The organism is Bradyrhizobium sp. STM 3566 (assembly GCF_045571445.1).
GTDB classification, from domain to species: Bacteria; Pseudomonadota; Alphaproteobacteria; order Rhizobiales; family Xanthobacteraceae; genus Bradyrhizobium; species Bradyrhizobium vignae.
The window spans coordinates 282681-338871 of record NZ_CP120692.1; the positions used below are offsets into that span (position 1 = coordinate 282681).

General features: G+C 64.7%; 54 protein-coding genes, 1 tRNA gene and 1 pseudogene (2 of these 56 only partly in view). 29 read left to right on the forward strand and 27 right to left on the reverse strand.

The genetic code is table 11. The annotated features are described in order from the left end of the window. The 5 genes from P6U27_RS01325 to P6U27_RS01345 all read left to right on the forward strand — a co-directional run. Positions 1-273, forward strand: partial view of an adenylate/guanylate cyclase domain-containing protein gene (locus P6U27_RS01325; RefSeq protein ID WP_129144316.1) — the 3' portion only. It extends 1137 nt beyond the left edge of the window; the window shows 273 of its 1410 coding nt (coding positions 1138-1410); its start codon lies beyond the left edge, outside the window; the stop codon is at positions 271-273. Positions 274-518: 245 nt separating this feature from the next. Further along, positions 519-1007, forward strand: a complete 489-nt coding sequence (locus P6U27_RS01330) for a TerB family tellurite resistance protein (RefSeq protein ID WP_129144315.1) — start codon at positions 519-521, stop codon at positions 1005-1007. Positions 1008-1229: 222 nt separating this feature from the next. Beyond that, positions 1230-2009: an SDR family oxidoreductase gene (locus P6U27_RS01335; protein ID WP_129144314.1), complete on the forward strand. Its 780-nt coding sequence runs from the start codon at positions 1230-1232 to the stop codon at positions 2007-2009. A 129-nt stretch (positions 2010-2138) separates the two neighbouring features. Further along, positions 2139-2933, forward strand: a complete 795-nt coding sequence (locus tag P6U27_RS01340) for a glutamine amidotransferase (RefSeq protein WP_129144313.1) — start codon at positions 2139-2141, stop codon at positions 2931-2933. A 163-nt stretch (positions 2934-3096) separates the two neighbouring features. Continuing rightward, positions 3097-3909 (forward strand): enoyl-CoA hydratase, encoded by an 813-nt coding sequence (locus P6U27_RS01345; protein ID WP_122400328.1) that lies wholly within the window; start codon positions 3097-3099, stop codon positions 3907-3909. 105 nt (positions 3910-4014) lie between these two features. On the opposite strand, the gene P6U27_RS01350 is transcribed toward P6U27_RS01345, so the two are convergent. After that, a tRNA-Ala gene (locus P6U27_RS01350) sits at positions 4015-4090 on the reverse strand. Positions 4091-4295: 205 nt separating this feature from the next. Here P6U27_RS01350 and P6U27_RS01355 point away from each other — a divergent pair. Genes P6U27_RS01355 through P6U27_RS01365 form a run of 3 tightly spaced genes read left to right on the forward strand, consistent with a single transcriptional unit; the run spans position 4296 to position 5840 of the window. Continuing rightward, complete coding sequence (locus tag P6U27_RS01355) at positions 4296-4586, forward strand: YggT family protein (RefSeq protein WP_018645113.1); 291 nt, start codon at positions 4296-4298, stop codon at positions 4584-4586. A 15-nt stretch (positions 4587-4601) separates the two neighbouring features. Further along, entirely contained in the window at positions 4602-4946 is a 345-nt protein-coding gene (locus P6U27_RS01360; RefSeq protein WP_122400329.1) for a DUF167 domain-containing protein, read from the forward strand. Between the two features lie 9 nt (positions 4947-4955). Then, positions 4956-5840 (forward strand): bifunctional methylenetetrahydrofolate dehydrogenase/methenyltetrahydrofolate cyclohydrolase, encoded by an 885-nt coding sequence (locus P6U27_RS01365; RefSeq protein WP_407193582.1) that lies wholly within the window; start codon positions 4956-4958, stop codon positions 5838-5840. A gap of 63 nt (positions 5841-5903) precedes the next feature. On the opposite strand, the gene ppa is transcribed toward P6U27_RS01365, so the two are convergent. Further along, on the reverse strand, positions 5904-6443 hold the full coding sequence (gene ppa, locus P6U27_RS01370; RefSeq protein ID WP_122400331.1) for an inorganic diphosphatase: 540 nt from the start codon (positions 6441-6443) through the stop codon (positions 5904-5906). Between the two features lie 178 nt (positions 6444-6621). After that, entirely contained in the window at positions 6622-7131 is a 510-nt protein-coding gene (locus P6U27_RS01375) for a GNAT family N-acetyltransferase (protein ID WP_008136728.1), read from the reverse strand. A gap of 267 nt (positions 7132-7398) precedes the next feature. Between P6U27_RS01375 and P6U27_RS01380 the strand changes: the two genes are divergently transcribed. The 3 genes from P6U27_RS01380 to P6U27_RS01390 all read left to right on the forward strand — a co-directional run bounded on the left by P6U27_RS01380 (position 7399) and on the right by P6U27_RS01390 (position 9985). Beyond that, positions 7399-8310 carry an alpha/beta fold hydrolase gene (locus tag P6U27_RS01380; RefSeq protein WP_129144310.1) on the forward strand — a complete coding sequence of 304 codons (912 nt, stop codon included), beginning with the start codon at positions 7399-7401 and terminating at the stop codon, positions 8308-8310. Next, positions 8310-8717 (forward strand): thiol-disulfide oxidoreductase DCC family protein, encoded by a 408-nt coding sequence (locus P6U27_RS01385; protein ID WP_129144309.1) that lies wholly within the window; start codon positions 8310-8312, stop codon positions 8715-8717. The genes P6U27_RS01380 and P6U27_RS01385 overlap by 1 nt, the downstream gene beginning before the upstream one ends. Positions 8718-8818: 101 nt before the next feature. Beyond that, positions 8819-9985, forward strand: a complete 1167-nt coding sequence (locus P6U27_RS01390) for an IS110 family transposase (protein WP_407119947.1) — start codon at positions 8819-8821, stop codon at positions 9983-9985. Between the two features lie 524 nt (positions 9986-10509). Here P6U27_RS01390 and P6U27_RS01395 read toward each other — a convergent pair. From P6U27_RS01395 to P6U27_RS01405, 3 genes are all read right to left on the reverse strand, one after another. Continuing rightward, positions 10510-11757: an NAD(P)/FAD-dependent oxidoreductase gene (locus P6U27_RS01395; RefSeq protein ID WP_129145043.1), complete on the reverse strand. Its 1248-nt coding sequence runs from the start codon at positions 11755-11757 to the stop codon at positions 10510-10512. A gap of 275 nt (positions 11758-12032) precedes the next feature. Further along, positions 12033-13859, reverse strand: a complete 1827-nt coding sequence (typA, locus tag P6U27_RS01400; RefSeq protein ID WP_129145044.1) for a translational GTPase TypA — start codon at positions 13857-13859, stop codon at positions 12033-12035. Between the two features lie 316 nt (positions 13860-14175). Continuing rightward, the gene (locus P6U27_RS01405) at positions 14176-14940 is read right to left on the reverse strand and encodes a Crp/Fnr family transcriptional regulator (protein ID WP_407193583.1); all 765 of its coding nucleotides are present in this window, start codon (positions 14938-14940) and stop codon (positions 14176-14178) included. 174 nt (positions 14941-15114) lie between these two features. Here P6U27_RS01405 and P6U27_RS01410 point away from each other — a divergent pair, with 174 nt between their 5' ends. Beyond that, a complete protein-coding gene (locus P6U27_RS01410) occupies positions 15115-15498 on the forward strand; it encodes a response regulator (protein ID WP_122400336.1) in 384 nt (127 codons plus the stop codon). 3 nt (positions 15499-15501) lie between these two features. Here P6U27_RS01410 and P6U27_RS01415 read toward each other — a convergent pair whose 3' ends face one another. Both P6U27_RS01415 and P6U27_RS01420 read right to left on the reverse strand, forming a co-directional pair. Next, entirely contained in the window at positions 15502-17043 is a 1542-nt protein-coding gene (locus P6U27_RS01415) for an alkaline phosphatase (protein WP_129145045.1), read from the reverse strand. Between the two features lie 101 nt (positions 17044-17144). Further along, positions 17145-18590 (reverse strand): TAXI family TRAP transporter solute-binding subunit, encoded by a 1446-nt coding sequence (locus tag P6U27_RS01420; RefSeq protein WP_407193584.1) that lies wholly within the window; start codon positions 18588-18590, stop codon positions 17145-17147. Positions 18591-18741: 151 nt separating this feature from the next. Here P6U27_RS01420 and P6U27_RS01425 point away from each other — a divergent pair, with 151 nt between their 5' ends. Both P6U27_RS01425 and P6U27_RS01430 read left to right on the forward strand, forming a co-directional pair. Then, on the forward strand, positions 18742-19032 hold the full coding sequence (locus tag P6U27_RS01425) for a 4a-hydroxytetrahydrobiopterin dehydratase (RefSeq protein ID WP_407193585.1): 291 nt from the start codon (positions 18742-18744) through the stop codon (positions 19030-19032). Between the two features lie 99 nt (positions 19033-19131). Then, entirely contained in the window at positions 19132-19512 is a 381-nt protein-coding gene (locus P6U27_RS01430; RefSeq protein ID WP_129145047.1) for a YkvA family protein, read from the forward strand. Between the two features lie 190 nt (positions 19513-19702). Here the strand turns inward: P6U27_RS01430 and P6U27_RS01435 are convergent, their stop codons facing one another. The 3 genes from P6U27_RS01435 to P6U27_RS01445 all read right to left on the reverse strand — a co-directional run bounded on the left by P6U27_RS01435 (position 19703) and on the right by P6U27_RS01445 (position 23113). Beyond that, entirely contained in the window at positions 19703-20857 is a 1155-nt protein-coding gene (locus P6U27_RS01435; RefSeq protein ID WP_122400341.1) for a TAXI family TRAP transporter solute-binding subunit, read from the reverse strand. Positions 20858-20875: 18 nt separating this feature from the next. Continuing rightward, the gene (locus P6U27_RS01440) at positions 20876-21742 is read right to left on the reverse strand and encodes a hypothetical protein (RefSeq protein WP_407193586.1); all 867 of its coding nucleotides are present in this window, start codon (positions 21740-21742) and stop codon (positions 20876-20878) included. A 396-nt stretch (positions 21743-22138) separates the two neighbouring features. Then, on the reverse strand, positions 22139-23113 hold the full coding sequence (locus P6U27_RS01445) for an NADPH:quinone oxidoreductase family protein (RefSeq protein WP_122400343.1): 975 nt from the start codon (positions 23111-23113) through the stop codon (positions 22139-22141). A 222-nt stretch (positions 23114-23335) separates the two neighbouring features. Between P6U27_RS01445 and P6U27_RS01450 the strand changes: the two genes are divergently transcribed. The 6 genes from P6U27_RS01450 to argG all read left to right on the forward strand — a co-directional run bounded on the left by P6U27_RS01450 (position 23336) and on the right by argG (position 29363). Further along, positions 23336-24175, forward strand: a complete 840-nt coding sequence (locus tag P6U27_RS01450; RefSeq protein ID WP_129145049.1) for an SDR family oxidoreductase — start codon at positions 23336-23338, stop codon at positions 24173-24175. 116 nt (positions 24176-24291) lie between these two features. Further along, a complete protein-coding gene (locus tag P6U27_RS01455; protein WP_209294908.1) occupies positions 24292-24966 on the forward strand; it encodes an invasion associated locus B family protein in 675 nt (224 codons plus the stop codon). A gap of 193 nt (positions 24967-25159) precedes the next feature. Further along, a complete protein-coding gene (gene rlmN, locus P6U27_RS01460; protein ID WP_122400346.1) occupies positions 25160-26353 on the forward strand; it encodes a 23S rRNA (adenine(2503)-C(2))-methyltransferase RlmN in 1194 nt (397 codons plus the stop codon). A gap of 131 nt (positions 26354-26484) precedes the next feature. Further along, complete coding sequence (locus tag P6U27_RS01465) at positions 26485-26979, forward strand: hypothetical protein (protein ID WP_122406318.1); 495 nt, start codon at positions 26485-26487, stop codon at positions 26977-26979. A gap of 180 nt (positions 26980-27159) precedes the next feature. Continuing rightward, on the forward strand, positions 27160-27936 hold the full coding sequence (locus P6U27_RS01470; protein ID WP_129145052.1) for a phosphatase PAP2 family protein: 777 nt from the start codon (positions 27160-27162) through the stop codon (positions 27934-27936). An 89-nt stretch (positions 27937-28025) separates the two neighbouring features. Next, complete coding sequence (argG, locus tag P6U27_RS01475; protein ID WP_407193587.1) at positions 28026-29363, forward strand: argininosuccinate synthase; 1338 nt, start codon at positions 28026-28028, stop codon at positions 29361-29363. A gap of 148 nt (positions 29364-29511) precedes the next feature. On the opposite strand, the gene P6U27_RS01480 is transcribed toward argG, so the two are convergent. The 10 genes from P6U27_RS01480 to sdhC form a co-directional block, all read right to left on the reverse strand. After that, positions 29512-31755 carry an OmpA family protein gene (locus P6U27_RS01480; RefSeq protein ID WP_209294909.1) on the reverse strand — a complete coding sequence of 748 codons (2244 nt, stop codon included), beginning with the start codon at positions 31753-31755 and terminating at the stop codon, positions 29512-29514. 187 nt (positions 31756-31942) lie between these two features. Continuing rightward, positions 31943-32185 carry a hypothetical protein gene (locus P6U27_RS01485; protein ID WP_162500532.1) on the reverse strand — a complete coding sequence of 81 codons (243 nt, stop codon included), beginning with the start codon at positions 32183-32185 and terminating at the stop codon, positions 31943-31945. A gap of 83 nt (positions 32186-32268) precedes the next feature. Next, entirely contained in the window at positions 32269-32655 is a 387-nt protein-coding gene (locus tag P6U27_RS01490; RefSeq protein ID WP_122400350.1) for a VOC family protein, read from the reverse strand. A 24-nt stretch (positions 32656-32679) separates the two neighbouring features. After that, positions 32680-33504 carry an FkbM family methyltransferase gene (locus tag P6U27_RS01495; RefSeq protein WP_162500060.1) on the reverse strand — a complete coding sequence of 275 codons (825 nt, stop codon included), beginning with the start codon at positions 33502-33504 and terminating at the stop codon, positions 32680-32682. A gap of 150 nt (positions 33505-33654) precedes the next feature. Continuing rightward, a complete protein-coding gene (locus P6U27_RS01500) occupies positions 33655-35601 on the reverse strand; it encodes an ABC transporter ATP-binding protein/permease (protein WP_122400352.1) in 1947 nt (648 codons plus the stop codon). A gap of 49 nt (positions 35602-35650) precedes the next feature. Further along, a complete protein-coding gene (locus P6U27_RS01505) occupies positions 35651-37804 on the reverse strand; it encodes a hybrid sensor histidine kinase/response regulator (RefSeq protein WP_129145055.1) in 2154 nt (717 codons plus the stop codon). A gap of 187 nt (positions 37805-37991) precedes the next feature. Next, complete coding sequence (locus tag P6U27_RS01510) at positions 37992-38774, reverse strand: succinate dehydrogenase iron-sulfur subunit (protein WP_122400354.1); 783 nt, start codon at positions 38772-38774, stop codon at positions 37992-37994. Between the two features lie 107 nt (positions 38775-38881). Beyond that, positions 38882-40717 carry a succinate dehydrogenase flavoprotein subunit gene (gene sdhA, locus P6U27_RS01515; RefSeq protein WP_407193588.1) on the reverse strand — a complete coding sequence of 612 codons (1836 nt, stop codon included), beginning with the start codon at positions 40715-40717 and terminating at the stop codon, positions 38882-38884. A 3-nt stretch (positions 40718-40720) separates the two neighbouring features. Beyond that, positions 40721-41125 carry a succinate dehydrogenase, hydrophobic membrane anchor protein gene (gene sdhD, locus P6U27_RS01520; RefSeq protein ID WP_122400356.1) on the reverse strand — a complete coding sequence of 135 codons (405 nt, stop codon included), beginning with the start codon at positions 41123-41125 and terminating at the stop codon, positions 40721-40723. After that, positions 41122-41520, reverse strand: coding sequence for a succinate dehydrogenase, cytochrome b556 subunit (gene sdhC, locus P6U27_RS01525; RefSeq protein WP_027561807.1), 399 nt, complete (start codon positions 41518-41520; stop codon positions 41122-41124). The genes sdhD and sdhC overlap by 4 nt, the downstream gene beginning before the upstream one ends. Before the next feature lie 509 nt (positions 41521-42029). On the opposite strand from sdhC, the pseudogene P6U27_RS01530 reads away from it, so the two are divergent. Next, positions 42030-42891: pseudogene (locus tag P6U27_RS01530) on the forward strand (sulfite exporter TauE/SafE family protein). Positions 42892-43008: 117 nt separating this feature from the next. Here P6U27_RS01530 and P6U27_RS01535 read toward each other — a convergent pair. Next, on the reverse strand, positions 43009-44538 hold the full coding sequence (locus tag P6U27_RS01535; protein WP_129145057.1) for a malonyl-CoA synthase: 1530 nt from the start codon (positions 44536-44538) through the stop codon (positions 43009-43011). An 87-nt stretch (positions 44539-44625) separates the two neighbouring features. On the opposite strand from P6U27_RS01535, the gene P6U27_RS01540 reads away from it, so the two are divergent. The 4 genes from P6U27_RS01540 (at position 44626) to P6U27_RS01555 (ending at position 47853) form a co-directional block, all read left to right on the forward strand. Then, the gene (locus tag P6U27_RS01540) at positions 44626-45387 is read left to right on the forward strand and encodes an SDR family oxidoreductase (protein WP_129145058.1); all 762 of its coding nucleotides are present in this window, start codon (positions 44626-44628) and stop codon (positions 45385-45387) included. Positions 45388-45688: 301 nt separating this feature from the next. After that, entirely contained in the window at positions 45689-46243 is a 555-nt protein-coding gene (locus tag P6U27_RS01545) for a fasciclin domain-containing protein (protein WP_407193589.1), read from the forward strand. A 183-nt stretch (positions 46244-46426) separates the two neighbouring features. After that, complete coding sequence (locus P6U27_RS01550; RefSeq protein WP_129145060.1) at positions 46427-47056, forward strand: cytochrome b/b6 domain-containing protein; 630 nt, start codon at positions 46427-46429, stop codon at positions 47054-47056. 14 nt (positions 47057-47070) lie between these two features. Beyond that, complete coding sequence (locus P6U27_RS01555) at positions 47071-47853, forward strand: molybdopterin-binding protein (protein ID WP_122400362.1); 783 nt, start codon at positions 47071-47073, stop codon at positions 47851-47853. Positions 47854-47946: 93 nt separating this feature from the next. On the opposite strand, the gene P6U27_RS01560 is transcribed toward P6U27_RS01555, so the two are convergent. Continuing rightward, positions 47947-49146: a YbfB/YjiJ family MFS transporter gene (locus P6U27_RS01560; protein ID WP_129145061.1), complete on the reverse strand. Its 1200-nt coding sequence runs from the start codon at positions 49144-49146 to the stop codon at positions 47947-47949. 266 nt (positions 49147-49412) lie between these two features. Between P6U27_RS01560 and leuB the strand changes: the two genes are divergently transcribed. Together leuB and P6U27_RS01570 are read left to right on the forward strand one after the other, a co-directional pair. Further along, positions 49413-50525, forward strand: a complete 1113-nt coding sequence (leuB, locus tag P6U27_RS01565; RefSeq protein WP_122400364.1) for a 3-isopropylmalate dehydrogenase — start codon at positions 49413-49415, stop codon at positions 50523-50525. A gap of 100 nt (positions 50526-50625) precedes the next feature. Then, a complete protein-coding gene (locus tag P6U27_RS01570) occupies positions 50626-51264 on the forward strand; it encodes a DapH/DapD/GlmU-related protein (protein ID WP_122400365.1) in 639 nt (212 codons plus the stop codon). A 185-nt stretch (positions 51265-51449) separates the two neighbouring features. On the opposite strand, the gene P6U27_RS01575 is transcribed toward P6U27_RS01570, so the two are convergent. Both P6U27_RS01575 and P6U27_RS01580 read right to left on the reverse strand, forming a co-directional pair. Continuing rightward, on the reverse strand, positions 51450-51833 hold the full coding sequence (locus tag P6U27_RS01575; protein WP_122400366.1) for a hypothetical protein: 384 nt from the start codon (positions 51831-51833) through the stop codon (positions 51450-51452). A 156-nt stretch (positions 51834-51989) separates the two neighbouring features. Further along, positions 51990-52778, reverse strand: coding sequence for a hypothetical protein (locus P6U27_RS01580; protein ID WP_122400367.1), 789 nt, complete (start codon positions 52776-52778; stop codon positions 51990-51992). Between the two features lie 116 nt (positions 52779-52894). Here P6U27_RS01580 and P6U27_RS01585 point away from each other — a divergent pair, with 116 nt between their 5' ends. After that, positions 52895-53929: an aspartate-semialdehyde dehydrogenase gene (locus P6U27_RS01585; protein ID WP_122400368.1), complete on the forward strand. Its 1035-nt coding sequence runs from the start codon at positions 52895-52897 to the stop codon at positions 53927-53929. Positions 53930-54071: 142 nt separating this feature from the next. On the opposite strand, the gene P6U27_RS01590 is transcribed toward P6U27_RS01585, so the two are convergent. Further along, positions 54072-54716, reverse strand: a complete 645-nt coding sequence (locus tag P6U27_RS01590) for a carbonic anhydrase (RefSeq protein WP_122400369.1) — start codon at positions 54714-54716, stop codon at positions 54072-54074. A 110-nt stretch (positions 54717-54826) separates the two neighbouring features. Between P6U27_RS01590 and P6U27_RS01595 the strand changes: the two genes are divergently transcribed. After that, positions 54827-55708 (forward strand): CoA ester lyase, encoded by an 882-nt coding sequence (locus P6U27_RS01595; protein WP_122400370.1) that lies wholly within the window; start codon positions 54827-54829, stop codon positions 55706-55708. A gap of 236 nt (positions 55709-55944) precedes the next feature. Here the strand turns inward: P6U27_RS01595 and P6U27_RS01600 are convergent, their stop codons facing one another. After that, on the reverse strand, positions 55945-56191 hold the 3' end of the coding sequence (locus P6U27_RS01600; RefSeq protein ID WP_129145067.1) for a hypothetical protein. It continues 539 nt past the right edge of the window; the window shows 247 of its 786 coding nt (coding positions 540-786); its start codon lies beyond the right edge, outside the window — the gene reads right to left on this strand; its stop codon occupies positions 55945-55947.

A 56191-nucleotide genomic window follows, 5' to 3' on the forward strand; every position in this document is an offset into this window, starting at 1 on the left:
GGCGCCAACGATCTCATTCTCAAGATCGGCATCCATGAAGGTCCCTGCCTCGCGGTGACGCTCAACGAGCGCCAGGATTATTTCGGCCAGACGGTCAACATCGCGGCTCGCGTGCAGAGCCTGTCGACCGCGCAGGAGATCCACATCACCGGGCCGGTGGCGGATGCGCCGGCGGTCGCCGAGCTGCTGGAGCGGCGCGCGATCAAGCCGATCCAGAAGCAGGCTGCGCTCCGCGGCATCGCCGACAAGATGGTGGTGTACGAGATACCGTGAGGGAGTGCGGCGGCCGCAGCGCCGTCATTCATGCACAAGTAATGACGGTGTCGAGGCAGGTGCGTATCCCAGCCACCGTCGTCATGTCCGGACAAGCCCGGACATGACCGCGAGCCGCGCTCCGGATTGCTGAAACGTAATGCAGCGCGCGGAACTGACGCACGTTGCGCCGGTTGAGTTTCCCGCTCATATAATGCTGGTATCGGCCGCACCCCTCGCGGCGTCATTGATCTCGGTAGGACCTCATGCTCGACGGCTTGCGCCAGTTCATCGCCGACATTGTCGGTCCCCAAGCTCAGGACCGCGCATTCGGCGACAGCGATTATCGGCTGGCGGCGACCGCCCTGCTGGTCCATGTGGTCTCGCTGGACGGTCAGCCGAGTGCAGCCGAGAAGCGCAAGCTGCACAGCCTGATCGAAAGCCATTTCGGCCTCGATCGCGGCACCGCGGATCGCCTGATCGCCGATGCGACGGAGGTCGAGGGCGAGGCGGTGGACCTCTATCACTTCACCAGCGTCATCATGCGCTCGCTGGACGAAGAGGGCCGCAAGCGCATCGTGCAGATGATGTGGGAGCTGGTCTATGCCGACGGCCAGGTCAGCGAATTCGAGGACAATGTCGTCTGGCGTGCTTCCGACCTGCTCGGGATTTCCCAGCGCGACCGGATCGAGCTGAAGCACGCAGTCGCAGAGCGTGTCGGCGGCCAAATCAAGGACGGTGCCGTCGGCGGCTGACGGCGCTGGACTCGACGAAGCGCCGCGTGCGCGCATACATGACGAAACTTTAATTTATTCGCCGCCCGCGCCGAATTCGCCTGTAAATCCACGGTCTTTCAGCACTGCCTGTCGTTCTGCTCAAGCGGCCATGCTGTCAGCGCCGCTTGCCTGTTGCGTTCGGCCTATGCTCTCGTTCCCCCGTTGCGGGGCCAAAAAAGTTGCTTTCAAGAGACTTCGATCGTGGTTGAGCGGGTGACGCTGATTACTGGTGCCTCGGCGGGCATCGGGATGGAGCTGGCGCGTGTGTTTGCGTCCAATGGACATCGCCTCGCATTGACCGCGAGACGGGCAGACCGTCTGGAGGCGCTCGCCACTGAGCTGGCCGCCAAGTGCGGCAAGAAGCCGATCGTGATCGCCTGTGATCTCGAGGACAGGGACGCCGGCGCGACGATCGCGGCAGCGCTTGCGGCCGAAGGTGTCGAGCTCGATCATCTCGTCAACAATGCGGGCTTCGGCGTGTTCGGCGATGCGACCGAACGCGATCGCAGCGAGCAGCTCGGCATCGTCGACGTCAACGTCCGGGCCCTGACGGATCTGTCGCTGCGCTTTGCCGATCAGCTCGTCAGGAACAAGGGCGGTCTTCTCAACGTCGGATCCGTCGCCGGCTTCCTGCCCGGGCCCGGCATGGCCGTCTACTACGCGTCCAAGGCCTATGTGATTTCCTTCACCGAAGCGATGCGGGCGGAGCTTGCACCGCGCGGCGTCCGCGTCACCGTGCTTTGCCCGGGTCCGGTGCCCACCGAATTCCAGGCCCGCGCCGGCGTCGGATCGCAACATGATACGGCCGTTCTCAACGTCTCTGCCGCCGAAGTTGCACGGGAGGCGTATCGTGGCCTGATGGCCAACAAACGGGCAGTGCTGCCGGGTCTCGGCATCAAGATTGTGCCGTTCGCGCTCCGCTTCTTCCCGCGCGGCTTCATCCTGGCAGCCACCAGCCGGTTCCAGAGGCAGCGGCGCTGAAGAACGCCCGGTGCATCCGTAGTGGCCCGGAGCTTGCTTCAAGATCGGGGCGTGTGTGCGCAAACTCACACGATGTTAACCATCGCTTAGCTAAGCTGGCGGTCTGAACCGATAGCACTCGCAGAGGCCATGTCATTCCGGACGGACAGGTTTGGTGGCGCAGATGTGGTGCCCTTCCCACGGAGGGCGCCGAGCGCCGCCGCCGCTGAAACCCGGCTGCCGATTCTGATCGTCCTGCATCAGGAATGCTCGACACCGGGCCGCGTCGGCAATGTGCTGCGCGCGCTCGGCCATCGCCTCGACATCCGCCGTCCACGCTTCGGCGATCCCTTGCCCGAGACGCTCGATCAGCATGCCGGTGCCGTGATCTTCGGCGGCCCGATGAGTGCCAACGATCCCGACGACTACATCCGCCGCGAGATCGACTGGATCGAAATTCCGCTTCGCGAGCAGCGGCCGTTCCTCGGCATCTGCTTGGGTGCGCAGATGTTGGCGATGCAGCTGGGGGCCCGTGTCGCGCCGCATGCGCAGGCGCTGACCCAGATCGGCTATTACCCGATCAGGCCGACCGCTGCTGGCCATGCGCTCTGCCCTCATTGGCCGGCACAGGTCTATCACTGGCATCGCGAGGGCTTTGAGCTGCCGGCCGGCACCGAGCTGCTCGCCGAAGGCGATGATTTTCCGGTGCAGGCGTTCCGTGCCGGGAATGCCTTCGGCGTGCAGTTTCATCCCGATGTGACCTACGCGATGATGCATCGCTGGACCACGCGCGGCTATGACGGTTTCAGCGCGCCCGGTGCGCGGCAACGGCATCATCACTTCGCGGATCGAGCCGTCTACGATGTCGCGGAGCGCGCCTGGCTCGATCACTTCATCAACGGCTGGCTGGCGCGCCGGCCGGTGCTGGCGCAAGCCGCCGAGTGATCGCGACTTCGCGCAGGTCCTTGGCGCAGGTCCTTGGCGCAGGTCCTTGGCGCAGGTCCTTGGCGCAAGTCCTTGGCGCAAGTCCCTGCCGCTTCCTTGGATATGCTAGGTTCGCCGCCAACGAGCGCGCGCGAGATCGCGCCGGCAAACCAGGGAGAGCGTCATGGCCTATGAACACATTCTCTATGAGGTGAGCGACAAGATCGCCACCATCACGCTCAACCGCCCCGATCGCATGAACGCGTGGACGCCGATCATGGAGCGCGACGTGCGCCACGCGATGGAAGCGTCAAACGCCGACGACAATGTCCGAGTCATCATCCTCACCGGCGCGGGCCGCGCCTTCTGCGCCGGCGCCGACATGGATGCGCTGAAGGGGCTCGATCCCGACGACGTCAGGCGTGCTTCGAACCTGCCGCCGTTCGACATGAACCGCCGGCCGGATTGGCAGACGCGCTACGGCTATTACCCCTCGATCAAGAAGCCCGTCATTGCCATGCTGAATGGCGCCACGGCCGGCATCGGTCTCGTCCACGCGCTCTATTGCGATCTTCGCTTTGCTGCCGACAATACCGTGTTCACCACCGCCTTCGCTCGGCGCGGCCTGATTGCGGAGCACGGCATCAGCTGGATGCTGCCGCGCATCGTCGGTCACGCCAATGCGCTGGATCTGTTGCTTTCAGCTCGGCGCGTGTCGAGCGAGGAAGCGTTGCGGATCGGGCTGGTCAACCGGCTCTGCTCGCCCGAGAAGCTGCGCGAGGAGACCTACGCCTATGCGCGCGACCTCGCCGATTTCGTCTCGCCGAGCGCGATGGCCGTGATCAAGCGCCAGCTCTACGAGGTGCCGTTCCAGACGCTTGCCGAGGCGACGATCGAGGCCAACCGCGAGATGATGGTGGCGCTGAACGGGAGTGATTTCAGGGAGGGTGTAGCCAGCTTCATGGAGAAGCGGCCGCCGAGGTTTACGGGGAGGTAGGGACTGATTTGCGGATGAAGCCCGGCTTCGCCCTTCGGGCTGCGCCGCGGCAGCCTTCGCTACGAAAGGGCTTGCCGAGCCGAAGCTGGCGAAGCCAGCGAAGGCTGGTGGAGCCAGGCGGGATCGAACCGCCGACCTCGTCATTGCGAACGACGCGCTCTCCCAGCTGAGCTATGGCCCCTTTGCTGGCCGCTCTGGTGAACGCGGCCGACAACCGGGCGCCATTTAAGTCCCTGCCAAGGTCAAGTCAAGGACGGGTGTAACCCGGTTTTAGCCATTTCCGCGCCTGAACTTCCCTTGTTTGGGCCGGAGGGAACCGATATCTAGCAGCAGGCGTCAATCCCGACCGTAGCCAGAGTTTTCAAAAGCCAGAGGCCTCAAAAGCCATGCGTGCCGTTCTCGACATCGTCATCATCGTGCTCGACCTCTACGTCTGGCTGCTGATCGCCTCCGCAATCCTGTCCTGGCTGATTGCCTTCAACGTGGTGAACACCCGCAACCAGTTCGTGTCGGCGGTAGCGGAGTTCCTGTACCGGATCACCGAGCCTCTGCTGGCGCCGATTCGCAATTTCCTGCCGAGCCTCGGCGGCCTCGACATCTCGCCGATCATCCTGATCCTGATCATCATGTTCATCGAGCGGGTGATCCTGTACTACATCTACCCGAACGTGATCTGAGCGGGCTGGGGCGCCTTGGTTGCGAACGAAGCTTCAAGGGAACCCTGGCGTTACTCGACCGCAGGAATCAGCATCGCGCTGCGGGTGACGCCACGCGGCGGCCGCGACGACATCGACGGCATCGAGCAACTCTCGGATGGCCGCAGCGTGCTCAAGGTGCGGGTGCGCGCCATCGCCGATGGCGGCGAGGCCAACAAGGCCGTTCTGGTGCTGCTGGCGAAATCGCTTGGCGTACCGAAGGCCAGCGTCAAGCTTTTGTCCGGGGCGACCTCGCGGCTGAAGCAGATCGCGGTCAACGGCGATCCGACACGGCTCGGCGAAGCCTTGCGCCGGCTCACGTCGGCCCATTCGATAGACTGAGGAACTGACATGACCGCTGAGATCATCGATGGAAAAGTCATCGCCGCGGACCTCCGCGCCCGCGTCGCCGACGAGGTCGCCCGGGTCAAGCGCGAGCACAATCTGGTGCCGGGCCTTGCGGTCGTCCTGGTCGGCAACGACCCCGCCAGCGAGGTCTATGTCCGCTCCAAGCGCACCCAGAGCCAGGCGGCCGGGATGACCTCGTTCGAGCACAAGCTGCCGGCCGACGTCTCGCAAGCAGATCTGCTGGCGCTGGTCGCAAAGCTCAACCGCGATCCCGCCGTGCACGGCATTCTGGTGCAGCTGCCGCTGCCGAAGGGGCTGAACACCGAAGCCGTCATCAACGCGATCGACCCCGCCAAGGACGTTGACGGGCTACATCCGAACAATGCCGGCCGGCTCGCCGGCGGCTTTGAGGCGCTGTCGCCCTGCACGCCGCTCGGCTGCATCATCCTGACCAAGAGCGTGCACGCCTCGCTCGAAGGCATGAACGCCATCGTCCTCGGTCGCTCCAACCTGGTCGGCCGCCCGCTGGTGCAATTGCTGCTGAACGAGAACGCCACGGTGACGATCGCGCATTCGCGCTCGCGCGATCTGCCTGATCTCGTGAAGCGCGCCGACCTCGTCTATGCCGCGGTCGGCAAGGCGGAGATGGTGCGCGGCGACTGGCTGAAGCCGGGCGCCACCGTGATCGATATCGGCATTACCCGGATTCCGAAGGAGGATGGCAAGACGCGCCTCGTCGGCGACGTCGCCTATCAGGAAGCGCTCGGCGTCGCCGGTGCCATCACGCCGGTGCCGGGCGGCGTCGGCCAGATGACGGTGGCGTGTCTGCTGGTGAATACGCTGCGGGCAGCGTGTGCGATTGCCGGCCTGCCGAAGCCGGCGGTGTAGTTGAACTCTCATGCCCCGGACGCAGCGTGAAACGATGCGCTGCCGAGCCGGGACACGGAAGCATCAACCCTTCTTCTTCTTCTTCTCGCGCTCGATGCCTTCGAGGATCAGCTTGTGCGCTTCCTCAGGGCCGCCCCAGCGCAAAATCTTCACCCACTTGCCCTTTTCGAGATCCTTGTAGTGCTCGAAGAAGTGCTGGATCTGCTGCAGCGTGATGTCCGGCAAGTCGGAATAGCTCTTCACCTTGTCGTAGCGCTGAGTCAGCTTCGATGACGGCACTGCCAAAATCTTCTCGTCGCCGCCGGCTTCGTCTTCCATGAACAGCACGCCGACCGGGCGCACGCTCATGACGGCGCCGGGAATGATCCCGCGGGTGTTGATGATCAGGACGTCGCAAGGATCGCCGTCGTCCGACAGCGTATGCGGGATGAAGCCGTAGTTACCGGGGTAACGCATCGGCGTGTAGAGGAAGCGGTCGACCACCAGCGTACCGGCCTCCTTGTCCATCTCGTACTTGATCGGTTCGCCGCCCACGGGGACCTCGATGATGACGTTGACGTCGTGTGGTACGTTTTTCCCGATCGAGACCGCATCGATACGCATTCAAGGCTCCGTTATTGCCGAGGTGAAATCGCGCCCGGCAGCGATTTTGGCGCTGTCATACGCGGGCTTGGCCCGCTGATCCATCGCGTTTTTGTGAAATAATGAATCCGGCGACCACCGGCTCTTGAGGCAACGGGTATCGACGGACGGGAAACCCTGCCGGGAGGGTTTCAGCAGCTCAATTGGTCCAGGCGAAGGCAACCTTGTCGAGCGATTTCGGCCCGAACCGCTCGGACGAACGTGCCACCATGCGTCCTCCCAACGCCCGGTAGAACTCGGTCGCGGGGTCATTGTCCGAGAGCGCCCACACCACCATGCTCTTCAGCCCGCTCTGCATCAGGTCGCGGCGGGCGGCAGCGAACAGCCGGCGGCCGAAGCCGAGTCCCTGAAATTCGGGCCGCAGATAAAGCTCGTAGATTTCTCCGTCGAAATGCAGGCTGCGGGCGCGGTTGCGGCCGTAATTGGCATAGCCGGCGATCTTGTCGCCGAACACCAGCACACTGACGCGGCTGCCCTTGCGGATTGCACTGTCCCACCACTGCGGACCGCGGCGATTGATCAGCTTCTCCAGCTCGGCGCCGGGAATGATGCCCTGATAGGCCGAACGCCAGGCTTCGTCATGGGTCGATGCCACCGCAGTTGCATCTGCAGCTTTGGCCGGCCGGACCTCGATCAGGGTTGTGCTCATGGACGCGATCAAACCAAGTCGCCGCGCCGGCGGCAAGACCTATCGTTAATTATCGGTTAACCTGTGGACTTTCTGCATCAGTATTTTGGCCATGCTGTGCCGAAAGAGGACAAGCCGACATTTCAGACGGCAATCGCAGGACCAAGCGTCGGTACGAAACTACGTTACGGCAACCAGGGAAGGGCAGTGGCAACGCAGAAAGTCGGCCGATAATGATTCGTTCCTACCAATCTGGCTGTCACTATTCGCATTCGCCCTCGGCAATTCATGCGGCTCCTCAACACCATTGCGCTCCTGCCTCTGTTGGCTTTGCTGACTGCGCCGCCTCTGTGTGCTCAGGCCACGCTCGGCCCATCGGGGGAGGAGGGCGAACCGTTTCGTCGGCAAGAGTGGCTTGTGCCCTCGCCGGATACCCACCTTGCTGCGCATGCCCTGCTGTTTCGCCCCGCTGGCCCAGGTCCGTTCCGACTCGCGGTGATCGCGCACGCCTCGACGCAGAACGCGTTGCGTCGTGCGCAAATGCCGCAGCCGGAATACCGTCCGCTCGCCGCCTACCTCGTCGCGCGCGGTTTTGCCGTGCTGGCGCCGGAGCGGCCCGGGCATGGTGCGACCGGCGGCCGCTATATCGAGGATCAGGGCGGCTGCGACGAGGCCGACTACGCACGCTCGGGCCGCGCAACGGCCAACGCAATTTCGCGTGCACTGGCCTATCTGCAAAAGCAGGATTTCATCGGCAAGGAGGCCGCCATCGTGATCGGCCATTCCGCCGGGGGATGGGGTGCATTGGCGCTGGCCAACGCCGATCCCAAGGTGATCTCCGCGATCATCGCCTTTGCGCCGGGGCGCGGTGGCCATGCCAATGATGAGCCGAACCGAATCTGCGCGCCGCATACGCTGCTTGCCGCCGCCGCGGAGTTCGGCAGGGCGGCGCGCATTCCCGTCACTTGGCTAGTTGCGAGCAATGACAGCTATTTCGCCACGGCATTTTCGCAGAAACTCGTCGGTGCGTTTCGCGGCAGCGGCGGAAAGGTCGAGTTTCGCTCACTGCCGGCCGTCGGCAGCGAGGGCCACTGGATGATCGAAACCGAAGCCGGCGTCAAAGCCGCAAGCGGTGAGCTCGCGCGCGCACTGAACCAGAGCGGGCCAACGGCCATCCAGAAGCCATGGGGCAATCGCTGATGCAGAAATGGCCCGACGATGACGTGATCCTGTTCGACGGCATCTGCATCTTCTGCTCGCGCTGGGTGCGGTTCGTTGGGACCCGCGACACGGCGAAGCGGTTTCGCTTTACGCCAATCCAGTCGGATTATGGAACGCGGTTGGCGCGAACGTTCGGCATCGATCCGGAGGATCCCGACACCAATGCGGTGATCCATGGGGGCGAGGCGTTCATGAAGTCGGATGCTGCGCTGACGGTGCTGTCGCAGCTCCCCGGCTGGGGCTGGGTACGCGCATTATTCGTCGTGCCGAAGCCGTTGCGGGACCCGATCTACAATCTCGTCGCGCGCAACCGCTATCGCATCTTCGGCAAGTACGACGCCTGCTTCGTGCCCGATGCCGATTTGCGAGCGCGGGTGATTGAGTAGCCCGTCATTGCGAGCGTAGCGAAGATTCCATGGGGAGTGGATAGCGACCAGGTCTGAGGCCAGACTGAGGGTTGCTGAATCCATTCAACCTGGAGACGACGATGTTGCTCGATCATCCTTCCGACGGACTGGCCGCTATCCGCACGCAGTTTGGCGCAATTTTTGTGTCATTGGAACTGAGCCGTTCGACATGGCTGGTCACTTCGCTGTCGCCCTGCAAGGGCGAGAAGATGTCCAAACGCAGCATGAAGGCCGGCGACCTTTCGGAACTGTTGAAGCTGTTTGCGGAGCTGAAGCGCAAGGCGCAGGCGCGAACGGGTGAGAGCTATCCGATCATCGCGATCCAGGAGGCGGGGCTGGACGGGTTCTGGCTTCACCGCGCCCTGCAGCAGGAAGGCATCGAGAGCCACGTAGTCGATCCGGCCTCGATTGCGACGCCGCGCCGGCGCCGGCGGGCCAAGACGGACCGGCTGGATGGCGAGACGCTGTTGCGGACGCTGCTGGCCTACAAGCGCGGCGAGGTACGGGTCTGCGCCATGGTCGTTGCGCCCTCTCCGGCAGAGGAGGACCGCCGTAGGCTGTGCCGCGAGCGAGAGACCTTGATCGCGGAGCGGATCGAGCATGTGAACCGGATCAAGGGTCTTCTGTTCGCGCAAGGGATCTTCGACTACGCGCCGCTGCGGCGAGACCGGCGGAAGCGGCTGGAGGCCTTGCGGACGGGCGACGGGCGCGCCTTGCTGGCGCATCTGAAGGCGCAGATCAGCCGCGAACTCGACCGGCTCGAACTGCTGCTCGACCAGATCACGGCGGTGGAGCGCGAGCAGGATGCGTTGCTGGCCGCGAGCAAGGCGGCGGGGGAGAAGACCGTATCGAACCCGGTGGCAATGCTGCTCGAACTGAAGAGCCTGGGCCCGAACTTCACGGCCGTTCTCTGGTCGGAGGCCTTTTACCGGCAGTTCGCCAACCGCCGCCAGATTGCATCCTATGCCGGCCTTGCAGCCACGCCATGGCGCAGTGGCGGCATCGAGCGCGAGCAAGGCGTGTCGAAGGCTGGCAATCCGCGCCTGAGAACCACGATGATCCAGCTCGCCTGGCTCTGGGTACGCCACCAGCCTCAATCGGCTTTGACCCAGTGGTTCAAGGTGCACAGCCAACGCGGCCGCAAGCGCGCGATCGTGGCGCTCGCGCGCAAGCTGCTCGTGGCCCTCTGGAAGTACGTGACCGCGGGCGTGGTGATCGAGGGAGCCGAGATAAAGGCCGCCGCCTGACACCACGCTCCTCAGCCTCAAAGCCAATCCGCCGAGATTGATCAGCCTCGGCCGATCCGGGTGGACGAACCGATGGATTGCATGGCTTCAAACGCCGTAACGAAGAATGGTCTCGTCCTCTCGAGCCTGCCCGCCGCAAGCGGAATGTTGGTGCAGCCGCCGCCGCGCGGCGACCGAATGTGAGTTTGATCTGGCAAGCAAACCAGATTGCAAAAACCGGCTCGACCCTTGGATCGCCTGACGAAAAGGAGTTATCCGCCCGCTGCCCCGACTGCCAAAGCCTGATGGCGTGCTCGCTCGAGTCAAGGCCAAGTCGCTTCGCGACGGCCCTACGGGCCGACCTTGACTCGATCTGCGCGCGCCATCCTACGTGCTCCACGGTCGGGACGAAGAGCTGGCCTGCAATCGAACAAAGAGCTGAACAAACCGCCTTGACACACCAAATCCCCATGTGAGCAATCCAGAATCTCTCCGTGGCGGCAGTCTGGGTTGCTTCGCTGCGCTCGCAATGACGGAGGGCGTGGCTACGGCTTGCCCAAAGCCGCGAGCACTTCCTTCGCCGCTCGCTCCCCACTATCCCGCGCCCCATGCGCCGTCGTGAAAAAGGTCGGCGACGTTGCCTCGCCCGCGAAGAACAGGCGGCCAGCTACCGGCGCGGCCAGCACGGCACGGTCGCCGGCATGCCCGGGAAGCGCATGCGAGTAGGACCCCCGCGCAAAAGGATCGCGCGCCCAGCGCGACTCGCAGAGCGGCTTCAGCTTGTGCCTGACATCATTGCCGAGAAAACCCGCGATCTCATCGATGCTGTGCGCGGCAATGGCGCCGTCGCCGGCGGCTTCCAGCTCGCGGGCAAAGCTGCCGCCGAAGAAGCCTTCGATGCAGGGCTGGCCAAACGGGCGGATGTGATAGGTGCCCATCTCGGTGCGCATGGTGGCGCCGCGTAAGTTGCCCTCCTTCGGAAAGGCCTCGGCGTCCTCGAGCGCCAGCGTCACCTTGTCGTCGACGCCGAGCGGCAGGCCGGAGGCGGCGTCGACCTTGGCGGGGAGCGGCGGCGAGAAGCGGATCACCTCAAGGGCGATCAGATCCGTTGGCACGGTGACGATCACCTTGTCCGCCGTCAGCGTGCCCCGCGATGTCTCGATGCGGATGCGCTTGTCGGAATGGTCGATCAATGTGACGTTACAGTTCAGCTCCACTGGGCAGGAAGCGCCATAGGCTGCAACCAGCGCGCCATAGCCGCGGCGGACGCGCCAATTGACGTTCGTGTCCTCATAAGCGTCCCAGTCCAGCGTGGACATGTCCTTCAGCTCGCAGCCGTTGATATAGGTCGAGATCGCGTCGATCATCGGATTCCAGCGATTGCCTGGCTCAAGGCTCACGCTCGCAGGCTCGTCCTGGCCCTTCTGCGCCGCTTCCCACAGACGCTCATAAAACGCGTCCATCGCACGCATGAAATCGTCGCGCTCGCTTTGCGGAAAGGCATTGCCATAGGCGCGCTCGCGCCAGGGCGGCAGATCCTTGTTGACCTCGAAACCGAGTTGCCGTGCGATCGGCACGAAGGAGTTCTTGTCCGCCGAATGCAGCCAGCCGCAGCCGACGTCGAACGTCACCTCAGGCGAGGCCTGCACGGTCCAGGCCCGGCCGCCGAGCCTGTTACGCGCCTCCAGCACGATGACTGAGAGGCCGGAGCCCGCCAGCGCATGCGCCGCGCCGAGACCTGCGGCACCGGCGCCGATGATCGCGACGTCGACGGAGGAGGGGAGGGAGGTCATGGCCGGGCTCTAAAGCGCGATGAGATTTGGATGAATCGTCATCGCGCTTTAGCTTGTTGTTTACGCATGATCTTTCCGGAAAACCGCTTCGCACTTTTCCGGATCATGCTTTAGCACGTCTCTGATACGCGCTGAAGCCGCAACGCGCACAGCTGTCATCACCCGCGCAGGCGGGTGATCCAGTATTCCAGAGACGATCGTTATAGAGCCGAGATGCCGCGGCGTACTGGATTCCCCGCCTTCGCGGGGAATGACAGTGAACGAGAGTGGGAGCCTTACGCCACCGCTTCCTTGGCCTTTTCCGCGCGCTTGCGCTCGTTCGGGTCGAGGTGCTTCTTGCGCAGGCGGATCGACTTCGGGGTGACCTCGACGAGCTCGTCGTCCTCGATATAGGCGAGCGCCTTTTCCAGGGTCATGCGGATCGGCGGGGTCAGGCGCACGGCTTCGTCCTTCGAGGTCGTGCGGATGTTGGTGAGCTGCTTGCCCTTGAGCACGTTGATCTCGAGATCGTTGTCGCGGGTGTGCTCGCCGACGATCATGCCGCGATAGACCTTCCAGCCCGGCTCGATCATCATCGGGCCGCGGTCTTCCAGCTTGAACATGGCATAGGCCACGGCCTCGCCCTGGTCGTTGGAGATCAGCACGCCGTTGCGGCGACCCTGGATCTCGCCCTTGTACGGCGCATAGCCGTGGAACAGGCGGTTCATGATCGCGGTGCCACGGGTGTCGGTCAGCAACTCGCCCTGGTAGCCGATCAGGCCGCGGGTCGGGGCGTAGAACACCAGGCGCTGGCGGTTGCCGCCGGACGGCTTCATCTCGATCAGCTCGGCCTTGCGCTCGCTCATCTTCTGCACGACGACGCCGGAATGCTCCTCGTCAACGTCGATCACGACCTCCTCGATCGGCTCCATGGTGGCGCCGGTGGCCTCGTCCTTCTGGAACACGACGCGCGGGCGCGACACCGAGAGCTCGAAGCCTTCGCGGCGCATGGTCTCGATCAGGATCGCGAGCTGGAGTTCGCCGCGGCCCGACACTTCCATCGCGTCCTTGTCGGCGGATTCGACGACGCGCAGCGCGACATTGCCCTCGGCTTCACGCAACAGACGGTCGCGGATCATGCGGCTCGTCACCTTGTCGCCTTCGGTGCCGGCGAGCGGGGAGTTGTTGACGATGAACGACATCGACACGGTCGGCGGATCGATCGGCTGCGCCGGCAGCGGCACCTCGACAGTCGGATCACAGAAAGTGTCGGCAACGGTGCCCTTGGTGAGGCCCGCGATGGCGACGATGTCGCCGGCTTCTGCCTCATCGAGCGGTGTGCGTTCGAGGCCGCGGAACGCAAGGATCTTGGTGATGCGGCCGGACTCGACCAGCTTGCCCTCGGCGTTGAGCACCTTGACCTGCTGGTTCGGTTTCAGCGTGCCGGAGGAGATGCGGCCGGTGATGATGCGGCCGAGATAGGGGTTGGCTTCGAGGATGGTGCCGATCATCCGGAACGGACCCTCTTCGACCTTCGGCGGCGCGACGTGGCGCAGGATCAGGTCGAACAGCGGCTCCATGCCTTTGTCCTTCGGACCCTCGGGACTCTCGGCCATCCAGCCTTGCTTGGCCGACCCGTAGAGGATCGGGAAATCGAGCTGCTCCTCGCTGGCATCGAGCGCGGCGAACAGATCGAACACCTCGTTGATCACTTCGGTCGGCCGCGCGTCGGGGCGATCGACCTTGTTGATGACGACGATCGGCTTGAGGCCGACCTTCAGCGCCTTGGAGACCACGAATTTGGTCTGCGGCAGCGGGCCCTCGGCGGCGTCCACCAGCACCAGGGCGCCGTCCACCATGTTGAGGATGCGCTCGACCTCGCCGCCGAAATCGGCGTGGCCGGGGGTGTCGACGATGTTGACGCGGGTGTCCTTCCACTGCACCGAGGCTGCCTTGGCCAGGATGGTGATGCCGCGCTCACGCTCCAGGTCGTTGGAGTCCATGGCGCGCTCGGTCACTTTCTGGTTCTCACGGAACGTGCCGGATTGCTGCAGGAGGCGGTCGACCAGGGTGGTCTTGCCGTGGTCGACGTGGGCGATGATGGCGACGTTACGAAGGTTCATGAGTGAGCTTCTTTGCGGTCGAACAATGGGTTAAGCGCGATCTCGCCGGTCGGACCGGGACCTCTTCTCGAAACAACGCTGGAAGACTGGAAACAGGGCGCTTTGCGCCCAAAAAGGAAGCCCGGCCATATCAGACCGGGCGCCCTACGCGTTGCGGCGCAATATATGCAAAAACGGCCAAAAAACAATGTGTTCTTTGGCCGTTGGTTGACTGAATTTTGTCCGGGAATTTCCGGAGCTTAGGGCTGGGTTCCGGGATGGGCGGGGCGTGCCGCAGGTGAAGTCGTCGAGGCCCGCGATAGCAGCCGAGCCGCCTCTACACCGCCTTCCGCACCTCGGTCGGATACACCCCGCTCAGCACCTCCTCGAAATGCGCCTTCACGGCGTCATTGCACAGGCAGGCGCGCTGGCGCAGGCCGTCGCGGTTGCGAACCAGGATCGAACCGCGCCGCGTGTCGAGCACGCCTTCGGCTCTGAACGACTGGAGCACGCGGCTGGCATAGCTGCGGCCAACCCCGAGCAGGGTCGCGAGCTGTTCATGCGTGAGCGGCACGCTGGTGTCGTTGCCGGTCCGCTCCATCGCGGCCAGAATCCATTTGGCGGTGCGCTGCTCGATCGAGTGGATCGCGTTGCAGGCGGTGGACTGGAAGATCTGGGCCAGCATGCAGTCGGCGTAGCGAACAAAAATGTTGCGCAGGGACGACGAGCGCAGCTTGGCTGCTTCGAGCTTGGCCACGTGAATGCGCGCAAACGGCCCTCCGAATTTCACGCAGATCCGGGTATAGGCCGGTAGAAATCCCTCGCTGACGATGCCGCCCACCGCGCCTTCGCGGCCGACCAGAATGGTTTCGACGTCGCGGCCATCCTCGTTGGGGACGAGGAAAGTCGCGAGTGACGGTCCGCAGGGGAAGTGGACGACCTGTACGTCATCGCCGGGATTGTAAAGCAATTGGCCTGCTGCGGAGTCTTCGACGGTCACGTGCGGTGCAAGGAGTGCGTAGTCTGCCTGGTTCAAACGCCGCAGCAGATTGTTGGCCGGCCGGCTCTCGACCTCGGTGACCTTGCCGACACGCGTATTCATTTTGAACTCCCCTCCTTCCTCCCACTTACCGAGTCCCATCCACTCCTGTGTGTACAAGTGGACAGACTAAAGAACGATGATGTGGTGAGTTTCGTTCCGGGAACCCTCTGATGCGCTGGGCGCAGGCATCGTGTCGCGGCAGTCCTGATCGATAACTCCAACCAAGATGTGATCATGGCACCCGCACCGTCCAATGGCTCAGGCTGGCCGGCCGATGTTCTGATCGTCGAGGACGACCCGATCATCGCGCTCGACTTCGAGGACCGTCTGCTCGGATTCGGTGTGACCGGTGTGCGGACCGTCGGTTCGGTGACACAGGCACTGGACGCCATCGCGAAGCGTACGCCGGATTTCGCGCTGCTCGACGTCGAGCTGATCCGCGAGACGAGCTTTGTGATCGCCGAGCGGCTGATCGCGCTGAAGGTTCCGTTCGTTTTCGTCACCGGCTACGGGGCCGAGGCGCGCATTCCACCGGAATTGGCAGGCCGGCCGCGGCTGCAGAAGCCGTGTTCGAGCGACGCGCTGGAAGCGGCCCTCCAGGCGCGCGCCGCCAATTAGCGATCAGCTCTGCTTCGGATCCAGCGTGGTCGACCACAGTGCGACGTCGGCGCGGTCGCGCAAGGTCACCGTCATCTGGCCGGAGGCGCCGTCGATCTTGACGTGGCCGAAAAACTGCATGCCGGCTGACGGCGGCAGGTTCTGACTGTCCTTGCCCGGCGCCTTGACGAAGCGGACCTCGGGTCCAAAGGTGTTGTCGAGCGCGTTCGGACCGAAAGTGCCGGCATGTAGTGGGCCCGAGACGAATTCCCAGAACGGCTCGAACTCCTGGAATTGCGCCTTGTTCGGATCGTAATAATGCGCTGCAGCGTAATGCACGTCCGCCGTCAGCCACACCGTGTTGTTGACCGGCGCCATCTTGATGAAGCGCAGGATGTCGGCGATCTCGAACTCGCGGCCACGCACCGGGCCGTCGCCCTGCGCAACGGCTTCGGAGCCGCCCTTCGGCGTGTCCGAGACGACAAGGCTGATCGGCATGTCTGACGCGATCACCTTCCATGTCGCGCGCGAATTCAGAAGACCGCGCTTGAGCCAGGCGATCTGGTCGGGGCCGAGGAAATAGCTCGCCGGGCCATAGTCGGTTTCGAGATTGGCGCCGTTCGGGCCGCGATAGCTGCGCTCGTCGAGCACGAACACGTCGAGATGCGGGCCATAGGAGATCTGGCGATAGACGCGGCCGGGCTCGATGATGCTCTCGCGCATCGGGTACATCTCGTGGAAGGCGCGACCCGCGCGGGCCGCGAGCAGCGAGATGTCGCGCACCTTGTAGGCGGCCGGCAAGTCTTTCGACAGCGACCAGTTGTTGGTGACTTCGTGGTCGTCCCACTGCACGAAGATCGGCACCTCGGCATTGAAGGCACGGAGATTGTCGTCGGTGAGGTTGTATTTGTGCGCGGCGCGAAACTCGTCCAGCGTCTCGGCGACCTTGGCCTTCTCCGGAATCGTGACGTTCTTCCAGATCTTGCCATCGGCGAGCTTCACCTCGGATTGGATAGGACCATCGGCATAGATGGTGTCGCCGGAATGCAGGAAGAAATCCGGCCGGTGCTTGCGCATCGCCGAGAAGGTGAACATGCCGCCGTCCTCGGGGTTGATGCCCCAGCCCTGGCCTGCGACGTCGCCGCCCCAGACGAAGCTGACGTCGCGGCGGTCGGCCGGCGCGGTGCGGAAGCGGCCGACCACCGGCTCGCCCTCGACCGCGCTGTGCGAGAGATCGCGGAAGCGGATGCGGTAGAAAATGTCCTGGCCGGCCGGAAGACGTTCAACCAGCATCTTCGCGGTGAAGTCGCTCTCGGGCAGCGCCGCGATCGGCGGCAGCGCACGGGCATCCTTGAAGGATTCGGTCGTTGCCACCTCGACCAGCATCTGTGCGGGCCGGTCGGTACGCGCCCACACCACGCCGCTGTCGACGGTGACGTCGCCCGATTGCACGCCGTGCGTGACGGCCGGCCGGTCGGCTGCGCGCGAGAGATACGGCATCGCGATCGTGCCGAGTGCACCGGCGCTGGTGGCGAGGAAACGGCGGCGGGAGAATTTGATGTTCATGGGACGGCCCCGATATCGCGTGCGACGGCCGCCAGGCGGCAGCCGGTGAAGTCAGACGCTATATTGAGACAATGTGACGCAGCGATAACGCGCGCAAGCCTTTACGCGTTGCCGGCGGCGCGGAATTGCGCGCTCGCGCGTTGCAGGTTCTGCGGCAGGCTCATCAGCACTGCCTTGCGGTCGGCGACCGCGGCGTGGAACTGGTCGAGCGCGATGTTGAAGGCGGTGAGCGCCCCTTCCTCGATCGCGCCGTGATCGTAGCAGCGCAGCGTGTCGCGCAGGATGTCGTCAGCCTCGGTCTGCATCTGGTCGAGCTCTTCGGTCGTCTCGCACTTGCGCGCCGCCGAGATCATGTCGAGGAGTCGTTCGCGCTGATGATTGTTGCTGTTGCGCTCGTCCTTCTTCAGATAGCCGGCAAACCAGGCGCCGATCGAGCCCATGGCGGAAAGCGCCATCAGGCCCCACCAGATGTAATCGCTGTATTTGTCGAGGAAGGTCTTTTCCTCGCCGTCGACGAAGGCAGCCGCACCCGGATGCACCGGGATCACGGCATCCTTGTCGGTATCGGGCGTTTCGATCTTCGCCGCGAGCGGGAATTCCGTCACCAGTTGCTGACGCACGGCGAAGAGCTGGCGCGTGAACGCCGCAATGGTGGTTTCGGACACAGCCTTGCGCGCCACGATGTGGTGCGAAAAGCTGATGGTCTTGATCTCGTCCTCCGGGCGTGCGGGCGAGCCGCCATAGGTGCCGGCGGGAATCTCGGACGCTTCGTAGACCGGATGGTTTTGTGCGATCGCGTCCGCCGAATCGATCGCGAGGAAGGTGGGCGCACCGAAATCCTTGATGGAGGCGGAGATCGCATCCGCCGTGATCTTGCTGTTGACGGGGCCGGCCGCGAGATAGACGTCGGCCTTCTGCGCCTTGATCGCCTCGGCAACCTCGTTCGCCGGAAATTGCACGATCTCGACCTTGGCGGGATCGACACCGTATTGCTGGAGGATCACCTTGAGCAGGTTGACATTGGCCTGGGTGCGGCCGACCACGCCGACGCGATGGCCAGCGAGCTGCGCGATCTTGGTGATTTTCGGGCCTCGCTTCTTGCCTTTGCCCGGAACGGACCAAAGCACCACGACGTTCTTGCGCAGGGTCGCGACCGCCTGTGCGTTCTTCGGCACGTCGAGGTCGCCGCGCAGGATGGCGAGATCGGCCTTTCCTTCCGCGAGCGCATTGGCGCTGGCCGTGGCGCCGTCGGTCTGGATCGGGCGTAGCCGCACCTGGCCCCTGCTCTGCGTGAAGGCCTGCGTCAGCGTCTGCACGACCTTGACGTCGTCGCTGTTCGCGGGCCCGACCGCGATCTTGAGCGTCACGGGGCGCATCGCGAAGTAATATCCGCCGACGAGTGCGCCGATGATCGCCAGCACGAATGCCAGAGACACGAGTGCCGTCTTCCGCGCCGCGGATCGCGGCGAAGGCGGAGGGGGCGTTTCGGCCAGGTCCAATCCCCCGGTCATCGATCTCCCAAACAGGCTCTTCAGGCTCAGTTTCATCTTGGCCGGCGGTTTACGCCCGCAAGTGTAGCAAATTTCTTGTCCGGCGGGGTTACATCTCCGTCATGGTTAGCGGATGCAGGAAATCCGCTATGAACCCGTGCGCCGGCGCGGTGTTAGAGTAAAGTTCCCCTAAAGGACGGAGACGACCATGGCAGAACGGCTCTCGGCGGAGACGCGCAAGCAGGCGCTGGGCGGATTACCGGGCTGGACTGAAGTCCAAGGCCGCGACGCCATCGGGAAAACCTTTGTCTTCAAGGATTTCAACGAGGCGTTCGGCTTCATGACCCGGGCCGCGCTGGCAGCCGAGAAGCTGGATCACCACCCCGAATGGCGCAACGTCTACAAGACGGTGGAGGTGGTGCTGTCGACCCACGACGCCGGCGGCGTCACCGCGGTCGACATCGCCCTGGCCAAGGCGATGAACGCCATCGCCGGCTGACACCAAGCTGACGCCTTGCAGGGACCGGCCGCATCCCCATCTTGTGATCGCCGGGATCGGGCGATCCGCCACCTCCGGCAGAACGGGGAGCATTTGAGCATGGCTGCCGAGCACAGCGTCGGCTTCGAGCCGGCCGATCGGCTCGCGGAAGATCGCGAGAGCGTGCGCCGCCGCTTCTGGCGCAAGCTGAAGCGCGTCGCCGCGCAGCTGCCGTTCGCGGAAGATTTGCTTGCCGCCTATTACTGCGCGTTCGACCGGCAGACGCCGCGCCACGTTCAAGCCTCGCTGCTGGGTGCGATCGCCTATTTCATCCTGCCGTTCGACTTCGTCGCGGACGTGATGCCGGTCCTCGGCTTCGCCGATGACGCCGCCGTGCTCGCCACCGCCATCCGCATGGTTGCCGGCCACATCACGACCGAGCACCGCGAGGCCGCCCGCGCCGCGCTGAAGCGCGGGGTGGAGGAGGAGGCGACGGACTAGCCGTTGTTGACGGCAAGTCGTGGCGACACCTGCTGCTGTCATTCCCCGCTAAGGCGGGGAATGCAGTACGCCGCGGCCTCTCGATTCAGTCGTTGCCGTCACGGAATACTGGATCGCCCGGTTCAAGACCGGGCGATGACAGCGAGTGTGTGGATGTCGCTCGCGACATCGTTGGTCGCAACGGCAACAGCTACTTCTTCTCCACCCGCGCCTTCTCCGCGTCCCACGCCTGGAATTGCCTGAACAGCGTCTCCTTGTCCGCGTCGGACACGTTTGCAGCGGTCGGGCTCTGCTTCAGGAACGCCTCGAAGCGCTGCCGCGTCACCGGCTCGACGCCGTGCTTGTCGAGCCAGTGCTGCGCCACCGGCAATCTGTTCCAGCCGGATAGCGGCGCCGCGAGCGAGACCTCCTTCCACTTGGGATGGAAGGGCGGGTTCTGCAGCGCGGGGAATTTCGTGAAGAACGCGTCCACGAACAGCGCGAGCTTGCGATAGCGCTCGGTGTTGGGTGCCCAATTATAAGCCGCGAGCACTGCAGGCACGGCGATCGTGTCGACGCTCTCGCCCTCCTTGATCAGGTTCGGATAGTCCTTCGCGGTCAGGGTTGCCGGCAGATAGTCGCTCTGCAGCGGGGTCGCATAGTCCACCTTCGCGAGATGGAAGCGGCCATCATTGCCGAAGGTCGAGACCGATTTGTACGGCTTGCCGCCGACCACGATGACGGCGTCGATCTCGCCGGCCTTCAGCTTCTCCATCGCGATGCGCTGCTCGACATAGACGAATTTCGCCTTGATCCCGAGCCGCTCGAAAACGGTGAGCGCGCTGACGAAGGTGCCGCCGTTCGGCAGGTCGACGCTGACGGTCTTGCCTTCGAGGTCTTTGAGCGTTGCCACGGATTTCGGCGCGATCACCTGCATCTCTTCGTTGTAGAGCTTCGTCACATAGGTGAACTGCCGCTTGATGTCCTTGGCAAAGCCCTTGCGCTCGAGATAGTCGAGGGTGTCGGCGCGCACGATTCCGAGATCGACGCCCTGCAGGAACAGGATGTCGGCAACGCTCTGCACCGAGCCGCGGCCGACGATCGGCAGCACGCGGATCTTGTTGCCGTCGTCGAGCACCGAGGCGAGGTCGGCGCCGAACTGCACATAGGTGCCGCCGATCGTGCCGGTGATCAGCGTGACCGTGTTGGCGTTCAGCGCCTGCTTGGTCGAGGTCGAGCCGAACTGGAAGATGGCCTTCAGGCCGTCGGAGACCTTGGCCGGATCGTACTCGGTCTGCTCGGCGTGGGCCGCGAAGGCACAGATGGTCGTGATGGCGGCAAGCGCCATTTTCAAAGCATTACGCATGATGTCCCCTGAAGTGATCTAGTTCGAGAGCTGGGCGAGGCGCTGGCGCGCCTCCGCCGATCCGAGGCTGGCGGCGCGCTGATACCAGTCACGAGCGGCTGCCGCGTCGGCAATGACGCTTCGTGCGTCGTTGGTGCCGAGCACTGCCGGATCGTAGGTCTGTGCCAGCAGCAGCGCGGCCGTCGCGTCTTGCGCATTGGCCGCCCGTTCGAGCAGCAGGCGCGCCGCGGCGATGTCGCCGACGCCGATCAGACGTTTGGCGCGCGTCGTCAGTGCCGCAAGCGTGTCGGCGTCGAGCGTCCTGGCGGGCTCGGGCGGCGCAGGCTGCGCCGCGACAGGTGCCGGCGCATCGGTCTGCATTTGGACTTGGTTCTGGACTTGGCTTTGGGATTGGGCCTGCAGCGCAGTCTGATAGGCGGTCGCAATCGCTTCGCGGCTCGGCACTGGCGGTGCCGGGAGGTCCTGCTTGTCGGCGCTCGCCAGCATCGTGTCGGTCACGCGGCCGGGATCCTTGCTCGAGACTTGGTTTACGACCGGCGGGCTGGCGGTAGCCATTGCCTGCCCGGGAGCTGCGCCGGCATAGTCGGCGAGAAGGCCACGCAGGTCGGACTGAAACACCACCGCCGCGATCGCGGCGGCGGATATCGCAAGTCCCGCAGCGACAAGAAGAGGCGCGATCCTGGCTCTGGGGCGCAGCGGCGCATATTCCCGCGGGTCCGGTGCGCCGAGCGGGTCGGACAGAAACAGTGGGATGGGATCGTCCTGCGCAAGCTCGGCGCGCCTGGCACGTGCGCGGATATAGGATGCGATGGGCGGATGTGATGCAGATCGATCGGAGTCGAGCGCGAGCGACTCCTTCGACGGTCGATAGGCCGTCGTCTCCATGGTGTGATGCTCCCTACTGACGCAACGCAGGGGCAGTCCCGGCTTCAGTCTTCTTGTTCTTGTCCAGGAGCGCCCCGCAAACTGGAACCGGTAAATCGCCGTTTGAATCAGTCCAAAAGACGACGACGATTGGGGCGAATCGGGAAATATTTGGGTTTGATTGGGGCGAGGTTGCGGAATGCACCTCTATTTTACTAACTGTGGTTGAGGGGGACTTATGATGCAGCGGCAGGCACACTGCCAGCTCCGCGCTCGCTGTCATTCCCCGCGTAGACGGGGAATCCAGTACGCCGCGGCCATCGATTCAACCACAACTGTCTCGGAGTACTGGATCGCCCGGTCATCAAGCCGGGCGATGACAGCTGTGTATGAAGCGGCGTCGCGATGACATCGCGATCACGGATGCAGGATCACCTTGCCCATCGCTTGGCGCCCCGCCAGCACCTTCAGCGCATCCGCCGTCTGCGCCAGCGGGAAGGTGCGGTCAACATGCGATGAGATCTTTCCTTCCGCGGTCCACTTCACGAGCTTCTCGAGATTGGCCCGGTTCTTCTCCGGATTCTGCCGGGTCCAGGCGCCCCAGAACACGCCGCGGATATCGCAGCCCTTCAGCAGCGCGAGGTTCAGCGGCATCTTCGGAATGTCGCCGGCGGCAAAGCCGATGACGAGGAAGCGGCCTTCCCAGGCAATCGAGCGCAGCGCCTGCTCGGCATACGCACCACCCACGGGATCGAAGATGATGTCGACGCCCTTGCCGCCGGTGAGCTTGCGCAGACCTTCCTTCAAATCTTCCTTCGCGTAGTTCAGCGTCAGCTCGGCGCCGTGCGCCTTGGCGAATTCAAGCTTCTCGTCGGACGAGGCGCAGGCGATCACCTTCAGGCCCATCAGCTTGCCGAGCTCGCAGGCGGCAAGGCCGGTGCCGCCGGCGGCCCCGAGCACCGCGAGCGTCTCGCCGGGCTTCGGACTGGCGCGATCTTCCAGCGCATGCAGTGCGGTGCCGTAGATGATGATGATGCCGGCCGCGCGGTCGTAGTCGAGATTGTCGGGGATCTTCACGATCGAGGCCGCCGGCAGCGCGATCTTCTCGCGTGCGCCGTTGTGGCCGCAGGATGCCACCACGCGGTCACCGACCTTGAGGTCGGTGACACCGGCGCCGATGCTCTCGATCACGCCCGCGACTTCCGCAGCCGGCGAGAACGGGAATGGCGGCTTGATCTGGTACTTGCCCTGGATCATCAGGATGTCGAAGAAATTCAGCGCCGCCGCCTTGATCGCGATCACGGCTTCGCCGGGGCCAGCCACCGGATCCGGCACATCGGCGAGCACGAGATCGTCGGGCTGGCAATATTGCGAGCAGAGGATGGCTTTCATCGCGGCACCTTGAGGCGTTTCGAGTGGAATTATGGTTGGCCCGGTTTTGCCGGATTTGATGCGGGTCGACAATCCGGATTCTTTGTCTCGGGTCATACGACGGCCTATCCTCCCGTCATTGCGAGCGCAGCGAAGCAAATCCAGAATCCGTCCTGCGGAAATAGCCTGGATTTGCTTCGCTGCGTTCGCAATGATGAAATCCGCGGAGAAAGGATTCAAACGATGTTTGAAACAGGTCTGCTCAAGGGCAAGCGCATCCTCGTCACCGGCGGCGGGTCGGGCCTTGGCGCCGCGATGGGACGCCGCTTCCTCGCGCTCGGCGCTGAGCTCGTGATCTGCGGCCGCAAGCTCGATCGGTTGGAAGCGACGGCAGCGGCGATGCGCGAAGAGACCGGCGGCAAAGTCACGACCATCGCCTGCGATATCCGCGACGGCGCGGCCGTCGACAGCATGATGGATGCGATCTGGCGCGAGGCGCCGCTCGACATCCTCGTCAACAATGCCGCTGCCACCTTCATCGCGCAGAGCGAGCATCTCTCCTTCCGCGCCGCGGATGCGATCCTGGCGCCGACGCTGCATGGCGCGATGTATTGCACGCTCGCCGCCGGCAGGCGTTGGATCGAGGGCAAGCACGGCGGCGTCGTGCTGTCGATCCTCTCGACCTCCACCATCACCGGCCGCGCCTTCACGGTTCCGTCGGCGATGGCGAAGTCGGCGCTGCTCGCGATGACCAAGAGTCTCGCCGTGGAATGGGGCCCGAAGGCCATCCGCAACGTTGCGATCGCGCCGGGCCCGTTCCCGACCGCAGGGGCCGCCGGGCAACTCCGTCCCGAGGGCCGCGACGAAGGCTGGACCTCGCGCAACCCGCTTGGGCGCACCGGCGAGCACGACGAGCTTGCCGATCTCGCCAGCTTCCTGGTCTCGGACCGTGCCGCCTACATCAATGGCGAGATGGTGGTGATCGACGGCGGCGCGCATTTGCGCAGTTCCGGCGCCGAGGATTTGCTCGCCTGGACCGAGGCACAATGGGCCGAGCAACGCGCCGCGCGATCCAAGGCCTAACCGCCACCGATACCGCTAACTGCCTTCCCAAGTTGGACTTTCCCGGCTATCCCTGCCCGGGGACAAAGCGCGCTCGGGCCATCTTCCAGTCACAATATTGAGGGAACCACTCCAGCATGTGGCGGGTGCTGATTTTAGCTTTGATGACTGGCGTGATGGCCGGGCGGATTGTCGATTCCGCGTGGGCGCAGACGGCGCAACCGGCGCCCAAGTCTGTTCCAAAAGAGTCTGCTCCAAAAGAGGCGACACCGAAGCCGGCCCCGCCGGCCAGCACGACTGCAAAGGCGGCCTCGAAGCCCGAGAGCAAATCGGCGGCCTCGCCCGCCGCAGTTGCGGGCGGCGCCGAGCCGACCCTGATCGGGCAGTTCGGCACCTGGGGAGCATACTCGGCGGCGCCGAACGGCAAGAAGGTCTGCTTCGCGCTGGCAAAGCCGTCGTCGTCGAAGACCAACCCGCCGAACCGGCCGCGTGATCCCGCCTATGCCTTCGTGTCGACCCGGCCGGCGGAGAAGGTGAGCAACGAGGTCTCGGTGATGATCGGCTACGCGCTGAAGCCGGGCTCGGAATCGACCGTCGAGGTCGGCGGCGCCTCCTTCGCCATGTACACGCAGGGCGACGGGCTCTGGATCAAGAACGCGGCCGAGGAGGAGCGGATGGTCGAAGCCATGCGCAAATCTGCCGATCTCGTGGTCAAGGGCGTCTCGGCCAAGGGGACCGAGACGACCGATACCTTCTCGCTGAAGGGTCTCGCCCAGGCGCTCGACAAGATCGCACAGGACTGCAGGCGGTAACGCCTCGTCGTTAAGGCTGAGGGCGATAAGGTCGCAATCGGCGGTTCCGATTGCTATATAGGGGTTATCCCAAAGGTGCTGCCGTCATGGCCGGGCTTGTCCCGGCCATCCACGCGCTGGCTCCGGGCGGGAAGAACGTGGATGCCCGGGACAAGCCCGGCCATGACGAGACAGCAGCAATCTCAGGCAAGCGATGACCGAGCCGCACAACGCAACATTGGTGGAGAAGACTCCGCTCGAAACCTATGTGCCGCCGGCAAAGCCGTCGCTGATCGGCCTGTCGCGCGCCGAGCTTGCAGATCGCCTCGGCGAGATCGGCGTTGCACCGGCCCAGCGCAAGATGCGCGTGCAGCAGTTGTGGCACTGGATCTATTTCCGCGGCGCCCAGAGCTTTGACGAGATGACCTCGATCTCGAAGGGCATTCGCGCCGATCTCGCCCAGCATTTCACCGTCGACCGGCCGGAAGTCGTGGCCGAGCAGATTTCCAATGACGGCACCCGCAAATGGCTGCTGCGGCTGCCGAGCGGCGACGCCGTCCAGAAGGCGCATGAAGTCGAGTGCGTCTACATCCCCGAAACCGATCGCGGCACGCTCTGCGTCTCCTCGCAGGTCGGCTGCACGCTCAACTGCGCGTTCTGCCACACCGGCACGCAGCGCCTGGTGCGCAACCTCACCGCCGGCGAGATCGTCGGACAGGTGATGGTCGCGCGCGATCGCCTGAACGACTGGGCCGATCGCGAGGACGGCACGCGCCGCGTCACCAACATCGTGATGATGGGTATGGGCGAGCCGCTCTACAATTTCGACGCGGTGCGCGATGCGCTGCTCATCGTCGGCGACAACGAAGGCATCGGCATCTCGCGCCGCCGCATCACGCTCTCGACCTCGGGCGTGGTGCCCAACATCGTGCGCGCCGGCGAGGAGATCGGCGTCATGCTCGCGATCTCGCTGCATGCTGTGCGCGATGAATTGCGCAACGAGCTGGTGCCGCTCAACCGCAAATATCCGATCAAGGAGCTCTTGCAGGCCTGCCGCGACTATCCCGGCGCCTCGAACGCGCGCCGCATCACCTTTGAATATGTGATGCTCAAGGGCGTCAACGATTCGCTCGACGATGCAAAGCTGCTGGTGAAGCTGCTCAAGGGCATTCCGGCCAAGATCAATCTGATCCCGTTCAATCCCTGGCCGGGCACGGCCTATGAGTGCTCGGACTGGGATCAGATCGAAAAATTCTCCGAATACATCTTCAACGCCGGCTATTCCTCACCGGTCCGCACCCCGCGCGGCCGCGACATCCTCGCCGCCTGCGGCCAGCTCAAGTCGGAGACCGAGAAGCTCAGCGCCAGGGAGCGCCAGGCGCTGCGCGCCATGGCGATGACGGACTAGCTTTCTATGTCCGCGCTCTCGCATCCCCGTCATTGCGAGCACAGCGAAGCATCCAGAATATCTCCGCGGCGGCAGTCTGGATTGTTCGTCGCTGCGCTCCTCGCAATGGCGACTGAGTTGACATTTTTGCCATGTCCCTGATCGGCCGCCTCATCATCATCTTCATCGGCTTCCTCGCCGCCTGCTTCGTCGGCGGCATGATCGTCGTCGTCGCGCTGCTGTTCCCGGAATTCGCAGATCTCGGCGCCGGTCCCGTCGATCAAGGTGCGATCGATATCCTGCTCGGCTTTGGCTTCATCTTCGTCTCGGGCTTCGCGCTGGTGCCAGCGGCGGTGATCGTCGCCGTCACCGAAGCGCTCTACATCCGCAGCGCGCTGGCTTACGCCGTCGGCGGCGGCCTCGTCGGGCTCGCCTGCTATCTCGGCCTTGTTCCGTTTCACGCCGACACCTTGCAGTTCGAAGGCATCGTGCGGCGTCACCTGGAGATCATGACCGGCGCCGGCATCGTCGCCGGTGTGGTCTATTGGCTGATCGCCGGCCGCAACGCCGGCGCCTGGCGCGAGCCGCCGCCTCCGCACAAGCCGCCTCCGCCGCTGCCGTCACAGTCGCGGCCGGACGGGCGGTAATTTATGTGCGTCATTCCGGGGTGATGTGAAGCATCGAACTATGGTGCGCAATTGCGCACCTGAGAATCTCGAGATTCCCCGGTGCGCAATTGTGCACCTGAGGTCTGGTCCTTCGGACCATCCCGGAATGGCGGTGGCAAAGGGTTTCCATCCTCCTTCCACTCCGCTAAACCGCGCGCCATGAACCGGACTGGACTCTTCATCGCCCTGGCGCTCTGGCTCGTGATCGGCCTTGTTTTCGGCCTCTATCCCGAGCTCGATCTCAAGCTCGCTGCGCTGTTCTTCGACCCCGCGACCAGGACGTTTCCGCTCAAGCTGAACGAATGGGCCGGCTTTGCGCGCGATGCGGCGATGTGGATCGCCTGGGCCTTCGCCCTGCCCTCGATCGTCGCGCTTGTGGTCAAGATGATCCGGCCGGACCGGCCGCTGATGGTGCCGGGGCGCACGATCATTTTCCTGCTGGTGACGTTGACCATGTCGGCCGGCATTTTGACCAACCTGACGTTCAAGAATTACTGGGGCCGTCCCCGTCCGGTGGTGGTGACCGAGTTTGCCGGCGATCAGCAATTCGTGCCTTGGTGGGATCCGCGCGGCGGCTGCGGACGCAACTGCTCGTTCTTCTCCGGCGAAGGGGCAACGGCATTCTGGACGCTCGCGCCGGCCGCACTGGCGCCGCCGGCGTGGCGGCCACTTGCCTATACCGCCGCCGTGGTGTTCGGCGCGGTAACCAGCGGGCTGCGCATGGCCTTCGGTGGCCACTTCTTCACCGACGTTTCCATCGCGGGCCTCGTGACCTTCGTCGTGATCTGGTTCGCCTACGCGCTGATTTACCGCTGGCCGCGGACGCGGTTTTCGGACGATGCGGTCGATGCCGTCTTGACCCGGCTGAACATGCCCGCCTACCGGCTCCGCCAGCGCCTGTTCGGCCGCAAGACCGGTCCCGAGCCCTCGGTTTGAGCCATTAAATGCGTGCCGAGCCTCGCGAAATTTGATATTCGCCGCCCTCGAGCCACAACATCAGCTATTTGAGACCGATTGGACGCGCCATGACCACGATCCTGAAAAGCCTGCCCAAGGGTGAGAAAGTCGGCATCGCTTTTTCGGGCGGCCTCGACACCTCTGCGGCGCTGCTCTGGATGAAGCAGAAGGGGGCGCGCTGCTACGCCTACACCGCCAATCTCGGCCAGCCCGACGAGGCCGACTACAACGAGATCCCGCGCAAGGCGATGGAGTTCGGTGCCGAGAAGGCGCGCCTCGTCGATTGCCGCACGCAGCTGGTCCACGAAGGCATCGCCGCGATCCAGTCGGGCGCCTTCCACATCTCGACCGGGGGCATCATCTATTTCAACACCACGCCGCTCGGGCGCGCCGTCACCGGCACGATGCTGGTCGCGGCGATGAAAGAGGACGGCGTCAACATCTGGGGCGACGGCTCGACCTTCAAGGGCAACGACATCGAGCGCTTCTACCGCTACGGCCTGCTCACCAATCCCGGCCTGAAGATCTACAAGCCCTGGCTCGACCAGCAGTTCATCGACGAGCTCGGCGGCCGCGCCGAGATGTCGGCGTTCATGACCGCTCAGGGCTTCGCCTACAAGATGAGTGCGGAGAAGGCGTACTCGACCGACAGCAATTTGCTTGGCGCCACCCATGAGGCGAAGGATCTCGAAAGCCTCGACAGCGGCATCAAGATCGTCAATCCGATCATGGGCGTGCCGTTCTGGCGCGATGACTGCGCGGTGAAGGCCGAGACGGTCGTGGTGCGCTTTGAGGAAGGCCAGCCGACCGCGCTGAACGGCCAGACCTTCTCCGATCTCGTCGCGCTGTTCCTCGAAGCCAATGCGATCGGCGGCCGCCACGGCCTCGGCATGAGCGACCAGATCGAGAACCGCATCATCGAGGCCAAGAGCCGCGGCATCTACGAGGCCCCCGGCATGGCGCTGCTGCACATCGCCTATGAGCGCCTTGTCACCGGCATCCACAACGAGGACACCATCGAGCAGTACCGCATCAGCGGCATGCGCCTGGGACGTCTGCTCTATCAGGGCCGCTGGTTCGACTCGCAGGCCTTGATGTTGCGCGAAACCGCGCAGCGCTGGGTCGCGCGCGCCGTCACCGGCGAGGTCACACTGGAGCTGCGCCGCGGCAACGACTATTCGATCCTCAACACCGAAAGCCCCAACCTCACCTATGCGCCGGAGCGGCTCAGCATGGAGAAGGTCGAGGACGCCGCCTTCACGCCGGCCGACCGCATCGGCCAGCTCACCATGCGCAACCTCGACATCGCCGACACCCGCACCAAGCTGAAGCTCTACAGCGACACCGGCCTGCTCTCGGGCAGCGAGGGCTCGCAGATCTTCCGGCTCGAGAGCGACAAGGGGTGAAGCTGGTGTAGCTTCATTCGTCATTGCTGAGCGAAGCGAAGCAATCCAGAATCTCTCGGCGGTGACAGTCTGGATCTCCTCGCAATGACGAGAGCCCAAAACAAAAATGGCCGGGATCGCTCCCGGCCATTTGCGTTTGTGCTTCGCCTTACCGCGGCGGCGCGGCGCCGGGCGGGGGCGGCGGCAGCGAGGCCGTGCCGCCGTTGAGCAGCGGCGTGATGCGGCGGACGGTGACGCGCCGGTTGATCCGGCTCGGTCCGTCGGTCTGCTCCTTCAGGTACTGCTTGCCGTAGCCCTGCGAGGTCAGGTTCTCGGCGGGCACGCCGAACTGCTGCGTCAACAACTCGGCCGCGGCCTGCGCACGGCGATCCGACAGCGACAGATTGTCGACGTCGTTGCCGACCGCGTCGGTGTGTCCCTCGATCAGGAACACCTCGCGCGGGTTGCGCTGGATCGCCCGGTTGAGGCCGTCGGCGATCACCTGGAGCCGGGCCACCTGGTCCGGCGGGATGGTCCACGATCCCGTCTCGAAGTTGATCGTGTTGACGTCAATGCTCGGCATCTGCATGCGAACATTGGGGCTGTAGCGGATTTCGTCGAGCGTATAGCGCCGCTCGATCCGCTGTACCGGCGGTGCCTCCATGGTCGCGTAGATCACGTCCGGCGACGCCTCCTCAGCGTCGACGATGTAGCGATCATAGGGAATGTTCACGACCGGCGGCGGCACGTCGACATAGAAGCCGCCGACCGAGCGCGGATCGCGGTAGCTGTTGTCGATGATGACGATCTCACGTCCGCCGGGGTCCCTGCGGATTCGCCGCAGCAGCGAACCGTCCGGACCGACCACCGTGATGACCTCGCTGCCATCAGGGCGAATCACGACGGTGCGGGTTTCGCCGCCCTCGTTGAAGGTGCGGATGTCGCGGGCGCCGTAACGGAAGCGGTAGAGATCGTTGCCGCGGACATACTCCTGGCCGCCGGGGTCGCGGATGATGATGCGATCCGGCTCGGTGTAGATGGTGCGTCCGCCTTCGACGACCTCCTGCCGCTGATTGCGGTAGTCGGCGATCGTCGCGCCGATCACGGCGCCAGCCACCACGCCCGCACCGATCGCGAGCGGCGTCAGGTCACGCTGCGGCGGGCGGGGCGGAGGCGGCAACGGTGCAGCGACCGTCGGCGCGGCGCGGAAGGCCGGTGCGACCGTCGGCGGCGCGTATTGCGCCCGGTTCGGCGGCGGTGCTGCGGCCGGCGTGCCGGGGACGACAGTTGGTGCTGGGGCGCCGGCGGGAGCTGCGGGGCGGGGCGGGAGATTGCCGGCCTGCGGCGGCGCAGCCGGAGTTCCGGCAGCGGGCGCGCCGGCAGGAGGCGTTCCACCCTGTTGGCCAGGGGTTGGCGTCGCGGTCGGAGCCGGGGTTGGGCCTGGGGCCGGCGTCGCCGATCCCGGACGTCCGGCCGGCGGCGTCGCGGTGCCGCTCGGGGCCGGCGTTGCCGTTGGAGCAGGCATGGCTCCGGGGGCTGGCGATCCCGCCGCCGGAGGCGCGCCGGGACGTGCGCCGGGTGGAGGCGCGCCGGGGCGGCCGGCTGGCGGTGCACCAGGCGTGCTGCCCGGAGCCGGCGTTGCGGTCGGCGCAGGGGTCGGCGTCGGCGTTGGTGTCGCCGTCGGAGCGGGCGTGGCTGCCGGCGCAGCTGCGCCGGGGCGGGCCGTGGGCGCAGCTGTCGGAGCAGGCGGGGTTGCCGTGGGCGCAGGCGTCGGCCGGGCCGACGGAGCCGCGGCGGGCGGAGGCGGAGGAGGAGGGGGTGGCGTCGGGCGAGCCGCAGGCGGCGGCGTGGTGGGTGCGTGCTGCTGCGGAGCCGCGGCCGGAGGCGGTGCCGGAGGCGTGGGCGCAGGACGTGCCGCGGGCGGCGCCGGAGGAGGCGGTGTCGGGGCGTGCTGCTGCGGGGCCGCGGCCGGAGGCGGCGCAGGTTGCTTCGGGGCGGCCGGCGGCGGTGGAGGCGGCGCAGGTTGCTTCGGGGCGGCCGGCGGCGGTGGAGGCGGCGCAGGTTGCTTCGGAGCGGCCGGCGGCGGCGGGGGCGCCGGACGGGCCGCAGGCGGAGGCGAAGGCGGTGGCGGCGCTGCCGGGCGCGGCGGTGCGGCTGTCGGCGGGGGCGCTGCGGGCGGGTGGGGCGGTGCAGCCGCGGGCGGCGGTGCCGCTGGGCGCGCGGGTGCTGCAGGTGGGGCGGCCCCGGGCGGTCCCTTCGGCGGCTGCTTCGGTTTTCCGTCAGGGCCCGTCTCTTGCGGCTGGGCCTGTGCGACCACGAGTGGCGAAGCGCTTTGCGCGTGCGATGCGGTGTTTGCCAATTGCATCGCGGTCAGAGCCGTCGTCGCAAGCAGCACGATACGAAGGTTGGTCATGGTGGTGAACTTCCCCGGAAGGTTCTTTGACGAAAGTGTTGGGATGAACAGCTACGCGTTAGGCCGCATTGTGGCGGGCGATGCGACCGCAGTCCGATTTATTTCTGCACGCAAATCACCTCACTATGGTGACGTTCATTGCGCATTCAGACGCTTCTTGCAATCGCCTCACCTGTGATGCTTCGCCTCATACGTGATCCTGCGGTGGAGCTGCGTCCGTCGCAGGATTGGGCGTCAGCGGACCGTTCGGTCCGCGTCGTGGAATCTCTTCCGGCATATGGCCGGGCAATTCATCCGGCCGCGGTGTTTCGCCGGGCTCGCGCGTCGGCGGCGTGATGTCGGGCTGTGGATTGCCCGGCGGAATTCCGGGCGGCGGCTCGGTCGGAGTGCCGGGCGTCGATGGCGGAATCTCGGGCGGTTCGATCGGCATCGGCATCATCGAGATCGTTGTCCAGAGAACGACAACGACCATGTCGCGCTGATGTTCCGCACCACATCGATTCGAAGTCTGCGTTATTCGGGCGCGTGACAGACGGCCTCGATATTGTGGCCATCAGGATCGAGCACGAAGGCGCCGTAATAATTGGCATGATAATGCGGGCGGATGCCGGGCGGGCCGTTATCGCGGCCGCCGGCCGCGATCGCCGCCTTGTAGAAGGCATCCACCGTGGCGCGGTCCTTCGCTGCGATCGCAATGTGCACCGGCTTGTTCATGGCGCCTTCCGCGCCGAACCAGAAGTCCGGCTTACCGTCGGCGCCGAAACCTGCGGCCGCAGCGTGACCGGTCTGCTCGGCCGTCACTTCCATGATCAGGCCATAGCCGAGCGGCGCCAGCGCCTTCGCATAGAACGTTTTTGCGCGCTCATAGTCGGAGACCGAGAAACCCAGATGGTCGATCATCGCAACCTCTCCTGTTCGTCCTTGTCAGCGTGACAGGAACGTATTGCTCCGTGTCTTGCGTGCGATCGTAAAGCCGCGCGCGACCATGTCGGCAATACAATCCTGCTGCCATTCGTTTCGTGACAGGTGTTCGATCACGACCGCGCGCGGCCAGAGCGATTGCGGCGCGTCGCGGAAGAAGCCGATCAGCACGCGGTCCTCGAAGCCCTCGACGTCGATCTTGAGCGAATCGACCTTTGTGACGCCGGCCTCCTCGAGAATGCGCATCAAGCGTAGCGACGGCACCTTGATGGCCTCGGCACCGGCCGAGCCGGTGACGACGTGAGTGGCGCCGAGATTGCCGCCGCCGCTCTCGATCATCAGCTCGCCGTCGCTGTCCCCCGCGGCCGCCTGCACCAGGCGCACCTGCGGCGTCTTCGACGCGGCGTGATTGAAGGAGAGCCGTCCGAAGGTCAGCGGATGCGGCTCGATCGCGACCACCTTGCCTGATGGCCCGACCTGCCGCGCCATCACCAGCGCAAAGGTGCCGACATTGGCGCCGACATCGACGAACACGCCGCCCGCAGGGGTGTGCTGGCGCAGGAAGTCGAGCTCGTCGAGATTGTAGTCGGGATTGAACAGCGCGCCGCGCTCGGTCGCGCTGCCCTGGTGATAGAAGCGGAACGAGGCGCCCTGATACTGCACGTCGAGCGGGCCGCTGCGCAGCAGATTGACCAGCCGCGACAGCCAGGGTCGGAACGCGCCGCGCATCAGCCCCGAGCGCGTCGCGAGGCGGATGATCGCAGCCTGTGCCGCATTGGGGGCAAACGCGCCGAACGGCGCGGACGAAGGGGCGTTGTCGGACGTCAAGCAGCAGGTCCTCGTTGCAGGCGGCGCATGCATAGCCGGTTTTGGCGACAACTCCAATGGGCGGGTTGTAGCCTGGATGGAGCGTTACAGCGTGTTCTCGCGCGTGGACGGACCGGTCCCGGATTGCGCTTCGCTCATCCGGGCTTCGGATCACGCTGCCTTCTTCCGCTGGTGCAGCAATCGCCCGAGCAGCTTGCGCTTGCCCTTGCGCGGAATCAGCTCGACGTCGCTGACGAGTTTTGCGCCGCCCTTGCGCCGCTCCAGCACGATCTTGCGGCTGTGGAAAGCCTCCAGCTCGGCGCGATGCGCGACGCTGACGATGGTCGCCTTCGGCAGCTCGCCGGTGATCATCTTCATCATCTTGTCCTGGCTCCGCTCGTCGAGCGCCGAGGTTGCCTCATCGAGCACGACGATATCAGGATTGTGCAGCAGCAGCCGTGCGAAGGCGAGGCGCTGTTTCTCACCGCCGGACAGCGTCTGGTCCCACGGTCCTTCCTCTTCGATCTTCCCCTTGAGATGATCGAGGCCGACCTTGTGCAGGGCTTCGCCGATCTCCTCGACGGTCCAGTGGTCGGCGGCGCCGGGATAGGCGACCGCGCGCCGCAAGGAGCCGGAGGGCACGTAAGGCCGCTGCGGCAGCATGAACAGACGCCGGTCGGCATGCAAATTCACGCTTCCGCCGCCCCATGGCCACAGGCCTGCGATGGCGCGCACCAGCGTGCTCTTGCCGGTGCCGGACTCGCCGGCGACGAGCAGCCGTTCGCCCGGGTCTATCACGACTTCGGTCTCGCCGACCACGGCGGTGCCGTCATCGAGCGTGACCGAGAGATCCTTCATCTCAAGCATGGCGTCGTTGCGCGTCTCCCCGCGCTTGATGCGGCCAAGGCCGTCGCCCTGCTCGGCGCGTTCGAGGCCGTCGAGCGACATCATCAGCGAGGCGATGCGGCGCGCGCAGGCATTCCAGTCGGCCAGCCGCGGATAATTGTCGACCAGCCAGCCGAACGCACTCTGCACGATGGTGAAGGCGGAGGCCGCCTGCATCACCTGTCCCAGCGTCATGCTGCCGTCGAGGAATTTTGGCGCGCAGAGGAGAAGCGGGACAACGGGAGCAACGAGGCTGGATCCCTGCGACACCAGCGTAGTGCGCATGTGCTGGCCGGCGAGGCGCGCCCACTGCCGCAGCACGCGGTTGAAATTGCGGTCGATGCCGTCGCGCTCCTCCTCCTCGCCGCCGAGCAGCGCGATACTTTCGCCGTTCTCGCGCACGCGCGTCAGCGTGTAGCGGAAATCAGCTTCGGCCTGGTTCTTCTCCTCGGAGACCTGCACGAAGCGCCGGCCGATCGCCACGATCGAGCCGGATGCGATCGCGGCGTACAGGATCGCGGCGATCACCAGAAAGCCGGGAATCGTGATGGACGAGCCGCCGAGCACGACGGTGAGCGCACCGCCGATGGTCCAGAGCACGACGATGAAGGTCGCAGCCGACAGCAGCGCGGACGTGACGCCGGCGAGGAAATCGACCGGAGAGTCGGTGGCAATCCGCAGATCCTCCGCGATTCGGTATTCGGGATTTTGGTGGTCGCCGCCGACGAGATTGAGCTGGTAGTAGCGCCCGTTCTTGAGCCACCTGGTCAGCACGCTCGCAGTCAGCCAGGCCCGCCAGCGCCGCTGGATGCCCATGCGCGCGAACACCTGCGCGACGGCGAGCACGATGCTGCCGATCGCGAGCGGGAAGAACACCGCCGTGAGATGGAAGACGCTCGTCGCATCGCGCTTCTCGATGGCGTCGAAGATCGCGCGATTCCAGACATTGATGCCGTATTGGAAGCCGACGGTCAGGACGATCAGCGCGCCGAGACCGATCGAGAACGGCCAGGCCAAGCGGTTGCCGTTGCGGCCCCAGAAGCCACGCGCGCTGATCCAGAACCGCGTCAGCAGATAATCCTTGCGCGCCTGCTCGGCTTCCTCGGTTGAGAGCTCGGGGTCAGGTTCGACCAGGTCGGGCGGCGGCGGTGTCACTTCATCGCCGTTCTCGCCTTTGATCTCGACAATGGGCGGCTGTTTGCCCTGTTCGCGCGTTGCGGCCGGCTTGTGCATGAGCGGACAACGCAAAGGAAATCAAACGGTTCCCCTGGGTTCCGGCTGATCACTCGGCGGCGCCGTCGCGCACGCGTCGCGGCCGTGCCGCATGGTGCAGAACGCGCGACAATTCCTCGATCGAATAGGGCTTTTGCACGAGATCGAATCCGGCAGCGCCGTCCTGTGACAGGGCCTGGCTGTAGCCGGTGGTCAGCACGACCGGCACGCCGATGCCGCGGTCGCGGATCGCCTGCGCCAGATCGAGCCCGGTCATCCCGGGCATCACCACGTCCGAGAACACGACATCGAAACGATCCGCGTCCACGGCGAGCTCGGCGAGTGCATCGGTCGCATTGTCGACCAGCGTGATGGTGTAGCCGAGTTCGGTGAGCCCATCGGCGGCGAAATTGGCGAGCTCGATATTGTCCTCGACCACCAGCACCGACATGCCGCTGCCGGCCACCGCCGGCGCAGTGTTGGGCGCCTGGCGCTGCGGCAACAGGTCCGGCGGGACGCGCGGCAGATAGAGCGAGAAGGTGCTGCCCTGCCCCACCTCGCTCGTGACAGTCACCTCGCCGCCCGATTGCCGGGTGAAGCCGAACACCTGGGACAGGCCGAGACCGGTGCCGTGGCCGACCTGCTTCGTAGTGAAGAACGGCTCGAAGATGCGCCCTATTCGCGCGGCGGGAATGCCGATGCCGGTGTCGCTGACTGTCACGCGGACGAAGCCATGCTCTGTCATGGCCGGGCTGGCCGAAAGCTGCACCGTTGCGTCCGCAACGGTCGTTGTTGCCTCGACGCTGAAAACGATCCTGCCTTTGCCCTGCATGGCATCGCGCGCGTTGGTCGCCATGTTGATCAGCGCGGTCTCGAACTGGCTGGCATCGGCATTGACAAGGCACGGCTCCGCCGGCAGCTGCATGACGATCTCGATCGCGGGACCCAGCAGCGTGGCGAGCATGTCGTGCAGCGACTGCACCCGCGCACCGACGTCGAACACCTCCGGCTTGAGGGGCTGGCGCCGTGCAAAGGCGAGCAGCTGCGAGGTCAGCTTGGCTGCGCGCGCCACTGAATCGGCGATGGCCGTGATGTAGCGCTGCCGCCGCTCCTCGGTCAGCTGCGGCCGGTTCAAAAGGTCGACCGAAGCGCGGATCACCGTCAGGAGATTGTTGAAGTCGTGGGCGACGCCTCCGGTGAGCTGTCCGAGCGCTTCCAGGCGCTGGCTGTGCTTGAGCGCCTCCTCGGCCTCGCGCCGCTTTGCAGCTTCGGCCTGAAGGTGCTGGGTGCGCCGCAAGGCGAGCGCCAGCAGCAGAAACAGCAGTGCGGTGGCGGGAATGCCGAACACCAGATGCTGGCCCATGGTGGCGAACCAGCGCGCGCGGATCGCCGAGGTCTCGAGCCCGGCGCTGACATAGATCGGATATTCGGCGACGCGCCGGTAGGCGATGCGCCGCTCGATGCCGTCCGAGGGCCATGCCACGGTGATGAGGCCGTGCTCGGGTTGAGCCACGATCTTCCGGCCTACAGGGCCGGCCGGATCGAGCCGGAGGTCGTGGTCAAGCCGGGGAAAATGCGTGAGCACCGCACCGTCGGTGCGTGCCATCGCGAAGAAGCTGCCGGGATCCGATCCAATTCTGGCGTAAAAACTCTCGAAATATTCCGGCAGGACCGAGGCCTGGATCACGCCGATGAAGCGGCCGTCGTCGGAGTCACGGCGGCGGCTCACGCCGAAGAAGCGGGCACCTTGATAGGGCGGACGCGGCGTCAGCGGCATGCCGATGAAGGTGCCGATGGTCTGGTCGACATGGGCATAGAAGTAATCGCGGTCGGCAAAGCCGAGGTCCGGCGGTGGCGAGACAAGGCTGTTGACCAGAGCTTTTCCGTGCGCATCGAAGATCCAGGCCGATTTGAGCTGCGGCAGCGAATCGGTCAGCCGCTTCAGCCGGCGATGCAGCGTCGGCTCTCGGGCGCGGATGGTATCGTCTGAAAGGCCGCGCACGACCTCGTTGAGCTCGGCAAGGCTGCGGTCGATGGTCTCGAACACCTTGAGCGCGTGCTCATGCGCGACATCGACCGTGCGCTCGATCTCCCGGTCGGCGATATCCTTGGTCGATGTGTAGGAGATCGTGGCGGCAACGGCGAACAGCGCAATCGGCAGCGCCAGGGATGCCGCCATCATCCACTGCAACAGCCTCAGCGAGTTGCGTTGCGCCCTCTGCACAGTCGCTCCGTCCCGAGTGGGAGCTTAACCGAATCTTGTGCAGGTGAGGAAGTAGCTTATGCTGGAGCGGCTGGTTGCAATCTAAAAATTTGCACGTGCAGCGGGATTGAGAAAATTCTGCTCGAATTTAAGCCAATTGCAGAACACCCCGGCCGGTCTGGGCCGGGGTGGAAGGATGACCTTCGTCTCAGATTTGCCGCTCGACCATCTTGAGCTTGAGCTCGGCGATGGCTTCGGCCGGGTTGAGGCCCTTCGGGCAGGCCTTGGCGCAGTTCATGATGGTATGGCAGCGGTAGAGCCGGAACGGATCCTCGAGATTGTCGAGCCGCTCGCCGGTGGCTTCGTCGCGCGAATCGGAGACCCAGCGGTTGGCCTGGAGCAGCGCGGCGGGCCCGAGATAGCGCTCGCTGTTCCACCAATAGCTCGGGCAGGAGGTCGAGCAGCAGGCGCAGAGGATGCACTCATAGAGGCCGTCGAGCTTTTCGCGATCCTCGTGGCTCTGGCGCCATTCCTTCTGCGGCGTCGGCGAGGTCGTCTTCAGCCAGGGCTCGACCGAGGCGTACTGCGCGTAGAAATTGGTGAGGTCGGGGACGAGGTCCTTCACCACGGGCTGGTGCGGCAGCGGGTTGATCTTGACCGCGCCTTCCTTGACGTCGTGCATCGAGCGGGTGCAGGCCAGCGTGTTCTGGCCGTCGATGTTCATGGCGCAGGAGCCGCAGACGCCTTCACGGCAGGAGCGGCGGAAGGTGAGCGACGGGTCGATGTGGTTCTTGATCCAGATCAGGCCATCGAGCACCATCGGACCGCAATCATTGGTGTCGACGTAATAGGTGTCGACGCTCGGATTTTTGCCGTCATCAGGATTCCAGCGATAGACCTTGAACTCGCGGAGCTCGGTCGCGCCCGCGGGCTTCGGCCAGGTCTTGCCGCCAGTGATCTTCGAGTTCTTCGGAAGTGCGAATTCAACCATTGCTCTAACCTTTCGTCATTCCGGGATGGTCCGAAGGACCAGACCCGGAATCTCGAGATTCCGGATTCGATGCTGCGCATCGCTCCGGAATGACGGCTACTGTTCGCTCAATACACGCGCGCCTTCGGCGGGATGTACTGTACGTCGTTGGTCATGGTGTAGTCGTGAACCGGGCGGTACTCGATCTTGACCTTGCCGGCATCGTCCAGCCAGGCCAGCGTGTGCTTCATCCAGTTCTTGTCGTCGCGTTCGGAGAAGTCCTCGCGGGCATGGGCGCCGCGGCTCTCGGTGCGGTTGGCGGCCGAGTTCATCGTCACCACGGCCTGCGAGATCAGATTATCGAACTCCAGCGTCTCGACGAGGTCCGAATTCCACACCAGCGAGCGATCGGACACGGCGATGTCGGTGATGCCGCTGTGGACCTTCGCGATGAGGTTCTGGCCTTCGTTCAGCACTTCGCCGGTGCGGAACACCGCGCAATTGTTCTGCATCACGTGCTGCATGCCCTCGCGCAGCTTCGCGGTCGGGGTGCCGCCGGAGGCGTAGCGGTAATGGTCGAGACGGCTGACCGCCATCTCGGCCGAGTTCGCCGGCAATTCGGGCTGCTTGGCATTGGGCGTGAGCTTCTCGGCCAGGCGGAGCGCTGCGGCACGGCCGAACACGACGAGGTCGATCAGCGAGTTGGAGCCGAGGCGGTTGGCGCCGTGCACGGAGACGCAGGCGGCCTCGCCGATCGCCATCAGGCCGGGGATCACCGCGTTGTCGTCGCCGTCCTTCTTGGTCAGCACTTCGCCGTGATAGTTGGTGGGGATGCCGCCCATATTGTAGTGCACGGTCGGCACGATCGGGATCGGCTCGCGCGTCACGTCGACATTGGCGAAGATTTTTGCGGATTCGGAGATGCCCGGCAGGCGCTCGGAGAGCACCGCGGGATCGAGATGGTCGAGGTGAAGGAAGATGTGGTCCTTCTTCTTGCCGACGCCGCGGCCTTCGCGGATCTCGATGGTCATCGCGCGCGAAACGACGTCGCGCGAGGCGAGGTCCTTGGCCGACGGCGCGTAACGCTCCATGAAGCGCTCGCCCTCGGAATTGACGAGATAACCGCCTTCGCCGCGGGCGCCCTCGGTGACGAGACAGCCCGAGCCGTAGATGCCGGTCGGGTGGAACTGGACGAACTCCATGTCCTGGAGCGGCAGGCCGGCGCGCAGCACCATGCCGCCGCCGTCGCCGGTGCAGGTGTGCGCCGAGGTGCAGGAGGCGTAGGCGCGGCCGTAGCCGCCGGTGGCGAGAATCACGGTCTGGGCACGGAAGCGATGCAGCGTTCCGTCATCGAGCTTGAGCGCGATGACGCCGCGGCAGGTGCCCTGGTCGTCCATGATCAGGTCGATGGCGAAGAACTCGATGAAGAACTCGGCCGCGTGACGCAGCGACTGGCCATACATCGTGTGCAGCATGGCGTGGCCGGTGCGGTCGGCGGCGGCGCAGGTGCGCTGCGCCTGACCCTTGCCGTAGTCCATGGTCATGCCGCCGAACGGACGCTGATAGATCTTGCCGTCCTCGGTGCGCGAGAACGGCACGCCCCAATGCTCGAGCTCGTAGACCGCGTCGGGCGCGTTGCGCACCATGTATTCGATCGCGTCCTGGTCGCCCAGCCAGTCCGACCCTTTCACGGTATCGTACATATGCCAGCGCCAGTCGTCCTTGTGCATGTTGCCGAGCGAAGCAGAGATGCCGCCCTGCGCCGCGACCGTGTGCGAGCGGGTCGGAAACACCTTGGTGATGCAGGCGGTGCGGAGGCCCGCCTCGCTGCAGCCGACCACCGCGCGCAGGCCCGCGCCGCCGGCGCCGACTACGACGACGTCATAGGTGTGATCTTCGATCGGGTAGGCTTTGCCGTAGGTGGCGGGAGCGCCGTTGCCCTTGCCATTCGTCTCGTTGGCCATGGGTTACACTCCGGATGACAGTTGGAGAATCGCGTAGATCGAGGCGAGCGCGACCGCGATCGAGAAGAAGTTGTTGAGTATGATCGCGGTGAGCTTCAGCTTCTCGTTGTGGACGTAGTCCTCGATCACGACCTGCATGCCGATCTTCATGTGCCAGGCGCTGGCGATGATGAAGAGCACCATGATGATGGCGACCGGCAGCGAGCCGAGGATCTGCTTGGCGCCGGCCTGGTTGCGGCCGAGCAGCATCATGATGATCACCAGCACCGGGATCATCAGCAGCGTCATCGCCACCCCCGTGAGGCGCTGCCGCCAGAAATCGGATGTGCCGGAATGCGCCGCGCCGAGATTGCGGACGCGGCCGAGCGGGGTGCGCATGCTGCGCTTGGGCGTATCGGTCGCGCTCATCGTCCGCCTCCGATTGCATAGGCGATGATCCAGATCAGCACCGTCAGGGCGATGCCGCCGATCGCTGCGCCCCAGGTCAGGGCCTCGCGCTCATTGGCCTTGAAGCCGTAGCCGAGGTCCCAGACGAAGTGCCGAATGCCGCTCAACATATGGTGCATCAGCGCCCAGGTGTAGCCGAACACGATCAGTCGGCCGATGATGCTGCCGGTGAAGGCCTGGACATGGGCATAGGCGGCGGGGCCGGAGGCCGCCGCGATCAGCCACCAGGCGAGCAGCAGGGTTCCGACGTAAAGGGCGATACCGGTGGCGCGGTGGACGATGGATAGGGCCATCGTCAGCGTCCAGCGGTAGACTTGCATGTGTGGTGAAAGCGGTCGTTCGATCCGTGCGGTCATGGGCTTTGATGTTGTATGGCGGCCCTTGAGGGCGCGCGCGGGGATCGCGAGAGGTCGGCTCTATTTACGGAGTCGATTCCGCCTGCGCAATCACCAAATCGCCATAAATCGAACGAGGGTTCAGCTCTACAGCCTTGATGAAACAAGACCAATCAGGGGCTTGGTATACCAGAGCCTCTGTCCGCCAACAAAGAACCGAACATTCATTCATGTCTTTCCAAAGCGCCGAGGCGCGTTGAAATTGCTATTGGAACACCTCCAAACGGACCATGCCGTCTAACCCAGCCGGAGCTCAGCCAAAACGCCGGCAGCGCGCCTCGGCCGGGCGCCAATCTGCTGAGCTTTGATCGCATTCGGGTCTGGTCCGGATATGCGCACCCTGCATTCCACCCCAGCCGGCCGACGTTGCGTGTCGACCGTGGGAATCAGATCGCCTAAACCACCGCAGATGGCTCTCCGAACGTGCGTGGCGGAGAAGTTGCGACCAAGTCGCCGGGGGCAAGTCAGGGGTGGTTGCAGGTCTTGATATCAAGGAGATCGTCGAGCTCGCGCTGCTGCTGATCGCAACCGGCGCGCTCTCGGGATTTCTGGCCGGCGTGTTCGGCATCGGCGGCGGCGCGATCCTCGTGCCGGTGTTCTACGAATGCTTCCGCATCGAGCGGTGTGCCGCTGGAGGTGCGGATGCCGCTGTGCGTCGGCACCTCGCTCGCGGTGATCATCCCGACCTCGATCCGATCGTTCCAGGCGCACTACAAGCGCGGTGCGGTCGACATGGCGATCCTGCGCGTCTGGTGGGTGCCGATCCTGATCGGCGTCATCGCCGGCAGCGTGGTCGCGCGCGTCGCGCCGGAGCGGCTGTTCAAGATCGTGTTCGTCGGCGTCGCCTTGTCGGCGGCGGCCCGTCTCGTCTTCGCGCGCGAAGGCTGGAAGTTCGGCGACGACCTGCCGAAGGGGCCATTGATGCGCGTCTACGGCTTCTGCGTCGGCATTCTCTCGACGCTGATGGGCATCGGCGGCGGTCTGTTCTCGAACCTCCTGATGACCTTCTACAGCCGTCCCATTCATCAGGCGGTGGCGACCTCGTCGGCGCTCGCGGTGCTGATTTCGATTCCCGGCGCGCTCGGCTATGTCTACGCTGGCTGGCCCGCCGCGGCGAGCTATCCGACCGTCGCCGCGCTGCAGGTGCCGTTCGCGCTCGGCTACGTCTCGCTGATCGGCGCCGTGCTGGTGATGCCAATGAGCCTCGTCACCGCGCCGCTGGGTGTGAAGGCCGCGCACGCGATGTCGAAGCGCATGCTGGAAGTCGCGTTCGGCTGCTATCTGTTCATTGTGGGTAGCAGGTTCGTGCTGAGCTTGCTGGGCGGGCAGTAGCCGCCGCACCCACCGTCATTGCGAGCGCAGCGAAGCAATGCAGAATCTTTCCGCAGAGGCAGCCTGGATTGCTTCGTCGCAAGAGCTCCTCGCAATGACGAGACGAGAGGGCGCTCCTTATTTCTTCGCGTAAATATCCTTGTACGTCTCGCGCAAAATGTTCTTTTGCACCTTGCCCATGGTGTTGCGCGGCAGCTCGTCGACCACGAAGACGCGCTTGGGCATCTTGAACTTGGCGAGGCGGCCGTCGAGCGCCTTGAGCACCGAGGCTTCGCTGACATCGGCGCCCTTGTTGCAGACCAGCACCGCGGTGACGCCCTCGCCGAAATCGGCATGCGGCACGCCGATCACGGCCGACTCGACCACGCCGGGCATGGCGTCGATCTCGCTCTCGATCTCCTTGGGGTACACGTTGAAGCCGCCGGAGATCACGAGATCCTTGCCGCGGCCCAGGATGTGCACGTAACCCTTCGCATCGACCTTGCCGAGGTCGCCGGTGATGAAGAACCCGTCGGGCCGGAATTCGGCCTTGGTCTTCTCCGGCATCCGCCAGTAGCCCTTGAATACGTTCGGGCCCTTCACCTCGATCATGCCGATCTCTTCGCGCGGCAGCTCTTTGCCCGTCTCGGGATCGGTCACACGCAGGGAGACACCGGGCAGCGGGAACCCGACCGCGCCGGGCACGCGCTCACCGTCATAGGGGTTCGACGTGTTCATGTTGGTCTCGGTCATGCCGTAGCGCTCGAGCACGGCATGGCCCGTGCGCGCCGACCATTCGCGATGGGTCTCGGCCAGCAGCGGCGCCGAGCCCGAGATGAACAGCCGCATGTGTTTCGTGGTCTCGCGCGACAGCGCGGGATTTTGCAGCAGGCGCGTATAGAAGGTCGGCACGCCCATCAGCACCGTCGCGCGCGCCATCAGCTTGATGATCAAATCAGGGTCGAGCTTCGGCAGGAAGATCATCGAGGCGCGGGCGAACAGGGTCACATTGGTCGCCACGAACAGGCCGTGCGTATGGTAGATCGGCAGCGCGTGGATCAAGACGTCCTTGTCGGTGAAGCGCCAGTAGTCGACGAGCGAGAGCGAGTTCGACGCCAGATTATCGTGGGTCAGCATCGCGCCCTTGGATCGGCCGGTTGTGCCTGACGTGTAGAGAATCGCGGCGAGATCGTCGCTCGCGCGCGGCACCGTCGTGAATTCGCTGCCTGCCTTGTCGGCAGCCTCCGTCAGCGAGCCCTTGCCGTCAGGCCCGAGCGTCTCGACCTTGGCCTTCACCTTGGCGGCGATCGGGCCGAGCCCTTCCGCCTTGGAGGGATCGCAGACCACCAGCGACGGTTCGGCATCGCCGATGAAGTAGTCGAGCTCGTTCAGCGTGTAGGCCGTGTTGAGCGGCAGATAGACTGCACCGGCGCGCACCGTGCCGAGATACAGCACGATGTTGGCCACGGATTTCTCCACCTGCACCGCGACGCGATCGCCGGGCTTCACGCCGCGGGCGACCAGCACGTTCGCCATTTGCCCGGCGCGCGCGATCAGGTCGCCATAGCTGATATGGGCGCCGTCATGCGTCTCGATCGCAAGGCGTTTCGGATCGTCCAGGCCGTCGAACAGGCGGGAAAACAGGTTGGCGTTGGCAGCTTGGTTCATGCAACATTCCTCGCCGGCGGAGGCCGGTCAAAAATCGAGGGCTGGATTAGCAAAAACCGCCCCGATGAAGCAACGGAGACAGTTTGCATGTCAAAAAACGGGAAACGCGTGGCCTGGGTCACCGGAGGCGGCAGCGGGATCGGGGAGGCCGGCGCAGAGGCGCTCGCGGCTGACGGCTGGACGGTGGTGGTGTCCGGGCGACGCAAGGACGCCCTGGATACCGTAGTTGTCAAGATCAGTAACGCGGGCGGAGCGGCTGAGGCCATTGCACTCGACGTGTCCGACGCCGTGGAGGCCCAGAAGGCAGCCGATCAGATCGTCGCCAGGCACGGCCGCATCGACCTGCTCGTCAACAATGCCGGCATCAATGTTCCCAAGCGCAGCTGGAAGGACATGGAACTGGAGGGCTGGGACAAGCTGGTCCAGGTCAATCTCAACGGCGTGCTCTATTGCATGCGCGCGGTGCTGCCGACGATGCGCAAGCAGCAGGACGGCTCGATCATCAACGTCTCGTCCTGGGCCGGCCGCCACGTCTCCAAGATGCCGGGCCCGGCCTACACCACGACCAAGCATGCGGTGCTGGCGCTGACCCATTCCTTCAACATGGACGAATGCGTCAATGGGCTTCGCGCCTGCTGCCTGATGCCGGGCGAGGTGGCGACGCCGATCCTGAAGCTGCGCCCGGTGGTGCCAAGCGAGGAAGAGCAGGCCACGATGCTGCAACCGGAAGACCTCGGCCGCACCATCGCCTTCATCGCCTCGATGCCGCCGCGCGTCTGCATCAACGAGCTCCTGATCAGCCCCACGCATAATCGCGGCTTCATCCAGACGCCGAACAACAGGGATTAGCCAAGGTCGCGCGACCTCGTCATTGCGAGCGAAGCGAAGCAATCCAGGCATAGATCCGCGGAGACAGTCTGGATTGCTTCGCCGCTTCGCTCCTCGCAATGACGCCTGAGCCACCACACGAACATCTCCCCACATAGTTTCACGCATCACAAAGAATTTTTCCTCGAAACCGTATCGCAGACCCTCCCGTAGTTCGGTCCAACGACGGCACTGCTGCATCACTTCACACGGCCGCAGCCGCCGTTGTTGCCCAACTCAAACACCGGCCATCGCCGGCCTCTATTCAATCGGGAGACTTTCCATGTCGAAGCGCATTGCCTATCTCGCTGCCGCCGCCTTCAGCGCCATCGCCGTCACCGCGACCGTCGTCGCGCCGGTGCGCGCCGAGGAGAAGACCGTCATGGTCGGTGGCGCCGCGATGTTCCCGTCCAAGAACATCGTGCAGAACGCAGTCAATTCCAAGGACCACACCACGCTGGTGGCGGCGGTGAAGGCGGCGGGCCTGGTGCCGACGCTGGAAAGCAAGGGACCATTCACGGTGTTCGCGCCGACCAACGCCGCCTTCGGCAAGCTGCCGGCCGGCACCGTCGACAATCTGGTCAAGCCCGAGAACAAGGCGACGCTGACCAAGATCCTCACCTACCACGTCGTGCCCGGCAAGCTCGAGGCCTCCGACCTCACCGACGGCAAGAAGCTGAAGACCACGGAGGGCGAGGAACTGACGGTCAAGAAGATGGACGGCAAGACCTGGATCGTCGATGCCAAGGGCGGCACCTCCATGGTGACGATCTCCAACGTCAACCAGTCGAACGGCGTCATCCATGTGATCGACACCGTGCTGATGCCGGCGACGTAACACCGCGCGCCCCTGTTTCATCCCCCGAACAGGACGCTTTGAGACGGCGAGCCGGGGGTGCCCGGCTCGCTTTTTTGTGACCGCCATAGCCTCGCGGCATCGATTCCATGACGCGAGAGGCGTAACGAAAGCGGACGCAGCGGCGTATAATTATCGTTAGACGATCGCCAGGACGGAACCATCATGTCGAGCCTCACAGTCACTGACGAGCAGGTCAGCGCCACCCCGGCCAAAGTGATCCAGCCGGCCTGGGTCCGGGTCATGCACTGGATCAATGCCCTCGCCATGATCCTGATGATTCTGTCGGGCTGGCAGATCTACAATGCCTCGCCGCTGTTCGGCTTCAGCTTCCCGCGCGAGTACACGCTCGGTGGCTGGCTCGGCGGCGGCCTGCTCTGGCATTTTGCGGCGATGTGGCTGTTGATGATCAACGGCCTTGCTTATCTCATCACCGGTTTTGCCACCGGACGCTTCCGGAAAAAACTGCTGCCGATCACGCCATCCGGCGTGCTTCACGACGTCAGGGCGGCTCTGACCTTCAAGCTCGGTCATGACGATCTCACCGTCTACAATTACGTGCAGCGCCTGCTCTATGCCGGCATCATCGTGGTCGGCGTGCTGATCGTGCTCTCCGGCCTCGGCATGTGGAAGCCGGTGCAGCTGTATTACCTCGTGATGCTGTTCGGCGACTATCCTACCGCGCGCTATGTGCATTTCTTCTGCATGGCCGCGATCTGCGCGTTCCTCGTCATCCACGTCCTGCTCGCGCTGCTGGTGCCGAAGAGCCTGCGCGCGATGATCATCGGGCGCTGATTAGGAGAGTTGTGATGGCCAAACGTTCATTCCTGATCCCCGGCGTCGACAAGCGGCTCCTGATCAAGGACTCCCTCAAGACGATGCCGGATCTCACCCGCCGCCGCTTCATCGCGGGCGGCGCCAGCCTCGGCGCGCTGACGCTGCTCACCGGCTGCGACGTCGTCGACTCCTCCTCGGCCGAGGAGATGCTGAAGCAGGTGTCGAAGTTCAACGACGCCGTGCAGTCCTTCATTTTCAATCCCGATGCGTTGGCGCCGACCTTCCCGGAGAGCGCGATCACGAAGCCGTTCCCGTTCAACGCCTATTACGATCTCGACGATGCCCCGGATGTCGACGGCAAGGACTGGAAGCTCGAAGTGCGCGGTCTCGTCGACAACAAGAAGTCCTGGACGCTGGACGAGCTCTATCAATTGCCGCAGGTCACCCAGATCACCCGCCACATCTGCGTCGAGGGCTGGAGCGCGATCGGCAGCTGGACCGGCACGCCCTTGCGCGATTTCCTCAAGCTGATCGGCGCGGACACGCGCGCGAAATATGTCTGGTTCCAGTGTGCCGACAAGGACGGCTACAACTCGCCGCTCGACATGCGCAGCGCGCTGCATCCGCAGACGCAGATGACGTTCAAATACGCGAACGAGATTTTGCCCCGCGCCTACGGCTTCCCGATGAAGATCCGCGTGCCGACAAAGCTCGGCTTCAAGAACCCGAAATACGTGGTCTCGATGGAAGTCACCAACGACTACAAAGGCGGTTACTGGGAAGACCAGGGGTACAATTCGTTCAGCGGGAGCTAGCTCCGCTGCAGGGTGGGCAAAGCGCAAGCGTGCCCACCATTCCATCCATGATGAAGGAGATGGTGGGCACGGCGCTTCGCGCCTTTGCTCGCCCTACGGCACCGATTGCCTGGCCGGCCCCACCTTCCGCTGGCACAGCGCCGCCACCGCCCCGAGCGCCAGCAGTGCGGCCGAGACGTTCAGCGCGTAGCTCAAGCTCCCCAGCGCATCCGTGACCGCACCCACCACGATCGGGCCGAGCGTCTGGCCGACGCCGAACGAGATCGTCATCGCTGCGATCGCGGTCGGCCACACCTCGGGCGGATAGTTGAAGCGGACGAAGGCGGTGGTTGAGCCGACCACGGCGAAGAAGGCGACGCCGAACACGACCGCCGAGATCGCGAGCCAGGCCGGCGAATGCCCGAGCATCGGCAGGGCGGCCCCCAACGCGTTGGTGCCGAGGATGATCGCGGTGGCGAGCCCGCCGCGGTCGAGCGCCAGCACACCGCGCCAGGCCCAGGGGGTGACGAAGGCGGACAGACCGATCAGGCTCCAGAACGCCGCCTGCGCCGCAGCGCCGCCGCCGCCGTCGCGCACATAGGCGATCATGAAGGTCATGTAGGCGATATAACCCGCGCCGAACAGGAAGTAGCCGGCGAGATAGATCAGCACCGGCAGGATCGCGAACGATGCGTGACTGCCTTCCGAGAAACGCGCGCCGCTTTCGATGCGGATCAGGAACAGCGGGATCGTCATCGCGACGGACAGCAGCGTCAGCGCCCACCAGACGATCCACCACGAGCCGGGTCCGAAATATTGCAGCGTGAACGGGGCGATCAACCCGGATGATAGAATGCCGATGCCCGGCCCGGCGTAGAACAGGCTGAGCAGGAAATTGGCGCGCGCGGGCTGCGACTGCACAATGGTCGCGGCCAGCGCGCCGCCGGCGACGAAGCCCGCCGCTGCGCCCAGGCCCAGCACGAGGCGCGCCAGGCTCAACGCGACGAAATTGCCTGATAGCGCGCAGGTCGCGAGCGCGGCGACACAGGCCAGGGTTCCGCCGCGGATTGCGGCTGACCAGCCGACGCGCTGGATCAGCCGCGACGCGACAAGCGCGCCCACGAGGTAGCCGACGGCGTTGATGGTGTTCATGAAACCGGCCGCCGAGTAGGACCAGCCAAGGTCCTCCCGCATGTCGGGCAGCACCAGCGCATAGGCGAAGCGGCCGATGCCGAGCCCGACCGTTGCCGCCAGCGAGAGGGTCAGGATCAGCCGCGCAGGATGCGGGTTCGGGGGACGGTCAGGGGCGTGCAAGGGGTACTCCGGCAACCCGCACTGTGGCAGGCCCTGCCGGTCTTGCACAGCCGCGGCGCGGCAATGGTGTCTTGCCAAGCGCGCAACGCCGCTCTAGCACTCCGGCCGAAATTCACGAGATGCCGTCATGCCCGGCCTTGTGCCGGGCATCCACGTTCTTCGCCCCGCAAGCCAAGGACGTGGATGGCCGGAACATAGGCGAGCGGAAGCGACGCCGTCCTTTGGCCGGCTATGCCCGGCCATGACGCAACGGAGGTAGAACGACCATGGCGACCCACAAATTGCTGCTGCTCCCCGGCGACGGTATCGGCCCCGAGGTGATGGGCGAGGTGAAGCGGCTGATCGATTGGCTCAATTCGGCCGGGATCGCCAAGTTCGAGACCGACACCGGCCTCGTCGGCGGCTCGGCCTATGATGCCCACAAGGTCTCGATCTCCGAGGGCGACATGGCCAAGGCCAAGGACGCCGACGCCGTGATCTTCGGCGCAGTCGGCGGCCCGAAATGGGATGCGGTGCCTTACGAGGTGCGCCCCGAAGCTGGTCTCTTGCGCCTGCGCAAGGATCTTGCCCTGTTCGCGAACCTCCGCCCGGCCGTGTGCTACCCGGCGCTGGCCGATGCCTCCAGCCTGAAGCGCGAGGCGGTCGAGGGCCTCGACATCGTCATCGTGCGCGAGCTCACCGGAGGCGTCTATTTCGGCGAGCCCAAGACCATCACCGATCTCGGCAACGGCCAGAAGCGCGCGATCGATACCCAGGTCTACGACACCTATGAGATCGAGCGCATCGGCCGCGTCGCCTTCGAGCTTGCCAGGAAGCGCAAGAACAAGGTGACGTCCATGGAGAAGCGCAACGTCATGAAGTCGGGCGTGCTCTGGAACGAGGTCATGACTCAGGTCCACAAGCGCGAATATCCCGACGTCACGCTCGAGCACCAGCTTGCTGACTCCGGCGGCATGATGCTGGTGAAGTGGCCGAAGCAGTTCGACGTCATCGTCACCGACAACCTGTTCGGCGACATGCTCTCCGACATCGCGGCGATGCTGACGGGATCGCTCGGCATGCTGCCCTCGGCCTCGCTCGGCGAGGTCGACGTCAAGAGCAAGAAGCGCAAGGCGCTGTACGAGCCCGTGCACGGCTCGGCGCCCGATATCGCCGGCAAGGGCCTCGCCAATCCGATTGCGATGATCTCGTCCTTCGGCATGGCGCTGCGCTATTCCTTCGACATGGGCGATCTCGCTGACAAGGTCGACGCCGCGATCGCCGCGGTGCTGGCCAGCGGCCTGCGTACCGCCGACATCAAGTCGGAAGGCACCACGGCGGCCTCGACCACGCAGATGGGCGAAGCGATTTTGAAGGAATTGCAGAAGCTGCACGCGTAGCCAAAAGCACGGCTTTCGTAGGGTGGGTTAGCCGTGCGAAATGCGCTTCGCGCAGTCGCAGGGCTAACCCACCCTACGCACCTGCTATCGGAGCTCCCTCATGGATGCCTCACCCCGCCCCAAGATCGCGGAAACCACCATCCATGAAACGGTGCGCCAGCGCGAGGCGCAGATCGGGCGGCGCTGCGAGATCCTCAGCCATACCCGGATCGAATATGCCTCGCTTGGCGACTACTCCTATCTCGGCGAGAACTGCGACGTCGCCGATGCGACAATCGGCAAGTTCACGGCCATCGCCAATGCGGTGCGGATCGGCGCGCCGAACCATCCGATGGGCCGGCCGTCCCAGCATCGCTTCACCTATTGCCCTGAATATTACGAGGCGTCGGCGACGCGCGACCGCGACTTCTTCGCAGGCCGCCGCGGCGATCGCGTCATCGTCGGCAATGACGTCTGGATCGGCCACGCCGCCATCTTGCTGCCGGGTGTGAGCGTCGGTGACGGCGCGGTGATTGCCGCAGGCGCGGTCGTCAGCCGTGATGTCGAGCCCTACACCATCGTCGGCGGCGTTCCCGCACGGCCCATCCGCAAACGCTTTCCGGATGCCGTTGCGGCAAGCCTGCGCCGCATCGCCTGGTGGGATTGGCCGGATGCGCTCATCTTCGAGCGTCTCGCCGATTTTCGCTCCGAGGCGATCGAAGAATTTTGCCGGCGCTATGATCCGGCAGCGAACGCATAGTCTCAGCCGTCATTGCGCGGAGCGAAGCGACGAAGCAATCCAGAATCGTTCCGCGGAAAGATTCTGGATTTGCTTCGCTGCGCTCGCAATGACGATGGAGAGGCAGGAGTGCCCTACGGCATCGCGCAAAAACAAAATCGGCCGGGCGCGAGCCCGGCCATTTTGATTCGGAAAGATCAGCCCGCTCAGTACAGCGGGAAATTCTGCGGATAGCCGCCGACATCCTGCGGGGGCGAGAGCGGCTGACGGTCGATCGGGCGGTTGAGGTTCTCGCGCGCGAAGGACGGATAGCCCACTGCCGGCGGGAAGGCGTAGTCGGTGAACTTGCGGTCGCCCGGATTGACCTCGGTGCCGCCGTCGAGCCAGGAGCGCTTGCTCACATAGATGCGAGTGCGGCCTTGCTGATAGACCGCGTTGGGGCCGCTCGGGCCATAGTAGGGGCGGCCGCGCTCGTCATAGCGCTTGGTCCTGGTGTCGGCGGAGGCTGGCGTCGCGACGGACATGGCAATCACGGCGCCTGCCGCAAGCCAGGTCGCCAATTTGTTCGCCGCAGAAAATTTCGAGCTCATCACGTCCCCTTCAGGCGGCAAGCCGCCAGTCGATTTCACCCCATACTAGCGCGCCCGGGGTGACCGCAACTAGGTCTATTGGGTCACACCAACGCGGAATAATCGTGCGCGCCGGCAAAAGTTGCATGCAAACCAGCCACTTGAGCTTGATGCCGGTCAAAGCGTCCCGCGCAATTGCGCATTGGCGGCGCCGAGCAGCCAGTCCGGTGAGCCCCGCGAATCGCACGAGCGGCGCTTGAGCTCGGCATGGGCGAACATTTCCGCCAGCTTTGGCTCGTTGCCCGAGGTCAGCAGCGTCAGCCGGTTCAGCGTGCAGGCGATCGCCGCGCGCGTCGCGGGAAGGCTGTCGCCCTGGCAGGAGAAGCCGGAGATCTGCAAGCCCGGCTCCTCGCTGCGCTTGAGGTAGCCGAGGCAGCCCTGCGCACCCTCGATCGTGCCGGTTGGCCGGAACAGCGCGACGGGGCCGAATTTGGTGTCGATCAGGCCGGCCTGCTCGAGCGGGGTGACCGTCCCCAACCCCATCTGGGCGGCCAGACCCGCGGCCGCCGGCCGTGTCACGTCGAATTCGGCGCCTTGGCGGTAGATTTCGAGCTCGGCTACAGGCTTGTCCGCCGCGTCGGTCCAGCGCAGCACGTCCCTGCGGCCGCCTTCGGGATGCCTGAGGATGGTGTAAGATGCTGTTTTATCTGATGAATCGAATCGGCTGACGGCGAAGGCCGGATGCGAGCGGTCGGCCACGCTCCAGCCTGGCTTGTCCGCCGGCTCATCGTCGCGCAAGTCAGGCAGCTGGCCGAGCGCTGCGACGGCGAGGATGGCAAGCAGGGCGAGCGCCCCTACATAGGCGATCAGGCGCGCCAGCGTGCCGACGACCTCGTCGGCAACGGCCAGGAGCGCCAGCTGGATCTGGGTAGGGCTAACGGCCGTGCTGGCCTCAGGCGACTGCATCCACGGCCTTCAGGCATGGTCCCACGTTGTCTTGAGGCCGGTTCTCGCATAGAAGCGCTGCTCTTCCTGTTTAAGCGTCAGCTTCAGGAACGGGCTTTTTCATCGGAGAGTGAACGATGGGTTACAAAGTCGCAGTCGTCGGCGCGACCGGCAATGTCGGTCGGGAAATGCTCAACATCCTCGATGAGCGCAAATTCCCCGCGGACGAGGTCGTGGCCCTGGCGTCGCGCCGCAGCGTCGGCGTCGAGGTCTCCTATGGCGACCGCACCCTCAAGGTCAAAGCGCTCGAGCATTACGACTTCTCCGACGTCGACATCTGCCTGATGTCGGCGGGCGGCGCGGTGTCGAAGGAATGGTCGCCGCAGATCGGCGCCGCCGGCGCCGTCGTGATCGACAATTCCTCGGCCTGGCGCATGGACCCGGACGTGCCGCTGATCGTGCCGGAAGTGAACGCAGGCGCGACCGAAGGTTTCAAGAAGAAGAACATCATCGCCAACCCGAACTGCTCGACCGCGCAGCTCGTGGTCGCGCTGAAGCCGCTGCACGACAAGGCGACGATCAAGCGCGTCGTGGTCTCGACCTATCAATCGGTGTCGGGCGCCGGCAAGGACGCGATGGACGAACTGTTCTCGCAGACCAAGGCCGTCTACACCAATGACGAGCTGGTCGCGAAGAAATTCCCCAAGCGCATCGCCTTCAACGTCATCCCCCACATCGACGTCTTCATGGAAGACGGCTACACCAAGGAAGAGTGGAAGATGATGGCGGAGACCAAGAAGATCCTTGATCCCAAGATCAAGCTCTCGGCGACCTGCGTGCGCGTGCCTGTCTTCGTCGGCCACTCCGAGGCCGTCAACATCGAGTTCGAGAATCCGATCAGCGCGGACGAAGCCCGCGAGATCCTGCGCAAGGCGCCCGGCTGCCTCGTCATCGACAAGCAGGAGCCCGGCGGCTACGCGACCCCATACGAAGCCGCCGGCGAGGACGCCACCTATATCAGCCGCATCCGCGAGGATGCGACGGTGGAGAACGGTCTCGCGTTCTGGTGCGTGTCCGACAATCTGCGCAAGGGCGCCGCGCTCAATGCGATCCAGATCGCGGAAGTCCTGATCAACCGCAAGCTGATCAGCGCGAAGAAGAAGGCGGCGTAAGGGAGACGTGGTTACGGGGACCCGGAGTTACGCCTTCGCGCCTCGATTGGTCCCGGGAGTATTGGTCCCCGGATTTGCGCTCCGCTTCGCTGCGCTTGTCCGGGACGACGATCTCGTTTGATGCGGCAGTATACGAAGCCGCTCAAGCCTCGCCGCGCGCGCTCTTGAATTCCTTGCTTGCCTTGTCCAGCACGAACAAAGTCCCCTCCGCGACGCCGAAATAGGCGCCGTGGGTCTGCATCTGGCCGCTCTCGACGGCCTTGCGCACGAACGGGAAGGTCATCAGGTTCTCCAGGCTGCGGAACACCGCGGCCTTCTCGATGCGCTCGACGAACTGCGCCATGGTCTCGTGCTCGCGCTGCTCGACCACTTCGCCGGGCTTGATGAACATCTGCATCCATTTGCCGATGAAGTCACCGGGCGTCAGCGGCTCGATCTTGTCGACGAAGGCGCGGATGCCGCCGCATTGCGCGTGGCCGAGCACCACGATGTGCTTCACCTTCAGCACCGTCACCGCATATTCCAGCGCCGCCGAGACACCATGCGCGCTCTCGTCGGGCTGATAGGTCGGCACCAGATTGGCGATGTTGCGGACGACGAACAATTCGCCGGGGCCGACGTCGAAGATCACCTCGGGCGAGACGCGGCTGTCGCAGCAGCCGATCACCATCACTTCCGGCGACTGTCCTTTCACCGACAGCTCGCGGTAGCGGCTCTGCTCGGCAGGCAGCCGCTGGGTGGCGAAGGCCTTGTAGCCTTCCAGCAAATGCTTCGGGAATGTCGTCATGGCCTATGCCTAACCATAGAGCCCGGGACCGAACAAGCCTTTCGAATAGGCATGCCAAGTGCTACGGCTCAGGTCAGAAGACAGACGAGGAAACCGGAAGGAACGATCGCATGACCCGCCCGCGCCGCAGCCATTTGTTCATGCCCGGATCCAACCCCCGCGCGCTGGAAAAGGCACGGAATCTGGCCGCCGACGGCCTGATCCTCGATCTGGAAGACTCGGTCGCCCCCGAAGCCAAGGCGATGGCCCGCGACGGGATCGCCGCTGCGATTTCGGCCAAGGGGTTCGGCAAGCGCGAGATCCTGATCCGGACCAACGGTCTGGACACGGCCTGGTGGGCCGATGACGTCGCGATGGCCGCCAAGGCATCGCCCGACGGCATCCTGGTTCCAAAAGTTTCAAGCATCGAAGATCTCAATGCGATCGGCCGTAAGCTGGCCGAGCTTGGCGCCGCGCCGACCGTGAAAGTCTGGGCCATGATCGAGACCGCGCGCGCGGTGCTCCATGCCGAGGAGCTGTCCGCCGCCGGCCGCGATCCATCGACCCGCCTCTCCGGTTTCGTGTTCGGCCCGAACGACATCTCGCGCGAGACGCGGATCCGGATGCTGCCGGGCCGCGCCGCGATGATCCCGATGATCACCCACTGCATCCTGGCGGCGCGCGCCCATGGCCTCGAAATCCTCGACGGCCCCTACAGCGACATCGCCAATTCCGACGGTTTCGCCACCGAATGCGCGCAAGGCCGCGACCTCGGCTTCGACGGCAAGACGCTGATCCATCCCTCACAGATCGACGCCTGCAACGCGATCTTCACCCCGCCTGAAGAAGAAGTCGCGCGCGCCCGAAAGATCATCGCGGCGTTCGAATTGCCGGAGAATGCTTCGCGCGGCGCGATCCGTCTCGACGGCGCCATGGTGGAGCGCCTGCACGCCGACATGGCCCGCCGCACGATCGAGATCGCGGATGCGATTGCGGCGATGGGGAAGTCCTGAGCACGCACGATCTCGGCGCGGCACGAGATCGGCACGGCCGAGCGACTCCAGCGTCGGGGCATTCGCGCAATAACCGTCAGGATGAGGACGGAGTGTGCGGCAACGGTTTCTACAGGCTCCTATGCCCGTTAGCCTCATCCTGAGGAGACCGCTGGAAGCGGTCGTCTCGAAGGACGAGGCGTTTGCTCGGAAGGCTCCATAAGCCTGCGAGCTGCAGCGCATCTCTTGCGCGACAGTTAGCTAAACCGCTCCGCCGCCCACGCATACAGGCTGCCGGGAATCGGCTTCTCGCCGCCGCGGCCCTTGGGGGAGATGTGCAGGCCGATGATCTCGGGATTGGTGACGAGGCCGAGATAGCTCGAGGGGTCGAAGAACAATTTTGGCTCGGCATGCACGGCGTAGAACGACTGTTTTGGCAACGCGTTCTGCAATTCACCGGTGCGGCGCGCGAGCGCGGTGAGCGCCGCAGGCCCGTAGATCGCG

Bases quoted from the DNA above. Each gene is read 5' to 3' on its own strand.
- ppa (WP_122400331.1), bottom strand. From the start codon at position 6,443: ATGCGTATCGATGCGGTCTCGATCGGGAAAAACGTACCACACGACGTC.
- P6U27_RS01480 (WP_209294909.1), bottom strand. From the start codon at position 31,755: ATGACCAACCTTCGTATCGTGCTGCTTGCGACGACGGCTCTGACCGCG.
- P6U27_RS01445 (WP_122400343.1), bottom strand. From the start codon at position 23,113: ATGAAAGCCATCCTCTGCTCGCAATATTGCCAGCCCGACGATCTCGTG.
- P6U27_RS01590 (WP_122400369.1), bottom strand. From the start codon at position 54,716: ATGACGACATTCCCGAAGCATTTGCTGGAAGGCTACAAGGCCTTCGCC.
- rlmN (WP_122400346.1), top strand. From the start codon at position 25,160: ATGACCGAGCCGCACAACGCAACATTGGTGGAGAAGACTCCGCTCGAA.
- argG (WP_407193587.1), top strand. From the start codon at position 28,026: ATGACCACGATCCTGAAAAGCCTGCCCAAGGGTGAGAAAGTCGGCATC.
- P6U27_RS01570 (WP_122400365.1), top strand. From the start codon at position 50,626: ATGGATGCCTCACCCCGCCCCAAGATCGCGGAAACCACCATCCATGAA.
- typA (WP_129145044.1), bottom strand. From the start codon at position 13,859: ATGAACCTTCGTAACGTCGCCATCATCGCCCACGTCGACCACGGCAAG.
- P6U27_RS01380 (WP_129144310.1), top strand. From the start codon at position 7,399: ATGCGGCTCCTCAACACCATTGCGCTCCTGCCTCTGTTGGCTTTGCTG.
- P6U27_RS01395 (WP_129145043.1), bottom strand. From the start codon at position 11,757: ATGACCTCCCTCCCCTCCTCCGTCGACGTCGCGATCATCGGCGCCGGT.
- P6U27_RS01550 (WP_129145060.1), top strand. From the start codon at position 46,427: ATGTCGAGCCTCACAGTCACTGACGAGCAGGTCAGCGCCACCCCGGCC.
- P6U27_RS01385 (WP_129144309.1), top strand. From the start codon at position 8,310: ATGCAGAAATGGCCCGACGATGACGTGATCCTGTTCGACGGCATCTGC.
- P6U27_RS01585 (WP_122400368.1), top strand. From the start codon at position 52,895: ATGGGTTACAAAGTCGCAGTCGTCGGCGCGACCGGCAATGTCGGTCGG.
- P6U27_RS01330 (WP_129144315.1), top strand. From the start codon at position 519: ATGCTCGACGGCTTGCGCCAGTTCATCGCCGACATTGTCGGTCCCCAA.
- P6U27_RS01450 (WP_129145049.1), top strand. From the start codon at position 23,336: ATGTTTGAAACAGGTCTGCTCAAGGGCAAGCGCATCCTCGTCACCGGC.
- P6U27_RS01415 (WP_129145045.1), bottom strand. From the start codon at position 17,043: ATGAACATCAAATTCTCCCGCCGCCGTTTCCTCGCCACCAGCGCCGGT.
- P6U27_RS01500 (WP_122400352.1), bottom strand. From the start codon at position 35,601: ATGCACAAGCCGGCCGCAACGCGCGAACAGGGCAAACAGCCGCCCATT.
- P6U27_RS01355 (WP_018645113.1), top strand. From the start codon at position 4,296: ATGCGTGCCGTTCTCGACATCGTCATCATCGTGCTCGACCTCTACGTC.
- P6U27_RS01430 (WP_129145047.1), top strand. From the start codon at position 19,132: ATGGCTGCCGAGCACAGCGTCGGCTTCGAGCCGGCCGATCGGCTCGCG.
- P6U27_RS01465 (WP_122406318.1), top strand. From the start codon at position 26,485: ATGTCCCTGATCGGCCGCCTCATCATCATCTTCATCGGCTTCCTCGCC.
- P6U27_RS01470 (WP_129145052.1), top strand. From the start codon at position 27,160: ATGAACCGGACTGGACTCTTCATCGCCCTGGCGCTCTGGCTCGTGATC.
- P6U27_RS01595 (WP_122400370.1), top strand. From the start codon at position 54,827: ATGACCCGCCCGCGCCGCAGCCATTTGTTCATGCCCGGATCCAACCCC.
- P6U27_RS01345 (WP_122400328.1), top strand. From the start codon at position 3,097: ATGGCCTATGAACACATTCTCTATGAGGTGAGCGACAAGATCGCCACC.
- P6U27_RS01435 (WP_122400341.1), bottom strand. From the start codon at position 20,857: ATGCGTAATGCTTTGAAAATGGCGCTTGCCGCCATCACGACCATCTGT.
- P6U27_RS01365 (WP_407193582.1), top strand. From the start codon at position 4,956: ATGACCGCTGAGATCATCGATGGAAAAGTCATCGCCGCGGACCTCCGC.
- P6U27_RS01420 (WP_407193584.1), bottom strand. From the start codon at position 18,590: ATGAAACTGAGCCTGAAGAGCCTGTTTGGGAGATCGATGACCGGGGGA.
- P6U27_RS01580 (WP_122400367.1), bottom strand. From the start codon at position 52,778: ATGCAGTCGCCTGAGGCCAGCACGGCCGTTAGCCCTACCCAGATCCAG.
- P6U27_RS01375 (WP_008136728.1), bottom strand. From the start codon at position 7,131: ATGAGCACAACCCTGATCGAGGTCCGGCCGGCCAAAGCTGCAGATGCA.
- P6U27_RS01390 (WP_407119947.1), top strand. From the start codon at position 8,819: ATGTTGCTCGATCATCCTTCCGACGGACTGGCCGCTATCCGCACGCAG.
- P6U27_RS01440 (WP_407193586.1), bottom strand. From the start codon at position 21,742: ATGGAGACGACGGCCTATCGACCGTCGAAGGAGTCGCTCGCGCTCGAC.
- P6U27_RS01485 (WP_162500532.1), bottom strand. From the start codon at position 32,185: ATGCCGATCGAACCGCCCGAGATTCCGCCATCGACGCCCGGCACTCCG.
- P6U27_RS01410 (WP_122400336.1), top strand. From the start codon at position 15,115: ATGGCACCCGCACCGTCCAATGGCTCAGGCTGGCCGGCCGATGTTCTG.
- P6U27_RS01340 (WP_129144313.1), top strand. From the start codon at position 2,139: ATGTCATTCCGGACGGACAGGTTTGGTGGCGCAGATGTGGTGCCCTTC.
- sdhC (WP_027561807.1), bottom strand. From the start codon at position 41,520: ATGACCGCACGGATCGAACGACCGCTTTCACCACACATGCAAGTCTAC.
- P6U27_RS01490 (WP_122400350.1), bottom strand. From the start codon at position 32,655: ATGATCGACCATCTGGGTTTCTCGGTCTCCGACTATGAGCGCGCAAAA.
- P6U27_RS01535 (WP_129145057.1), bottom strand. From the start codon at position 44,538: ATGAACCAAGCTGCCAACGCCAACCTGTTTTCCCGCCTGTTCGACGGC.
- sdhD (WP_122400356.1), bottom strand. From the start codon at position 41,125: ATGAGCGCGACCGATACGCCCAAGCGCAGCATGCGCACCCCGCTCGGC.
- P6U27_RS01575 (WP_122400366.1), bottom strand. From the start codon at position 51,833: ATGAGCTCGAAATTTTCTGCGGCGAACAAATTGGCGACCTGGCTTGCG.
- P6U27_RS01425 (WP_407193585.1), top strand. From the start codon at position 18,742: ATGGCAGAACGGCTCTCGGCGGAGACGCGCAAGCAGGCGCTGGGCGGA.
- P6U27_RS01510 (WP_122400354.1), bottom strand. From the start codon at position 38,774: ATGGTTGAATTCGCACTTCCGAAGAACTCGAAGATCACTGGCGGCAAG.
- sdhA (WP_407193588.1), bottom strand. From the start codon at position 40,717: ATGGCCAACGAGACGAATGGCAAGGGCAACGGCGCTCCCGCCACCTAC.
- P6U27_RS01545 (WP_407193589.1), top strand. From the start codon at position 45,689: ATGTCGAAGCGCATTGCCTATCTCGCTGCCGCCGCCTTCAGCGCCATC.
- P6U27_RS01540 (WP_129145058.1), top strand. From the start codon at position 44,626: ATGTCAAAAAACGGGAAACGCGTGGCCTGGGTCACCGGAGGCGGCAGC.
- leuB (WP_122400364.1), top strand. From the start codon at position 49,413: ATGGCGACCCACAAATTGCTGCTGCTCCCCGGCGACGGTATCGGCCCC.
- P6U27_RS01405 (WP_407193583.1), bottom strand. From the start codon at position 14,940: ATGAATACGCGTGTCGGCAAGGTCACCGAGGTCGAGAGCCGGCCGGCC.
- P6U27_RS01555 (WP_122400362.1), top strand. From the start codon at position 47,071: ATGGCCAAACGTTCATTCCTGATCCCCGGCGTCGACAAGCGGCTCCTG.
- P6U27_RS01455 (WP_209294908.1), top strand. From the start codon at position 24,292: ATGTGGCGGGTGCTGATTTTAGCTTTGATGACTGGCGTGATGGCCGGG.